Genomic DNA, 56,050 nt, shown 5'->3' on the forward strand with positions numbered 1-56,050 from the left:
CCCGGCCATGGGCGAAGCGCTGGACGGCCGCGTGCATCTGGCCTGTGAGGCCGACGGTGGCGTGCGCGTCACTCCGCTGGGCGCGGCCGGGGCCGACCAGCGCGTGCACGCCGTGGCCGTCGGTGCGCGGCGCTGGCACTGGCAGGCCGGCGGCATCGACGGCTGGGTGGAAGACGCCTCGTACGAAACGGCGGCCCGGGCCGGCGGGCAGGGCGGGGCGGGCGAGCTGCGCGCGCCCTTCAACGGCCGCGTGGTGGCCCTGCCGGCAGTAGCCGGCCAGCAACTGGCCGCGCACGACACGGTGCTGGTCATCGAATCCATGAAGCTGGAGCACAGCCTGACGGTGCCCGCGCCGGCGGTTCTGGCCGAGCTGATGGTGGCCGTGGGCCAGCAGGTCACCCCCGGCCAGGTGTTGGCGCGCCTGGCACCCGCCGCGCAAGCGCAGGAGGCAGACGCATGACCGACAGCACCCTCGACCCGCAGCGCGGCCTGGGCGACGCCCGCGCCGACCGCGAGGCCCTGGCAAACACCGTCACCCGCTTCGCCCGCACCGAGATCGCGCCGCATGTGGACGCCTGGGACGCGGCGGGTGAATTTCCCCGTGCGCTGTACCGCCGCGCGGCTGACCTCGGCCTGCTGGGCCTGGGTTATCCCGAGGAATACGGCGGCACGCCCGCCAGCTACGCGCTGCGCCTGCCGCTGTGGCGGGCACTCAGCCGCCACGGCGCCAGCGGCGGGGTGCTGGCCAGCCTGCTGTCGCACAACATCGGCCTGCCGCCCGTGGTGGCCCATGGCAGCGACGCCGTGCGCGCCGAGGTCATCCCGCCGGTGCTGGCGGGCGAGGCGATCGCGGCGCTGGCCATCACGGAGCCGGGTGGCGGCTCCGACGTGGCGCGGCTGGCCACCACCGCGCGGCGCGACGGGGATGACTACGTCGTCAGCGGCGAGAAGGTGTTCATCACCTCAGGTCTACGCGCGGACTGGATCACCACTGCCGTGCGCACGGGCGAGCCGGGCGCGCGCGGCAGCGGCGGCATCTCCATGCTCCTGATCCCCGGCAGCAGCCCCGGCCTGTCGCGCAGCCGGCTTGCCAAGATGGGCTGGCTGTGCTCCGACACCGCCCACCTGCGTTTCGACGAGGTGCGCGTGCCGGCCCGCTACCTGCTGGGCGAGGAAGGCCAGGGCTTTCGCATCATCATGGGCAACTTCAATGCCGAGCGCTTCGGCCTGGCCGCTTCGGCGCTGGGCTTTGCCGAGGCCTGCTTCGACGAGGCCCTGGCCTGGGCGCGCCAGCGTCGGACCTTTGGCGCGGCGCTGGTGGAGCACCAGGCCATCCGCCACAAGCTGGCGGACATGCAGATGCGCATCCAGTCCACAGCCGCATGGTGCGAGGCCATCGCCGCGCGTGCCGATGCGGGTGACACGGGGCCCGAATGGGTGGCCCAGGTCTGCCTGCTCAAGAACCACGCCACGCAGACCATGCAGTTCTGCGCCGACCAGGCCGTGCAGATCCTGGGCGGCATGGGCTTCATGCGCGGCACCGTCAGCGAGCGCATCTACCGCGAGGTCAAAGTCATGATGATCGGCGGCGGCGCGGAGGAAATCATGAAGGACCTGGCTGCGCGGCAGCTGGGCTGGTGACAGCGAACCCCGGAGGCAACCCCCATGAGCCACAACCCCGCCCACAAGGCCGTCGTCACCTGCGCCATCACCGGCGTGCTGACCGACCCGCAGCAGCACCACGTGCCCGTCACGCCCGCGCAGCTCGCTAGGGAAGCGCGCCGCGCCTTTGAGGCCGGCGCCAGCGTCATCCACGTGCACTTTCGCAGCCAGGAGCCGGGCAAGGGCCACCTGCCCAGCTGGGACCCGCAAGTCGCCACCGACTGCGTGCAGGCCATGCGCGAGGCCTGCCCGGGCATCATCATCAACCAGACCACCGGCGTGGTCGGCCCGCACTACCAGGGCCCGCTGGACTGCCTGCGTGCCACCCGGCCCGAGATGGCGGCGTGCAACGCCGGATCGCTGAACTACCTGAAGGTGCGCGCCAACGGCAGCTGGGCCTGGCCGCCCATGCTGTTCGACAACCAGCCGGCCAAGGTGCAGGATTTTCTCGACGTGATGGCCGAGACCGGCACGCTGCCGGAGTTCGAGTGCTTCGACGTGGGCATCGTGCGCTGCGTGGAGATGTACGTGCAGACCGGCATGTACACCCGCGGCCTGCCCGAATACAACTTCGTCATGGGCGTGGAGTCCGGCATGCCGGCCGACCCCGAGCTGCTGCCCATCCTGCTGCGCCTGAAGATCCGGGACGCGCCCTGGCAGGCCACCGTGATCGGCCGCGCCAACATCTGGCCCGTGCACCAGCGCGTGGCCGAACTGGGCGGCCACCTGCGCACGGGGCTGGAGGACAGCTTCTACCTGCCGGACGGCGCCAAGGCCGAATCCAACGGTCCCATGATCGAGCAGCTCGTGCAGTGCGCCCGCCGCGCCGGGCGTGAGGTGGCCAGCACCGACGAGGCGCGCGCCATCCTGGGCTTGGCAGCGGCCTGAAGCCGGGGCGCTGTCACCACCCATGCCGGCCGGGGTGGCGCTGTCCGTGCTGCGAAAAGCATAGCTGCCAGCGCTTGATTGGCGGGCGCTGAAGGCCAAAAAGTCTCACAATCGACCGCTGGACCATTCCATGCCAATCCCATGAAGCTCGTTACCTGGAACACCCAATGGTGCTGCGGTCTGGACGGCCGCGTGGACGTTGCGCGCATCGTGCACCACGCTCTGTCCATGGACGCGCCCGACGTTCTGTGCCTGCAGGAGATCGCCGTCAACCACCCCGGCCTGCCGGGCGAGCCCGGCGACCAAGTGGCGCAGGTGCGCGCGGCGCTGCCGCCCGGCTGGCAGGTGTTCTTCGGCGCCGCCGTGGACGTGTGGACGGCTGCCGGCCGCCAGCGCTTTGGCAACCTGATCGCCACCCGGCTGCCGGTGCTGCAGCTGCAGCACCACCCGCTGCCCTATCCGTCTGATGCCGGCGTGCGCAGCATGCCGCGCCTGTGCAGCGTGCTGACCGTGGCCAGCCCCCTGCTGGGCCCCGTGCGCGTCATGACCACCCACCTTGAGTACTACTCGCGCGTGCAGCGCATGGCCCAGGCCCGGGCCCTGCGCGCCCTGCACCTGCAGGCCTGCGCCCAGGCGGCGTGCCCGCCCGCGCCGGCAGCCGACGGCTCGCCCTTTCAGGACCAGCCGCACACGCCCCACGCCGTGCTGTGCGGCGACTTCAACCTGCAGGCCACCGAGCCCGAATACGCCCACCTGGCCGCGCCCCTGTCGGCCGAGGAGGCCGCCGGCTGGGCGACGCCCGGCACGCCGGCGCTGCACGACGCCTGGCGGCTGCTGCACCCGCACACGCCCCAGCCGCCCACGTTCTGCCTGTTCGACCGGCGCTTCTCGGCCCAGCCCATCGCCTGCGACTTCGTCTGGGTCAGCGATTCGCTGCGCTCCCGGGTCCAGGATCTACAGATCGACGGCGCCACCCGGGCGTCGGACCATCAGCCGGTGCTGCTGGCGCTGGGCTGATCGCCGTCCGCGCCGTCTCCGTCACCCCGCGCGCCCTGGCCCTCCTCGGGAGGCAGCCACTCGGCCCAGTCCGGGCCGAAGAGCTCCGCCGGGTGCTGGCTGCGCTCCGAGCCGTTGCCGCACAGCATGGCGTCCGCCGCGCAATAGCGGTCGCAGCCCCAACAGGTGCGCTCGGGGTGGGCGGGGTTGACGGGAAACTTCTTGCGGCGCGGGCCGGGCGGCGGGGTGGACATGCCAGGCAGTCTGGGCACGCGCTGGCGGTGCGGTTTTGACATGGGTCAAGCGGGCCGGGCGCAACGCCGCACGCTTACCATGGTGCCGCCCTGCATTTTTCTCCCGCTGCCCGTCTTGCCGTACGCCCTTCGCCTCCTGTTGCCGCTGTGCCTGGCCCTGGCCGCGCCGCTGGCGCACGCCCTTCCCACCTTCGACGAAGTGCGCGCCGCCACGCGGCCGTCCGACCTGGAATTGCTCTCGCGCGAGGGCGAGGTGCTGCAGCGCGTGCGCATCGACGCCACGGTGCGCCGCGGCGAATGGCTGGGCTTGGCCGACGTGTCGCCGGCGCTGCGCACCGCCCTGGTGCTGAGTGAGGATCGGCGCTTTTACGAGCACAGCGGGGTGGACTGGGCCGCTGTCTCCGCCGCCGCCTGGGCCAACCTGTGGAACCAGCGCACGCGCGGGGCCAGCACCATCACCATGCAGCTGGCCGGCCTGCTGGACGAGGACTGGCGCCAGAGTGCGGGCGGGCGCAGCGTGGCGCAAAAGCTCGGCCAAGCCGTGGCCGCGCAGGTGCTGGAGCGCCGCTGGCGCAAGGACCAGATCCTGGAGGCGTACCTGAACCTGGTGCCCTTTCGCGGCGAGATCGTCGGCCTGGACGCCCTGTCGCGCACGCTGTTCGCCAAGGCCGCCCACGGCCTGGACGAGCGCGAGGCCGCCGTCGCCGCGGCCCTGGTGCGGGCCCCTAACGCCCGGCCGGACGTCGTGGCGCGCCGCGCCTGCGGCGTGCTGCGCGACATGGCAGCGCAGCGGGCCGCCGGCCGAAAGGAAAAGGCTGCTCCAGTGGACTGTGGCGCGCTCGAGCTGTTCGTGGCCGGCGCGCTGCAGCGGCGCGCCTGGGCGCCCAGCGAGGGCATTGCGCCGCACTTCGCGCGCCAATGGCTGCGCGCGGTGGGCGGCGGCGCGCGGGCCGCGGCGGCGCCCGAGCGGCTGCCGCTCAGCGCCCCCCTGCAGCGCGTGGCCGTGCAGTCGCTGTCGCGCCACCTGCGCGAGCTGGCCGGGCGCAACGTGCAGGACGGCGCCCTGGTGGTGCTGGACAACGCCAGCGGCGAGGTGCTGGCCTGGGTCGGATCGTCCGGCCCCTTGAGCCGGGCCGGCGAAGTGGACGGCGTGCTGGCGCTGCGCCAGCCGGGCTCCACGCTCAAGCCCTTTCTGTACGCCCAGGCGCTGGCCGAGCGGCGGCTGACGGCCGCTTCGCTGGTCGAGGACTCCAGCGCCCACCTCCCCACGGCCAGCGGGCTGTACATCCCGCAGAACTACGACCGGCAGTTCAAGGGCCTGGTGTCGGTGCGCACGGCGCTGGCCGCGTCGCTGAACGTGCCGGCGGTGCGCACCCTGGTCATGGTCACGCCGGATGCCTTCTTCGCGCAGCTGCAGGCATTGGGCCTGCAACTGGCCGAATCGGGCGGCTACTACGGCTACAGCCTGGCGTTGGGCAGCAGCGAGGTGCAGCTGCTGCACCTGGCCAACGCCTACCGCGCGCTGGCCAACGGCGGGCGCTACGCGCCGGCGCGGCTGCGCCTGGGCGGCTCCGCGCCGGCCGCGCCCGTGCAGGCGCTGGACGCGGGCGCCGCCTTCATCGTGGGCGACATCCTGTCGGACGCCCATGCCCGCGTGCGCACCTTCGGGCCGGACAGCCTGCTGGCCACGCGCTTCTGGACGGCGGTGAAGACCGGCACCAGCAAGGACATGCGCGACAACTGGGCCGTGGGCTGGTCGCAGCGCTACACCGTCGGCGTGTGGGTGGGCAACGCCAGCGGCGCGGCCATGCACGACGTCAGCGGCAGCAGCGGCGCCGCGCCCATCTGGGTCGAGGTCATGCAGTGGCTGCACCAGGCCACGCCCAGCCGCCCGCCCGCGCCGCCGGCCGGTGTGGTGCGCCAGGCCGTCCGGTTCGAGGCCGGCGCGGGGGGCGACTGGATCGAAAGCCCGCGCCAGGAATGGTTCGTGCGTGGCACGCAGCAGGCCGTGTTTGCTACTGATACCATAGCTGCCAGCGCAAGCAGGGCGGTCGCTGGAGGCCAAAAAGACATGAAATCCATCGACGGCTCGGCCGCCGCGCCCGCGCGCATCGTGGCGCCGGCGCCCGGCACCATCGTGGCGCTGGACCCGGACATCCCGCCGGCGCACCAGCGCCTGCGCTTTGCCGCCGGCGACGGCCTGCCCGGGCAGGCGCTGGCCTGGCACATCGACGGCAAGGCGGCGGGCCGCGGGCGCGAATGGGACTGGCTGCCCTGGCCCGGGCGCCACCGCGTGCAGCTGCGCGACGCGCGCGGCCAGGTGCTCGATGAACTCCACATCGAGGTGCGCGGCGCAGGCCTGCGTGCCGCGCGCCGGTGACGGCCGGGCCGTCCCGCGCCGGCGCCGCCCCGGCACCCGCTCATGCCCCTGGCATGGCCGCCCACGTGGGCGCGCCGGTGGCCTTCGTGCTGATCTGGTCGTCGGGCTTCCTGGTCGGGCGCGACGTCAGCAACCACGCCGATCCGTTCTACTTTCTGGCGCTGCGGCTGCTGTGTGTGGCGGCGCTGTTCGCCGCCGCCGCCTGGGCCGCGCGCGCGCCCTGGCCGCGCGGTGCGCGGCGCATCGGACTGCATCTGCTGGCCGGGGCGCTGATGAGCGGGCTGTACCTGGGCGCCGGCTGGTGGGCCATGGGGCACGGGCTGGGCGCGGGCATCACGGCGCTCATCGGCGCGCTGCAGCCGCTCTTTACCGCGCTGATCGCCGTGCTGGTGCTGCGCCAGCGGCTGCCGCTGCGCACCTGGGCCGGGCTGGTGCTGGGCTTTGGCGGCGTGGCGCTGGTGCTGTGGCCGCGGCTGCAGGCCGGCGCCCAGCAGGCGCTGGCATTGCCCGTGGTGCTGGTGGCCGTGGGCTCGGTGCTGTCGCTCACCGTGGGCTCCATGGTGCAAAAGCTGCCCCTGGCCGCCGGCGACCTGCGCAGCGCCAGCTGCGTGCAGAACCTGGGCGCCGTGGCGGTGCTGGCGCTGCTGGCCTGGACGGTGGGCACGCCGCGCTGGGACGGCTCGGCCCTGCTGTGGTCCTACATGGCCTACGCGGTGCTGGTGCTGTCGGTGGGCGGGGCCACGCTGCTGATCTGGCAGATGCGCCATGGCGATGCCACGCGCACGGCGGCGCTGCTGCTCATCGTGCCGCCGCTGTCGGCGCTGCAGGCCTGGGCGCTGCTGGGCGAGACGCTGACGCTGGTGCAAGTGGCCGGCTTCGTGGTGGCCACGGCAGGCGTGGCGCTGGCGCGCAGCCGCTGACGGGCTGCCTGCAAAATTTTCAGGCGGGCCGAAAAAGCGTCAAGCAGCGCGCTCACAGCCGGGACTACCATTGCCGACCGCCTGAAAGCCCGCGAGGAGAAGCCGTGCCCGACCTGTCCAAAATCACCACCATCGAAGACCTGCGCCAGGTCGCCGTGCGCCGCGTGCCGCGCATGTTCTACGACTACGCCGACTCCGGCTCGTGGACCGAGACCACCTACCGGGCCAACGAAACCGACTTCACGCCCATCAAGTTCCGCCAGCGCGTGGCCGTGAACATGGAAGGCCGCACCACGGCCGCCACCATGGTGGGCACGCCGGCGCGCATGCCGGTGGCCATCGCTCCGGTGGGCCTGACGGGCATGCAGCACGCCGACGGCGAGATCCACGCCGCCCGCGCGGCGGAGAAGTTCGGCATCCCGTTCACCCTTTCCACCATGAGCATCTGCTCCATCGAGGACATCGCCGAGCACACCAGCGCGCCGTTCTGGTTCCAGCTGTACATGATGCGCGACCGCGAATCCATGGCCCGCATGATCCAGCGCGCCAAGGACGCCAAATGCAGCGCCCTGGTGCTGACCCTGGACCTGCAGGTCATCGGCCAGCGACACAAGGACATCAAGAACGGCCTGTCCGCCCCGCCGCGCCCGACGCTGGCCAACATCCTGAATCTGATGACCAAGCCGCGCTGGTGCCTCGGCATGGCCGGCACGCAGCGGCGCACCTTCCGCAACCTGGTGGGGCATGTGAAGGGCGTGTCGGACATGAAGTCGCTGGCGTCCTGGACCAACGAGCAGTTCGACCCGCGTCTGTCCTGGGCCGACGTGGCCTGGGTCAAGGAGCAGTGGGGCGGCAAGCTGATCCTCAAGGGGATCATGGAGGTCGAGGACGCGGTGCTGGCCGTGCAGCACGGCGCCGACGCCATCGTGGTCAGCAACCACGGCGGGCGCCAGCTGGACGGCGCGCCGTCCTCCATCCATGCGCTGCCGGCCATCGTGGATGCCGTGGGCAGCCAGACCGAAGTGTGGATGGACGGCGGCATCCGCAGCGGCCAGGACGTGCTGAAGGCCTGGGCCCTGGGCGCGCGCGGCACCATGATCGGCCGCGCCATGGTCTACGGCCTGGGCGCCTACGGCGAGGCCGGCGTGACCCGGGCGCTGGAGCTGATCCACAAGGAGCTGGACGTCTCCATGGCCTTCTGCGGCCACACCAACATCCAGAACGTGGACCGGCGCATCCTGGTGCCGGGCACCTACCCGCTCGCCCCGCAGCAGGCCTGAACGTCCCCAGCCGGCCATCGCCGGCCGCTGCTGCTGCCCTCGCCAGATGCCGGGCCCGGGCGGCCCGGCGCGCCGATATGCTCGGGCGCACATGACTGCCGCTATGGATGTTTCCTCGTTTGCCGCCGGCAGCCTCTGGGTGCCCGTGGTGCTGTTCGCCGCCCTGGCGCAGACCGCCCGCAACACCGCCCAGCGCTCGCTGACGACCGAGCTGGGCACGCTGCCCGCCACCCTGGTGCGCTTTCTGTACGGACTGCCGTTCGCCGCGGCCTGGCTGGCGCTGCTGTACTGGGTGCCGGCGCAGGCGCCCGCCGTGCCGCACTTCAGCGGCGCCTACCTGGGCTGGATCGCGCTGGGCGCGTTCTTCCAGGTCATGGCCACGGCGGCGCTGCTGCTGGCCATGAAGGAGCGCAACTTCGCCGTGGCCGTCACCCTGTCCAAGACCGAGGTGCTGCAGGTGGCCCTGTTCGCCAGCGTCTTCCTGCACGAGCTGCCCACGGCGCTGGCCCTGGCAGCCATGGTCATCGCCACGCTGGGCGTGCTAATGCTGTCGCTGCCACCGCGCGGGCAGCTGCTGAGCGCGGCGGCCTGGCTCAGCCGGCCGGCGCTGTACGGCCTGGCCTGCGGCGCCTGCTTTGCCATCGCCACGGTGGGCTTTCGCGGCGCGGCGCTGGCCCTGGGGGCCGAGACGCCCTGGCTGTCCGGCGCCTGGGGAGTGCTGATCGCCCAGGCGCTGCAGACCGTGGGCCTGGGCACCTGGGTGGCCTTGCGCACGGAGCGCGGCCTGGCGTCCCTGTGGCCCGCATGGCGGCTGTCGCTGGTGGCCGGCAGCATGGGCGCGGCGGCGTCGCTAGCCTGGTTCACGGCCTATGCCATGCAGGGCGCCGGGCCGGTGCGCACGCTGGGCATGGTGGAGGTGGTGTTCAGCTACCTGGTGTCGCGCCGACTGCTCAGCGAATCGTTCTCGCGGCCCGAGAAGATCGGCATGGGCCTGATGCTGGTGGGGCTGGTGCTGATCTGCCTGCAGGGGGTTTGAGCGGCGCGCCACAATGCCCGGCCGTGACCGCCGCCGACCGCTCCCGCCGCATTGCCCACCTGGACATGGATGCGTTCTACGCATCCGTCGAACTGCTGCGCTACCCGCAGCTGGCCGGGCTGCCGGTGGTCATCGGCGGCGGGCGCAGCGCGCACGACGAGGCCCTGGCCCGGCAGTACGCCGGCCGCTTGCACGCCGTGCCGCTGGAGGCCTTCGACCGGCTGGGCGCCTACGTGGGCCGGGGCGTCATCACCACCGCCACCTACCCGGCGCGCGCCTTCGGCTTGGGCTCGGCCATGGGCATGATGAAGAACGCCCACCGCTGTCCCGAGGCCATCCGCCTGCCGGTGGACTTTGCCGAGTACCGGCGCTTCTCGCGCCGCTTCAAGGAGGTCATCCTGGCGCACGCGCCGGTCATGGAGGACCGGGGCGTGGACGAGGTCTATATCGACTTCACCGATGCCCCGGGCGGGCAGGAGGAGGGCGGCTTGCCCCTGGCGCGGACGATTCAGCAGGGCATCCTCGAGGCCACCGGCCTGACCTGCTCCATCGGCGTGGCGCCCAACAAGCTGCTGGCCAAGATGGCCAGCGAGTTCAACAAGCCGCGCGGCATCTCCATCGTGCGCCACGAGGACCTGCAGGCGCTCATCTGGCCGCTGGCCTGCCGCAAGGTCAACGGCGTGGGCCCCAAGGCCGACGCAAAGCTCAAGAGCCACGGCATCCACACCATCGGCGAGCTGGCCGCGCGCGAGCGCGCCTGGCTGCAGGCGCACTTCGGCCGGGCCTATGGCGCCTGGCTGCACGACGCGGCCTGGGGCCGCGACGAGCGGCCAGTGGTCACCGAGAGCGAGCCCGTCTCGATGAGCCGCGAGACCACCTTCGACCGCGACCTGCACGCCGTGCACGACCGCGCCGAGCTGTCGCGCATCTTCACCGAGCTGTGCCAGCAGGTGGCGGCGGATCTGCAGCGCAAAGGCTACGCCGGCAAGACCATCGGCATTAAGCTGCGCTACGACGATTTCCGCATCGCCACGCGCGACCAGACGGTGGGCCAGTACACGCAGGACGCCGCCACCATTCGCCGCGTGGCCGGCCTGTGCCTCAAACGCGTGCCGCTGTCGCAGCGCCTGCGCCTGCTGGGCGTGCGCGTGGGTGCGCTGGTGCGCGAGCGCGAGCTGGAGGCGCAGCCGCGGGGCGTCAACGCCGAGCTGTTCTAGGCTGTTGCCGGCGCAGACAACGGCGGATGCAAGCGCGCCCTGGCGCCTCGGGCGCCTGCGCAAAGCCTCGCGACAGCCGGTGACCCCGCCGCGCTACTGCCGCGCCGTGCGCACGTTGGCCGGCAGCGGCTGCGGGTGGCTGGTGCGAAAGGGGTTGATGTCCAGCCCGCCGCGGCGCGTGTAGCGGGCGTACACGCTCAGCTTGATGGGGCGGCAGCGCGTCCACACGTCCATGAAGATGCGCTCCACGCACTGTTCGTGGAATTCGTTGTGATCGCGAAAGCTCACCAGGTACTGCAGCAGGCCGGCCTGGTCGATCTGCGCGCCGCTGTAGGCGATCTGCACGCTGCCCCAGTCGGGCTGGCCGGTGACTAGGCAGTTGCTCTTGAGCAGGTGGCTGACCAGCGTCTCGGTGACCGGGGCTTCGTCGTGGCGGGCGGCCAGCAGCTCGGGCGCGGGCGTGTAGTGGGTGCAGTCCAGGTCCAGGCGGTCCAGCGGCAGGCCGTCCAGTTCGCGCACCTGCTGGGCGTCGAACTGCTCGGGCAGGAGCAGCTTCACGCCCACGCTGCCGGTCTGGCCCGAGCCGCGCCAGACGGCCTCGCTGACGTCGGCGCGAATGCGCGCGCGCACCTCGTCCGCGCTGTCAAAGCGGGTGCCGTTGAAGCTGCCCAGGTACAGCTTGAAAGACTTGCTCTCGACGATGTGCGGCGTCTCGCACGGCACGGTGACGTGGGCGATGGCCACCTGCGGCTTGCCGCGCTCATTCAGCCAGGACAGCTCGTAGGCCGTCCACAGGTCGGCGCCGAAGAAGGGCGTGGCCTGCTGCAGGCCGAGCTCCTGGCGCTTGGGCGCGCGCGGCAGGGGAAACAGCAGCGAGGCGTCGTACTGCGCCGGGTAGTGCGTGGCCTGGCCCAGCGGGGAGTGTTCGGGCGTGTACATGGTTTGCTATTGAAAGGTGAGCTGCCAGCGCTTGCACAGCAAGGGCTGGAGCCGTTTTTTACTTGAATTCCCGCTCGCGCAGCCACTTGGTGGCGATCCATTTTTCGCCCTCGATCACAGGGGCGCCGCCGTGCAGCGTGCGGGTGCCGGGATGGGGCCGGTCGTAGCTGAAGAACACGGCGTTGCCGCGGCAGGGGGCAACCTCCAGCGACACGTCGGGGAAGGTGGTGCCGCCGCCCTTGATGGGATCGTTCAGGTAGATGACCAGGGTGGCCACGCGCTGGCCGCCGCGGCTGGTGATGGTGGCGGTGCCGGGCTCGGCCGGGTCGAAGTAGTCGTAATGCGGCTTGTACTCGGCGCCCGGGCGGTAGTGCAGCACCTGCAGGCCTTCGCCGTTCTCGACGGGCCAGCGCACCAGGCGGGCGATGCGCTCTTCCAGCCGCTGCACGATCTCGTTCTCGCCGCGCTGGAAGAACATGCCGTCGCTGGTGCGGTCGTCGTTGACCTCGTCGCCGCCGGTGGCCGTGGCCACGGTGAGCGAACGCGCCATGCGCGGGCGGGCGGCGGCGATCAGCGCCTCGCATTCCTCGGGCGACAGCAGTCCGCCCAGCAGCACGATGCGCGGCTGCTCCATGCGCATCAGCACCTGCACCTGGCGGTCGCCGGCATCCAGGAACAGCGGCGAGTCGCCCAGGGCGGGCTCGGGCACGGGCACGCCGGCGGGCTGGGCCTGGCGGGCGGCGTGCTCCTGCAGATGCTCGCGCAGCACCTGCTCGACGGCGGCGATGGCCACGTCCTCGTTCCAGCCGGACTGGCGCATGGCCTGGATCAGCGCCGGCGCCGCGACACCGGCGCCGGCCTGCTCGACGATCCAGCGGCGCAGGTCGGGCGTGATGGGCTGGGAGGCGGTGGCGGCAGCGGTCATCTCGTCGGTGCTTTCCTGGTGGGCGGCAAAAGAGCGGGCGTCGGTTCAGTCCTGGCGGCGGCGGAACACCAGCCGCTCCGGCACGGAGGCGGCGGCGTCAAAAGCATAGCCCTGCTCGGCAAAACCCTCGAGCTGGCGCGGCGTGGACGCGCGCTGCTGGATGGCCCAGCGCGCCATCAAGCCGCGGGCGTGCTTGGCGTAGAAGCTGATGACCTTGTACTGCCCGGCGCGCCAGTCCTCGAACACGCATTCGACCACGCGCGCCTGCAGGGTGCGGCGGTCCACCGATTTGAAGTATTCCTGCGAGGCCAGGTTGACCACCACCGGCGCCTTGGCGGCAGCGGCGCCCTGGGCTGCCAGCAGCTCGTCCAGATGGCGGGCGATGCGCGTGCCCCAGAAGGCGTACAGGTTGGTGCCCGCGTCCGTGGTCAGGCGCGTGCCCATCTCCAGGCGGTAGGGCTGCATCCAGTCCAGCGGCCGCAGCACGCCGTACAGGCCGCTCAGGATGGCCAGGTGGCTCTGTGCCCATTTCAGCTCGGGCAGGGTGAGGGTGTGCGCGTCCAGGCCGCCGTATACGTCGCCGTTGAAGGCCATCACGGCCTGGCGGGCGTTGTCGGCGCTCGCTTTGGGTGACCAGGCGGCGTAGCGCGCCACGTTCAGCGCCGCCAGCTTGTCGCTGATGGACATCAGCTCGGCGATGTCCTGCGGCGCCTTGGTGCGCAGTACGGCTATGAGCTGGCGTGTCTCGTCCGCGAAATGCGGCAGGGTGTGCGGCAGGCCGGCCGGCAGGGGAGTGTCGTAGTCCAGCGACTTGGCGGGGGAGAGCAGGAACAGCATGGGGCCTCCGTGGGGGCTGCCGTGCCGGCGCTCGGGACTTGAAGCCAAATTGGCCTCCAGCCCTTGTGTGGCAAGCGCTGGCAGCTATGGTTTTTGATAGGTCCTGCGCTTGTTACGGCGCATGTGGGAGCGCGGCACAGGCCAACGGCCACCGCGCAAGGGCCGCCCCGCAGCGCCGGTAGCGTCCCCCTTCCCGCAAAGCGCGAGCTTTGCGAGAGAAGGGGGAAGCGGCACAGCCGCTCAGGGGGTTGTTCCCTCAAACGGTAGTTGCAGTTCGCGCAGGTCGCGGCGGGTTTCCACCAACACCAGCGGGCCTTCGTCCAGCACCGGCACCGGGGGCCGTTCGCGCGGCACGTGCACGGGAGCGGGCTCGGCAGCGATGGCGGCCTGGGCAGCGGCGATCTTGTCCGCGTCCGAGTTCACCCACTGCAGGCCGGAGGCCTGGGCCATCTGGGCCAGGTCGTCCACGGGCAGCACGAAGGCCTGGGCCTGTGGCGCGGGGCTGGGGGCTGCCTGGGCGACCACCGGTGCGGCTGCGACAGGGGCCAGTGCAGGAGCAGGAGCAGGAGCTGCGGGCGCGGGAGCAGGGGGTTCGGCCCCCATGACCGGCTGCGCTTGCGCTGCCACTTCTTCGACCGGTGGTGCCGGCACGGGCAGGGCCTCGCGGACGGCGGCGGCCTGCGGAGCGGGTGCGGCTTCTTCGGCGGCGGGGGCGCTGAAGTAGCTGCGGCGCGCCGGCTGCTCGGCGCCCTGGGGGGCGGTGCCGGCGGCGGTCAGATCAATGTCCAGCATCGTCTCGGCGCTCTCGTCCTGCTCGGCGGACAGCGGGGCGTCAGCATCCACGGTGCGCGGTGCGCGCTCGCGGCGGTCACGGCCGTAGCGGTCGCGCGAGCGGCGCTCGCGGCGCGGCTCGGCCGCCTCGGGCGCGCTGGCGTCCTGGGCCGCGCCGGCACTGACGGCCGGGGCCGTCAGGTCCAGGTCGGGCAGGGCGGACAGGGGCGCGGTGTCGACGAAGTCCTGGCCGGCGGCCGGGGCAGGTGCGTTGGCGTCGATGGTGCGCGGGCCGCGCTCGCCGCGGCGGCTGCGGCGTTCGCCGCTGCGTTCGCCGCTGCGTTCGCCGCGCTCGCCATTGCGCTCACCGCCACGCGGCGCGCGCTCGCCGCGCTGGGCGTTGCCCGCGTCGTCCAGCGGGGTGGCCTGGGCCGCGTCCAGCGAACCATCTTGCAGTGCGGCGCCGGCCTGGGCAGGTGCGCGCTCGCGGCTGCCGCGGCCTTCGCGCGGCTCGCGGCGGCCTTCGCCCTCGACCTGTTCGCCGCGCTCGCGGCCACCACGGCCGCCACGGCCGTTGCGCAGTTCGCCCGGTTCACGGGCCTCGCCGCCATTGCCACGGCCTTCGCCGCGGCGGCCGCGGCCTTCGCCGTTGCCCTGGCCGCTGCCATTGCCGTTGCTGTTGGCGTCGCGGCTGCCTTCGCCGCCACGGCCACCGCGGCCGCCACGGCCGCGTTCGCCGCCGCGGCGGCCTTCGCTGCTGCGTGCGGCACCTTCAGGCTGGGCGGCGGACTGGGGCGCGGGCTGCACGGCCGGGGCCGGTGCGGCGGCCGTGGGGCCCAGGCCGAACAGGCTCTTGAGCCAGGCGAAGAAGCCCTGCTCCGGCGCCGGTGCGGGTGCCGGGCGCGCCGCCGGGGCGGGCGCGGCAGCACGCGGCTGCTGCTGGCCGCCGGTGCGGCCGGCGGCGTTGCCGCGCGGCTGCTGGCTGGCGCCTTGCGGGCGCGGCTCGGCCACCGGGGCGGGCGCGTCGGGCAGCACGCCCTTGATGACGGGCGTCTGCTTGTTGGTCGGCTCCTGCGAGCGGCGGGTGATGTGCGTCTGCTCCTCGGCCTCGTCGGCCAGCTTGTAGCTGGCTTCCAGGCCGTCCAGGCGCGGGTCGTCGTGCTTGAGGCGCTCGAGCTTGTAGTGCGGCGTCTCCAGCGTCTTGTTGGGGATCAGCACCACGGAAACGCGCTGCTTGAGCTCGATCTTGGCGATCTCGGTGCGCTTTTCGTTCAGCAGGAAGCTGGCCACCTCCACCGGCACCTGGCAGTGCACGGCGGCCGTGTTGTCCTTCATGGACTCTTCCTGGATCATGCGCAGCATCTGCAGCGAGAAGCCTTCCGTGTCGCGCACGTGGCCGGTGCCATCGCACAGCGGGCAGCGGATGTGGGCGCCTTCGGACAGGGACGGCTTCAGGCGCTGGCGGCTCATCTCCATCAGGCCGAACTTGCTAATGGTGCCGAACTGCACGCGGGCGCGGTCCTGGCGCAGCGCGTCGCGCAGGCGGTTCTCGACCTCGCGGCGGTTCTTCGATTCCTCCATGTCGATGAAGTCGATGACGATCAGGCCGCCCAGGTCGCGCAGGCGCATCTGGCGCGCCACCTCGTCGGCGGCCTCCAGGTTGGTGCGGGTGGCGGTTTCCTCGATGTCGCCGCCCTTGATGGCGCGGGCCGAGTTCACGTCCACGCTGACCAGCGCCTCGGTGTGGTCGATGACGATGGCGCCGCCCGAGGGCAGGGTCACGGTGCGCGAATAGGCCGATTCGATCTGGTGCTCGATCTGGAAGCGCGAGAACAGCGGCGCGTCGTCGCGGTAGCGCTTCACGCGGGCGGCATGCTCGGGCATGACGTGCGCCATGAACTGCTGCGCCTGCTCGTAGATGTCGTCCGTGTCGATCAGGATGTCGCCGATGTCGCTGTTGAAGTAGTCGCGGATGGCGCGGATCACCAGGCTGGATTCCTGGTAGATCAGGAAGGCGCCGCGGCCGGCCTTGGCCGCGCCGTCAATGGCGTTCCAGAGCTTGAGCAGGTAGTTCAGGTCCCACTGCAGCTCGGGCGCGCTGCGGCCGATGCCGGCGGTACGCGCGATGATGGACATGCCCTTGGGGTACTCGAGCTGGTCCATCGCCTCCTTGAGCTCGGCGCGGTCCTCGCCCTCGATGCGGCGCGACACGCCGCCGCCGCGCGGGTTGTTGGGCATCAGCACCACGTAGCGGCCGGCCAGGCTGATGAAGGTGGTCAGCGCCGCGCCCTTGTTGCCGCGCTCTTCCTTCTCGACCTGGACGATGAGTTCCTGGCCCTCGCGGATCACCTCGTTGATGCGCGCCTGGCTCGGCGAGACGCCCTCGGCGAAATACTGCTTGGAGATTTCCTTGAACGGCAGGAAGCCGTGGCGGTCCTCGCCGTAATCGACGAAGCAGGCTTCCAGCGACGGCTCGACGCGCGTCACCACGGCCTTGTAGATGTTGCCCTTGCGCTGCTCGCGCCCTTCGATTTCGATCTCGTAGTCCAGCAGCTTCTGGCCGTCCACGATGGCCAGGCGCCGCTCCTCGGGCTGCGTGGCGTTGATGAGCATCCGCTTCATGATGCGATTCCTTTGTAATTCAAATCCATGCGTTGCCGGACGGGCCACGCCGCATTTGCCAAAAAGGGCTGCGGGGGGCGCTGGACCGGCATCGACTCACACTCAAGCACACAGGCTCATACCGAGCCAACAATGCCGGGGCGGACGCATCGAAACAAAGGAAGGGCCGGGACGCTGCACGGCTCTGCGCGGCGTGAGGAATTCAGCTGCGCAGGCGTGAACGAGGGGGCGCGTGGATGGGGGCGAGGCGCAAGTCGCGCAGCGATGCTATGAAAAGCGGAGCTGCTGGCGCTTGTCGGACGGGCGTTTGCGGCCTGATGTGTGCCCACGGCAGGGGCTGGCGCCCCGGCCACAGCGACACGATCCATGCCAACAGTACCCACATGATTTCGCTTTGATCCGCCAACCGCCGGGCCCTGCGAGGGGTGGGCGAGATGGCCTGGAATTTCCGTGTTTCAGTGTTTCGATGCGTCAGCCCGCCGGGCGGCGTGCGGGCCGGTGCAGGCATCTCATGGACCTGCGGGTGGCGCGTACAAAGCCCGTTGGCATTGACCAAACTGCGCGGCGAGCCGGGTTTTGTCCCTTAAACTCAAGAAAAATCAACCACTTACATTTTCGTCGCGCAGGTGAAACAGATTATAGGGGGCAAATCGGCCACGCATGGCTCCCCGCCCCAGCCAGCGCCCGCTCCGACGGCACGCATTCTCGAGGTCGATGCCGAGTCCGCCGGCCAGCGTCTGGACAACTTTCTCGTGCGCCACCTGAAGGGCGTGCCCAAGACCCACGTCTACCGCATCATCCGCAGCGGCGAGGTGCGCCTGAACCGCGGCCGCACCAGCGCCGATGCCCGGGTTGCCGAGGGGGACCAGGTGCGGCTGCCCCCCGTGCGCGTGGCCGAGCGCGTCCAGCCCGAGGGCGAGCGCGCCGCGCCGGCGCGCGAATTCCCCATTCTGCTGGAGGACGACCACCTGATCGCCCTGGACAAGCCGGCTGGCGTGGCAGTGCACGGCGGCAGCGGCGTGAGCTTCGGCGTGATCGAGCAGCTGCGCCGGGCGCGGCCGCAGGCGAAATTCCTGGAGTTGGTGCACCGGCTGGACCGAGACACCTCCGGCATCCTGCTGGTGGCCAAGCGGCGCAGCGCGCTGACCCACCTGCAGGAGCAGTTCCGCGGCCGCGAGACCGGCAAGACCTACCTGGCCCTGGTGGCCGGCCAGTGGCCCGCCGCGAAGAAGGTCATCGACACCCCGCTGCACAAATACCTGCAGGAGGATGGCGAGCGCCGCGTGCGCGTGACCACGGCCGACGACCCGGACGCCATGCGCGCGCTCACGCTGGTCAAGGTGCGCAGCCAGCTGCCTGCCCGGCCCTTGCAGGGCCTGCCGGCCATGAGCCTTCTGGAGGTGACCATCAAGACCGGGCGCACGCACCAGATCCGCGTGCACTTGGCCAGCAGCGGCCACGGCATCGTGGGCGACGACAAGTACGGCGACTTCGACCTGAACCGCCGCCTGCCCCGGCAAGGCCTCAGGCGCATGTTCCTGCACGCCTGGCGGCTACAGTTCCAGCACCCGGCCAGCGGCGAGCGTGTCACCCTGCACGCCGAGCTGCCGCCCGAGCTGGTCGGCTTTCTGGCCCCACCGAATGTTTGATTGACTGACATGCCCGTATCCCGTCCCCGCCGCTTCGACCTCATCGCCTTCGACTGGGACGGCACGCTGTTCGATTCCACTGCCATCATCACCCGCTCCATCCAGCAGGCGGTGAGCGACGTGGGCGGGCGCATGCCCACCAGCGAGGCCGCCGCCTGGGTCATCGGCATGGCGCTGCCCCAGGCCCTGGCCCACGCCGCGCCGGACGTGCCGCGCGAGAAATACACAGAGCTGGCCAACCGCTACCGCTACCACTACCTCAAGCACCAGGACGACATCAGCCTGTTCGACGGCGTGCTGCCGCTGCTGGATGCGCTGAAGGGAACCGGCCACCTGCTGGCCGTGGCCACTGGCAAGAGCCGCCGCGGGCTGGACCACGTGCTGCAGGCGGTGCAGCTGCGCGGCATGTTCGACGCCTCGCGCACGGCCGACGAGACCGCCGGCAAGCCGCACCCGCTGATGCTGCACGAGCTGATGGCCGAGCTGGGCGTGGCCCCGGAGCGCACCCTGATGATCGGCGACACCACGCACGACCTGGAGATGGCCCGCGCTGCCGGTTGCGCCAGCGTGGGCGTGGCCTACGGCGCGCACAGCACCGAGGGCTTCGCCGCGCTGCAGCCGCTGTTCGTGGCCGCCTCGGTGGCCGAGCTGCACGGCTGGATGGCGGGCAACGCCTGATGCATCAGCAGCAGGGCGGCACCTCAAGCCAGGCCATTGCCCTGTGCGCCAGCGGCGAGCTGACCGAGGGCGGGCGCGCCGTGGCCTTCGACGTGCTGTATGCCGGCGAGCACGTGCGCGCCTTCGCCATCCGCTACGCTGGCCAGGTGCATGCCTACCTGAACCGCTGCACCCACGTGCCCATGGAGATGGACTGGCAGGAAGGCCAGTTCTTCGACGACAGCGGCCGCTGGCTGCTGTGCGCCACGCACGGCGCGGCCTACCAGCCGGACACCGGCCAGTGCGCCAGCGGCCCCTGTCGGGGCGGCCTGGTGCGGGTCGGGCTGTCGGAAGAGGGCGGCATGGTGCGCTGGCATACTGCGCCCCTGCTGCAACCCCTGGCGTTCTGAACCTCTGTTTTCATCATGACCGACACCCCCAGACAAGACCCCCACGGTTCGCAGCTCAATGAGCCTGCAGCGCCCGACTTGTGGACGCAGGCAGCTATCAAAAAAGAAGCGGCCGCAGCCGCGCCGGGTACGGCCTGGGAACGCCAGGTGCTGGAAAAGCTGGTGCTGGCCACCGTGGCCGAGCAGCGCGCCGCGCGCCGCTGGCGCATCTTCTGGCGCTTCGCCTGGATCGCCCTGCTGGCGGCGGTGGCCTGGGCCCTGGCCTCGCGCGACCTGAGCGGCACGACCAAAAGCGGCCCGCATACGGCGGTGGTGGACATCAAGGGCGAGATCGCCTCGGGCGCCGAGGCCAGCGCCGAGTTCGTCGTCGCGGCCATGCGCAGCGCCTTCGAGGACGCAGGCTCGCAGGCCGTCGTACTGCTGATCAATTCGCCCGGCGGCAGCCCCGTGCAGGCTGGCATCATCAACGACGAGATCGTGCGGCTGAAGGCCAAGCACGGCAAGCCGGTGTACGCGGTGGTGGAGGAGACCTGCGCGTCGGCCGCCTACTACATCGCCGCCGCAGCCGACGGCATCTTCGTGGACAAGGCCAGCATCGTGGGCAGCATCGGCGTGCTGATGGACGGCTTCGGCTTCACCGGCACCATGGACAAGCTGGGCGTGGAGCGGCGCCTGATCACCGCGGGCGAGAACAAGGGCTTCCTCGACCCCTTCAGCCCCATGAGCGCGCAGCAGCGCGAGTACGCCCAGGCCATGCTCGACCAGATCCACCAGCAGTTCATCGCCGTGGTCAAGGCCGGGCGGGGCGACCGGTTGAAGGAGACGCCCGAGACCTTCAGCGGCCTGTTCTGGACCGGCCAGCAGGCCGTGGAGATGGGCCTGGCCGACCAGCTGGGCAACCTGGACTACGTGGCCCGTGAAGTGGTCAAGGCCGAGGAGGTCATCGACTACACCCGCCGCGACAACGTGGCCGAACGCCTGGTGCGCAAGTTCGGCGCGGCCGTGGGTGCCAGCGCCATGAGGGCCATGGCCGCGCTGCAGGTGCCCCGGCTGCGCTGAGCGGGGCGCCGCCCAAGGCGCAAAAAAGGGGACAGGCCTGGCGCCCGTCCCCTTTTTTGTTTGCGCCCCTTTCCTTTCAGTAGCGCGGTTGGTGCTGCTCGATGGCGGCGCGCGCCCGCGCGTCCAGCGCGAAGCCGGCGCCGTGGCGCTGGGCCAGTTCGTCCGCGCGCCGCAGGAAGGCGGGCACGCCCGTGCCGTAGATGAACTGCATGGCGCCGCCCGTCCAGGCCGGGAAGCCGATGCCGAAGATGGAGCCGATGTTGGCGTCATGCACGCTGGTCAGCACACCCTCGGCCAGGCAGCGGGCCGTCTCCACGGCCTGGCGGTACAGCAGTCGGTCCTGCACGTCCTGCAGCTGCCAGGACGCGCCGGACTTCTCGAACAGGCCGCGCAGCTCGGGCCACAGGTGCTTCTTTGCACCGGCGGGATAGTCGTAGAAGCCGCCACCGCCGGCGCGTCCCGGGCGTTTGAGCTCCTTGACCATGCGCTCGACCAGCAGCTCCCCCGGCGTGGCGGCGTAGACCTTGCCCTCGGCGGCGCAGTCGGCGCGCGTCTGGTCCAGCACGTGCACGCTCAAGGTGAGGGCCGTCTCGTCCAGCACCGCCAGCGGCCCCACGGGCATGCCGGCCTGCATGGCGGCGTTCTCGATCACCGCGGCAGGGATGCCCTCGCCCAGCATGGCGGCGCCCTCCATCACGAAGGTGCCGAAGGTGCGGCTGGTGTAGAAGCCCCGCGAGTCGTTGACCACGATGGGGATCTTGCCCAGCGCCTGCACGTAGTCGAAGGCGCGGGCGACGGTCTCGTCGTCGGTCTGCCGGCCGCGGATGATTTCCACCAGCTTCATCTTGTCCACGGGGCTGAAGAAGTGGATGCCGATGAACTTCTCTGGCCGGCTGCTGGCCTCGGCGAGGCCAGTGATGGGCAGGGTGGAGGTGTTGCTGGCAAAAAAGCCGCCCGGCGCCAGCTGCGGCTCGGCCTCGCGCGTGACCTGGGCCTTCAGCTCGCGGTTCTCGTACACGGCCTCGATGATGAGGTCGCAGCCGGCCAGGTCAGCGGCATCCTGCGTGGGCGTGATGCGCGCCAGCAGCGCCTGTGCGGCCTCAGGCTGCATGCCGCCCTTGTCCACGCGCTTCTGCGCCAGCTTGGCGCTGTAGGCCTTGCCGGCTTCGGCCTTCTCCACGCTCACGTCCTTGAGCACGGTGGCGATGCCCCGGCTGGCCTGCGACCAGGCGATGCCCGCGCCCATCATCCCTGCGCCCAAGATACCCACCTTGGCCGGCTTGAAGCGCGCTACACCGGCAGGGCGCGACTTGCCCGCCTTGATGGCGTTCATGTCGAAGAAGAAGGTGCTGATCATGTTGCGCGCCACCTGGCCCGTCATCAGGCGGGCGAGGTAGCGGCTTTCGATGCGCAGCGCCGTGTCGTAGTCCACCAGCGCGCCCTCGACCATGGCCGACAGCGCGGCCTCGGGCGCCGGGTAGCGCCCGCGGGTGGTCTTGGTGAGCATGGCCGGGGCCACCACCAGGGCGTTGGCCACCTTGGGGCTGGCGGGCGTGCCGCCGGGCATCTTGTAATCCTTGGCATCCCACGGCTGCTGCGCCTGGGGGTGGTCGGCGATGTGGGTCAGCGCCGCGGGCAGCAGCTGCGCGGGCGCGTCCACCAGGGCATGCACCAGGCCCAGGCGCTGCGCCTCGGCAGGGCTGAACAGCTTGCCTTCCAGGAGGTAGGGCTGCGCGCCCATCAGGCCCAGCAGCCGCACCATCTTGGTGATGCCGGTGGCGCCGGGCATCAGGCCCAGCGTCACCTCGGGCAGGCCGAACTGGATCTTGGCGTCATTCACGGCGATGCGGTGGTGGGCGATCAGCGCCACCTCCCAGCCTCCCCCCAAGGCCGTGCCGTTCAGGCATGCGACGACGGGGATGCCCAGCGTTTCCAGCGTGCGGAAGTGCTTCTTCATGCGTTCGATCTCGGCGAACGCGGCGGGCGCGTCGGCTTCGGTCAAGCGCATGGTGGCCTTCAGATCGGCGCCGGCGAAGAAGCTGCTCTTGGCCGAGACCAGCACGATGCCCTTGAGCGCATCGCCCAGCTGGTCGTGGTCGGCCAGCACGCGGGCCGTGGCCTCGGCCAGGTCCTGCTGCCACTGGCGGCACATGGTGTTGACGGGTGAGCCCTGCTCGTCGAAGGTGATGAGCGCCACCTGGCCGTCGCCGTTCTGCGCGGGGATGAGTTCATAGCGGATGGTTTGCATGTGGTGTTCTCCCCAGATCTCAGATGGCTTCGACGACAGTTGCAATGCCCATGCCGCCCCCGACGCACAGCGTGACCAGGCCGTAGCGCAGGCCACGCCGGTGCAGCTCGTCCACCAGTGTGCCCAGCAGCATGGCGCCGGTGGCGCCCAGCGGGTGGCCCAGGGCGATGGCCCCTCCGTTCACGTTCACCTTCTCGTGCGGCACCCCCATCTCGCGCATGAAGCGCATGGGCACGGCGGCAAAAGCCTCGTTCACCTCGAACAGGTCGATCTGGTCCACCGTCATGCCGGCGCGCGCCAGCGCCTTGCGTGTGGCGGGCATGGGGCCGGTCAGCATGATGGTCGGGTCGTCGCCGCTCACGGCGGTGGCGACGATGCGCGCGCGCGGCGTCAGGTTGTGGGCCTTGGCCGCGGTCTCGCTGCCGATCAGCACGGCGGCGGCGCCATCGACGATGCCCGAGGCGTTGCCTGCGTGGTGCACGTGGTGGATGCGCTCGACCTGCGGGTAGCGCTGCAGGGCGACGGCGTCGAAGCCCAGGGCGCCCAGCTGCTCGAACGACGGCTTGAGCCCGGCCAGGCCCTCCAGCGTGGTGCCGGGCTTGATGAACTCGTCTTCTTCCAGGATGGTCTGGCCCAGGGCGTCGCGCACCGGCACCAGCGAGCGCTGGAAGTGCCCGGCGCCGCGCGCGGCCATGGCGCGGCGCTGCGATTCGAGCGCGTAGGCATCCACGTCCTGGCGGGTGTAGCCGTCCAGCGTGGCGATCAGGTCGGCGCCTATGCCCTGGGGCACGAACAGCGTGGCCAGGCTGGTGGCCGGGTCCTGGGCCCAGGCGCCGCCGTCGGCGCCGATGGGTATGCGGCTCATGCTCTCCACGCCGCCGGCCACGACGAGATCCTCCCAGCCGCTGGCAACCTTCTGAGCGGCCAGGTTCACCGCTTCCAGGCCCGAGGCGCAGAAGCGGTTGACCTGCACGCCGGCGCAGCGCCAGTCCCAGCCGGCCTTGAGCGCCGCGACCTTGGGCAGCACCGCGCCTTGTTCGCCCACGGGCGAGACCACGCCCATGACCACGTCGTCCACGCGCGCGGTGTCCAGGTCGTGGCGCTGGCGCAGCTCGGTCAGCAGGCCGGCCAACAGGTCGATGGGCTTGACCTCGTGCAGGCTGCCGTCCTTCTTGCCCTTGCCGCGCGGGGTGCGCAGGGCGTCGAATACAAAGGCTTGGGTCATGGCGGTCTCTCCACAGATTGACTAGAAAATAGGCCTCTAGCGCTTATGCAGCAAGCGCTGGCAGCTATGAAAGTAGTAGTGCAGCGGGCTGAGGACTTCAGCGCGCGGGCAGGCCCATGGCGCGGGTGATCACTTCTTTCATGATCTCATTGGTGCCGCCGTAGATGCGCTGCACGCGCGCGTCGGCCCAGGCGCGGGCGATGGGGTATTCCCACATGTAGCCGTAGCCGCCGAAGAGCTGCACGCATTCGTCCAGCACCTTGCACTGCAGGTCAGTGGTCCAGTACTTGGCCATGCTGGCCGTTTGCGTGTCCAGCTCGTCCTTCAGGATCAGCTCGCAGCACTTGTCCACGAAGACGCGCGCCACCTGCACCTCGGTCTGGGCCTCGGCCAGGGTGAAGCGGGTGTTCTGGAAAGCCGCCACGGGCTGACCGAAGACCTTGCGCTCCTGCACGTACTGCACCGTCCAGTCGATCGCCGCCTGGGCCGAGGCCACGGCGCCGATGGCGATCTGCAACCGCTCCCAGGGCAGCTGTTCCATCAGGCAGACGAAGCCCTTGCCCTGCATGGCGGGGCCGCCCAGCAGGTTCTCGGCCGGCACCTTGACGTTGTCGAAGAACAGCTCGGAGGTGTCCTGCGCCTTCATGCCCACCTTCTTCAGGCGCTGGCCCTTGTCGAAGCCTTCCATGCCGCGCTCCACCAGCAGCAGGCTGGTGCCCTTGGCGCCGGCGGCCGGGTCGGTCTTGGCCACGACGATGACCAGGTCGGCGTGCCAGCCGTTGGTGATGAAGGTTTTGCTGCCGTTCAGCACGTAGTGGCTGCCGTCGGCTGACAGCAGGGCGGTGGTGCGCACGCCCTGCAGGTCGCTGCCGGCGGCCGGCTCGCTCATGGCGATGGCGCCGACCATGCTGCCGTTGGCCAGGCGCGGCAGGTATTTGCGCTTTTGCTCTTCGGTGCCGTAGTGCAGGACGTAGGGCGCCACGATCTCGCTGTGCAGCCCGAAGCCGATGCCGCTGCAGCCGGCGCGGGCGATCTCCTCCATCTGCGCCACGCTGTAGAGCTTGTCGGCCCCGGCGCCGCCGTACTCCTCGGGCATGCTCATGCACAGGAAGCCGTTGGCGCCGGCCTTCTCCCACACCTCGCGGTCCACATAACCCTGCTCTTCCCAGCGGGCGTGGTGCGGCGTGATCTCCTTGTCGATGAAGCGGCGGAAGCTGTCGGCAAAGGCCTGGTGGTCGGGCTGCAGGAGGGTGCGTTCGATCATGGTGTCAGGTATTTTTGAAAAGCATTTGCTTGGTGAAATTCTGCCATCTCTTTGCGAACGATAGTGCTTTTTTCGGAGGCAGAAAAAAGCCGCCCGCAGGCGGCCTGGAGATGGACAGGAAAGGCTCAGTTCTTGGCGTAGTCGGAGACCACGTGCCAGCGCCCGTCCTGCAGCTGCGACAGCCGCGACAGATCATTGCCCAGGCGCTTTTGCGGACCAAAGGTCATCTTGGGGCTGCCGAAGATGTCGGGCTCCAGGACCATGGTGTCCATGGCCTTGATGAAGCTGTCGGTGCTCAGGTTGGGCCCGGCCTTCTGCGCGGCCTTTATGAAAGCGTCGATGGCGGAGTAGCCGTAGACCGAGAACACCGTGGGGTCCTCGTTGAATTTGGTCTTGTACTTGTTGGCCCAGAAGCGAATCGGCTGCGAGCTTTCGTCCAGGTAGGGGTGCTGCACCGTCATCGCGGCGTACAGCCCGTCCATGGCCTTGCCGCCCAGCTTGTGGATCAGGTCGGTGTAGGCGGCGCTGGAGCCCAGGAAGGTCGGGTTGAAGCCCGTCTTGCGCGCCTCGGCGATGGTGCCGATGGTCTCGCGGATGATGGTGCCCAGAATGACGAAGTCGCAGCCGGCGGACTTCATCTTGGCCACCTGCGAGGAGAAATCGGTCGCGCCGCGCTTGAAGGTGGTCTTCTCGGTGTATTCGCGGCCCATGGCCTTCAGGGCCGCCTCCCCGCCGCGCATGACCTCCAGGCCGAACTCGTCGTCCTGGTAGATGGTGCAGACCTTCTGCGCGTTCTTTTCCTTGATGAGCTTGGGCGCCTCCAGGCGGATCTGGTCGTAGTAGGTGGCGGCGAACGAGTACTTGAGCTTGTGGAAGGGCTCGTACATCTCGCGCGCGGCGGTCACGGGGAAGAAGTTGATGACGTTCTTGCTGAACTGCACCGGCATGGCCGCCAGGTTCTGCGCCGTGCCGATGTGACCGACCATCATGAAGATCTTGTCCTGGTTGACCAGCTTTTGCGCGGCCAACACGGCGCGCTTGGGGTCGTAGCCGGAGTCTTCCACCTTCAGCTCGAGCTTGCGGCCGTTCACGCCGCCCTGCTCGTTGGCCTCGTCCACGCGCAGCAGCATGCCCATGCGCACCTGCTTGCCAAAGCCCGCCAGCGGCCCCGACAGGTCCTGGATGGAGCCCAGCGTGATGCTGTCCTTGGTGACGCCCTGCGAGGCCTGGGCCGAAGCGCCGGCGCTGGCCGCCAGTCCCAGGGCTGCGGCAGCAGCGAGATAACGGGTCTTCATGGCTTGTCTCCTGTTGTGGTGTGGTGGATGCGGCATAGCGTAGAAGGGCGCGCCGTGGCGGCCATCCGCACTATCCCTGGCCGTACATGGCGTCGATCTGCTGCGCGTACTTGGTCTGCACCAGCTTGCGCTTGAGCTTCATGGTGGGGGTCAGCTCCTCGTCCTCGGCGGTGAGCTGGGTGTCCAGCAGGAAGAACTTCTTGATCTGCTCGACGCGGGCGAACTTGGCATTCACCCCGTCGATCACCTCCTGGATCAGCGCCTGTACCTCGGGCGCGCGCGTCAGGCTGGCGTAGTTGGAGAACGGCACGTCATGGTCCTGCGCGAATTTCTCCACGTTCTCCTGGTCGATCATGATGATCACCGTGAGGTAGGGCCTGGCGTCGCCGATCACCACCGCGTCGGTGATGTAGGGGCTGAACTTCAGCTCGTTTTCCAGCTCGCTGGGCGTCACGTTCTTGCCGCCGGCGGTGATGATGATGTCCTTCATGCGGTCGGTGATGCGGAAGTACCCCTCGCCATCCACCGTGCCCACGTCGCCCGTGCGCAGCCAGCCGTCGGCGGTGAAGGTCTCGGCGGTCTTGTCCGGCAGGTTCAGGTAGCCCTTGAAGACGTTGGGGCCCTTGACCTGGATCTCGCCCGTATCGGGGTCGATGCGCACCTGGTTGAAGCCGGCGGCCGGCCCGATGGAGCCCGGCCGGATGCGCGTGGCCAGCATGCCGGTGGAGGCGCCGCAGGTCTCGGTCATGCCCCAGACCTCCAGCATGGGCACGCCCAGGGCCAGGTACCACTTGACCAGCTCGGGCGAGATGGGCGCGGCGCCCGTGACCAGGTAGCGCGCGCGGTGGATGCCGATGAGCTTGCGCACGTTGTCCAGCACCAGCCAGCGCGCCAGGCGGAACTGCGCCTTGAGCCCGGCGCCCACGGGCTGGCCGGACAGCACGCGTTCGGCAATGCGCGTGCCCACGCCGATGGCCCAGGCATAGGCCGCCTGCTGCACGCGCGAGGACTCCTTGAGCGCGATCATCACGCCGGAATAGAACTTCTCCCACACCCGCGGCACGCCGGTGAACACCGTCGGAGCGATCTCGCGCACGTTCTCCGGCACGGTGTCGGGGTTCTCCACGAAGTTCAACTTGCAGCCCGTGTAGAGCGAGAAATACTCCCCGCCCATGCGCTCGGCGATGTGGCACAGGGGCAGGAAGCACATGGCCTCGTCCTGCGCGGAGCGTGCGATCAGGGTGTTGTAGCCGCGCGCGGTGTAGGTCAGCGCGGCGTGCGTGTGCATGGCGCCCTTGGGCCGCCCCGTGGTGCCCGAGGTGTAGACCAGGATGGCCACATCCTGCGGCTGCACGCTCTGCGCGCGCTGCTCCAGGGCGCCCGCATGAATGGTGTTCCATTCACGGCCCAGTGCGCGCAATGCGTCCAGGCTGAGGATGTCGGGGTCGTCCAGGTCGCGCAGGCCTTCCATGTCGAAGACCACGATCTTGCGCAGCTGCGGCAGTTGGTCGCGCACCTGCAGGGCCTTGTCCAGCTGCTCGTCGTCCTCGACGAACAGCATGGTGGTGGTCGAGTCCTGGCACAGGTACTGCACCTGCTCGGGGGCGTCCGTGGGGTAGATCCCGTTGGCCACGCCGGCGCAGCTGAGCACGGCCAGGTCGGCCAGCACCCATTCGATGCAGGTGTTGGACAGGATGGAGACGCATTCGCCCCGCGCAAGGCCCAGGGACAGAAGCCCGCCGGCGATCTCGCCCACCGCTTCGCCGGTCTGCTGCCAGGTCCAGCTCTTCCAGATGCCCAGCTCCTTCTGGCGCAGCCAGACGCCGGTGCCGCGCTGGTGCACGGCGTTCCAGAACATGGCGGTGATGGTGTCGCCGTCGAGCACGCTGGCCGCGGCGGGTTGGATGTGGGACAGATCCCAAAGGTTGGACATGGTGCGGCTCACCTCCAGGTCTTCTTCTTCTTCCAGCGCCGCTCGCCGCGCACGCTGTCGGCCTTCATGCCGAGATAGAACTCCTTGATGTCGTCCTTCTCGCGCAGCCGTGCGCAGCTGTCCTCCATGACGATGCGGCCGTTCTCCAGCACGTACCCGTAGTCCGAAGCGTTCAGCGCCATGTTGGCGTTCTGCTCGACCAGGAGGATGGTGGTGCCGCGCTCGCGGTTGATGCGCACCACGATCTCGAATATTTCCTTGGTCAGACGGGGCGACAGGCCCAGGCTGGGCTCGTCCAGCAGGATCAGCTCGGGCCTGGCCATCAGCGCGCGAGAGATGGACAGCATCTGCTGTTGCCCGCCGGACAGCAGGCCTGCGTCCTGATCCCTGCGCTCGGCCAGAATGGGAAAGTAGCCGTACACCGCCTCGATGTCGCGCGCCACCGCATCACGGTCGCTGCGGGTGTAGGCACCCATCAGCAGGTTGTCGCGCACCGACAGCAGCGGGAACACCTCGCGCCCCTCGGGTACGTGCGACAGGCCGCGGCGCACGATGGCCGCCGGGTCGTGGGCGGTGATGTCCTGGCCGTGAAACTGCACGCTGCCCTTGCGCGGGTCGATGATGCCCGAGATGGTCTTCAGGATGGTGGTCTTGCCCGCGCCGTTGCTGCCCAGCACGGTGGCGATCTCGCCGCGGCGCACCTGCAGGCTGACGCCGCGGATGGCCTTGATGGGGCCATAGGCGCTCTCGACGTTCTGCAGGCTCAGGATGGGCTCGTCCCCGGGTCGCGCGGCGAGGGCAGGGGCGGTAGCGTTCATGCGCGTACCTCCCGGCTGCTGGCCTCGGGCCGGCGCAGGCCGCTCACGTCGTCGATGGTGCCCAGGTAGGCCTCGACCACGCCCGGATGGGTCTGCACCTCGTGCGGCGTGCCCGTGGCCAGCACCTGGCCCTGGTTCATGGCCAGCACCCGGTCGGACACGCGCGACACCAGCGACATGTCGTGCTCCACCATCAGCACGGTGATGCCCAGCTCGTCCCGGATGTCCTGGATCCAGAAGGCCATGTCGTCGGTTTCCTCCACGTTCAGGCCGGACGAGGGCTCGTCCAGCAGCAGCAGGCGCGGCTCGGTGCACAGCGCCCGGGCCAGCTCGACCACCTTGCGCACGCCGTAGGGCAGGCCCGCCACCAGCGTGTCGCGGTAGTGCTGGAGTTGAAGGAAGTCGATGACCTCCTCGGCCTTCTCCCGCGCCCGCACCTCGGCGGCGCGCGCCCGCGGCGTGAAGAACATGTCGGCCCACAGGCTGGTCTCGCGCCGGGTGTGGCGGCCGATCAGCAGGTTATGCAGGACGCTGGCGTGTTCGAACAGCTCGATGTTCTGGAAGGTGCGGGCGATGCCCAGGCCGGCCACACGGTGCGCGGGCTGGTCGGTCAGGGTGAGCATGGCGCCGCTCGGCCCGGCGTAGGCGATGCTGCCGCTGGTGGGTGCGTAGATGCGGCTGATCAGGTTGAAGACCGTGGTCTTGCCGGCGCCGTTGGGCCCGATCAGCGTGAAGATCTCGCCGCGACGCACCTCGAAGCCCACCTGGTTCACGGCCAGCAGGCCGCCAAAGCGCACGCTCAGATCGCGAGCCTCAAGCAATACATCACCACTCATGACAGCCTTTCGAGGCGGCGTGCGACCGCTGATACCGGCGCACCCCAAGCCAGCAAACGCCGCGCAAGGGCCGCCCCGCCGCGCGGGCGTTGTCCCCCTTCCCGCATCGCGCGGCGATGCGAGAGAAGGGGGAAGGAGCGTAGCGACATAGGGGGATGTACCGTCACTTCAACCGCTCCGATTTCTGGAAGCTCTTTTGCCGCCTGAACATGCCTTTGCGGTAGAACGGGAACAGCTGCAGCCAGGTGCGGATCTTCAGCCAGCGGCCGTACAGACCCAGGGGCTCGAACAGCACGAAGGCGATCAGCACCAGTCCGTACACCACGGCCTGCAGGCCGGGCGCCTGGCCGATGGCGTCGGGCAGCATGTCCTTGCCCAGGGCGATGAGCTGCGGCATCAGGATCAGAAAGGCCGCGCCCAGGAAGGCGCCGTGCACCGAGCCCAGCCCGCCGATCACGATCATGAGCAGAAGGTCGATGGACTGCAAGATGCTGAACTGGTCGGGCGAGATGAACTGCATCTTGTGCGCATACAGCGCCCCGGCGATGCCGGCCAGTGCCGCCGACAGCGCGAACGACAGCGTCTTGTAGTACGCCAGGTGGATGCCCATGCTCTGCGCCGAGATCTCCGAGTCGCGGATCGCCACGAAAGCACGGCCCGTGGGGGCGCGCAGCAGGTTCACGATGCCCAGCGTGCAGACCACGGCCAGAGCCAGGCACAGGAAATAGAAGGCGCTGGTGGAGTCCAGCGTGTAGCCGGCGATCTGGGGCGACAGCACGGTCTTGCCCGAATTGCCCCCGGTCACGCTCTCCCAGCGGGCGAAGATCTCTTCCACGATGAAGCCGAAGGCCAGCGTGGCGATGCCAAGGTAGATGCCCTTGACGCGTAGCGCGGGCAGGCCGACCACCACACCCGCTGCTGCCGACAGCCCGGCCGAGCAGGCCAGCGCCAGCGCGAAGGGCCAGCCCATGCCGGTCAGCACGGCCTGCGTGTAGGCGCCCACGCCCAGGAAAGCGGCGTGCCCCAGTGAGAACTGCCCGGTGAAGCCGGCCAGCAGCATCAGCCCCAGGCCGGCGATGCCGTAGATCAGCACGAAGGTCAGCTGCGCTACCCAGTACTCGGGCGCCACCCAGGGGGCGGCCAGCAGGGCCAGGCACAGCAGGCCATACCAGAAGACGTGGCCGCCGTGCTTGGCCAGGCGGATGTCCTGCTCGTAGCTTGTCTTGAAGAGGAATCTCATACCTTCTTGAACAGCTTTTCGCCGAACAGGCCGTTGGGTTTGACCATGAGCATTAGCAACACCACGATGTAGGCGGCCGTGTCCTTGAAGCCCTCGGGCAGGTAAAAGCCCGACAGCGACTCGATCACGCCGATGACGAGTCCGCCGACGATGGCTCCCGGCAGGCTGCCAAAGCCTCCCACCACGGCGGCGGGAAAGGCCTTGAGCCCGATGAAACCCATGTTGGCGTGCACGAAGGTGATGGGCGCCAGCAGCAGGCCGGCGATGGCCGCCACTGCCGCGGCCAGGCCCCAGGCCAGGCCGTTGAGCCGCTGCACCGGGATGCCCATGTAGTAGGCTGCCAGCTGGTTCTGCGACGAGGCCTGCATGGCCACGCCCAGTCGGGTGTAGCGGAACATGGCGTACAGCAGGGCGCAAAGCACCGCGGTAGCGGCGATCACCACCAGCTGCTCGGCCGCCAGCACCAGCGGGCCCAGCTGCACCGGCTGGTCCTTGTAGGGCACGGGCAGGGCGTGGGTGTCGGTGCCGAAGCCCGGAATCATGGTCACCAGGCCGCGCAGCACGTAGCCGATGCCGATGGTGAGCATGACGATGGAAAACGCCGGCTGGCCCAGGATGGGACGGATGACCACGCGCTCCAGCAGCACGCCGAACAGCGCCATGGCGGCGATGCTGGCCAGCACCGCGATCCAGAACGGCATGCCCAGCAGCTTCATGAGCACCAGACCGCAGAAGGCACCCAGCATCATCAGTTCGCCCTGGGCAAAGCTGACGGTCTCGGTGGCCTTGTAGATCAGCACGAAACCCAGCGCGATCAGCCCGTAGATGCACCCCTGCGAGATGCCGCTGACCAGCAGTTGGAGGAATTGCACGCGGCGTCTCCATGTATTTTCACAAAGCGGGTGCTTTGCATAAATGATCCTGCCCGCAGCAGGCGGCCAACGCAGTCCGGACTAACCCTGAACGGTGTATGGTGATGCCGACTTTCTTCCCGCCAAAATCAACAAGGAGCAAATTCATGGGTTATCCGGACACCCAGCTTTTCATCAACGGCCAGTGGCAGGACGCCGCCGACGGGCGCACGCTGGCGGTGCACAACCCGGCCACGGGACAGCCCATCGGGCGCGTGGCCCATGCCGGCATCACCGACCTGGACCGGGCCCTGGCCACTGCGCAAAAGGGCTTTGAGGCCTGGCGCGCGCTGGCCGCGGTGGAGCGCGCGCGCATCATGCGCCGCGCCGCCACGCTGATGCGCGAGCGTGCCGACGCCATCGGCACCCTGCTGACACAGGAGCAGGGTAAGCCACTGGTCGAGGCGCGCGGCGAGGCCGCGGCCGCGGCGGACATCCTGGAGTGGTTCGCCGACGAGGGCCAGCGCGTGTATGGCCGCATCGTGCCGGCGCGCAACCCGGCGGCGCACCAGATGGTGCTCAAGGACCCAGTGGGCGTGGTGGCGGCGTTCACGCCCTGGAACTTCCCCATCAACCAGGTGGTGCGCAAGCTGGGGGCGGCGCTGGCCGCGGGCTGCGCCGTCATCGTCAAGGCGCCCGAGGAGACGCCCGCCAGCCCCGCCGAGCTGGTGCGGGCGCTGGCCGACGCCGGGCTGCCGCCGGGCGTGGTCAACCTGGTCTATGGCAATCCGGCGGAGATTTCCGGCTACCTGATCCCGCACCCCATCGTGAAGAAGGTGACCTTCACCGGCTCCACCGCCGTCGGCAAGCAGCTGGCGGCGCTGGCCGGCCAGCACATGAAGCGTGTGACCATGGAGTTGGGCGGCCACGCGCCGGTCATCGTCTGCGAGGACGCCGACGTGGCCCTGGCCGTCAAGGCCACGGGCAGCGCCAAGTTCCGCAACGCCGGGCAGGTGTGCATCTCGCCCACGCGCTTTCTGGTGCACGAGAGCGTGCGTGCCGAGTTCGTCGCCGCACTCACGCGCCATGCCGAAGGGCTGCAGGTGGGCGACGGCTTGCAGGAGGGCACGCGCATGGGGCCGCTGGCCAATGCCCGCCGCGTGGCGGCCATGAAGGACTTCCTGGGCGATGCGCGCCAGCAGGGCGCGCGCGTGACCACGGGCGGCGAGACCATCGATCGGGACGGCAACTTCTTCGCGCCCACCGTGCTGGACGACGTGCCGCTGTCGGCACGCATCTTCAACGAGGAACCTTTCGGCCCCGTGGCTGCGGTGCGCGGCTTCACCGATCTGCAGGACGCCATTGCCGAGGCCAACCGCCTGCCCTACGGGCTGGCGGCGTATGCGTTCACGCGCTCGCTCAAGGATGCCTACCAGCTCGCGCACCAGGTGGAGGTCGGCATGCTGTGGGTCAACCAGCCGGCCACGCCAAGTGCCGAGCTGCCCTTTGGCGGGCTGAAGGATTCGGGCTATGGCTCGGAGGGCGGCCCCGAGGCCGTGGAGGCCTGCCTGAACACCCGCGCGATCTCCATCACGCCGGTCTGACGGCGTCCGCGCCGCCGCGCTCCACGGGGCGGCGCGGGTCGCTGCACCAGTCGCTCCAGCTGCCGGCGTACAGGGCCGTCGGCGGATAGCCCGCGATCTCCATGGCCAGCAGGTTGGGGATGGCGCTCACGCCGCTGCCGCACTGGTGCACCACGCTGGCCGGATCGCGCCCGGCCAGCAGTGCGTCGAATTCCGCGCGCAGCTGGCTGGCCGGCTTGAAGCGGCCGTCCTCGCCCAGGTTCTGGCCGAAGGGTCGGTTGAGCGCGCCGGGGATGTGCCCGGCCACCGGGTCCAGCGGCTCCACCTCACCGCGAAAGCGTGGCGCTGCGCGCGCGTCCAGCACTGTCTGGCCGGCGTCATGCAGGCGTTGCTGCACCTGCCTTGCGTCCACCAGGCGGCGCAGCGGCTCACGGATCTCAAAGTTGGACTGGAAATGCGCCGGCTCGTCGCCCTTGGATACGGCGCCGCCCGCGGCCTTCCAGGCCTGCAGACCGCCGTCGAGCACGGCCACGGCGTCGTGGCCCATCCACTTGAGCATCCACCACAGCCGGCCGCAGTAATTGGCGCCGTTGCGGTCGTACACCACGGCCTGCATGTCGTTGGCAAAGCCGATGGACGACAGCCAGGTGGCGAAGCGCTCGCGGTTGGGCAGCGGGTGGCGCCCGCCGGAGCAGGGCGCATCGGCGGCGCCGGCGACCAGGATGCCGCTGGGGCCGGGCGCACCGTGGCGCGCGCTCAGGTCGGTGTCCAGGTCAGCGTAGACGGCGCCGGGGATGTGCTCCTCCTGGTACATGGCCGGTCCGTGCGAGGGCGTGGCCAGGTCGAAGCTGCAGTCGAACACCATCGCCGGCCGGCGCTCTTGTAGCAGCCGCTGCAGTTCAGGTGCGGAGATCAACAGGGTGTAGGGCATGGTGGATTGCGCACTGGGGTAACCGTGAGGGCCCGATTGTGGCGTTGTACCGCGCCCGCGGCGCGTCGGCGCGCGCCGCGTCGTGGTCAGTCGCCGCCGGCGCCGCGGGCGCGCAGCACCGAGGCGGTGATGCCGCTGGCCGCGATCAGCGCCATGCCGCCCCAGGCCAGCGGCGACAGGGCGTCGTCAAACACCAGCACGCCGTACAGGCTGGCGAAAATGATGCCGGTGTACTGCAGGTTGGCCACGAACAGCGTGGCGCGCGGGGTGAGGGCGCGGGAGTAGGCCAGCGTCATGCACAGCTGGCCGCCGGCGGCCAGCAGGCCCAGGGGCAGCAGCCACAGCGCCGGCCAGCCCGGCCAGGGCGACGCGCCCACGGCCAGGGTGGCGGCGCCGCCCGCCACGGCCGAGCCCAGCGCGAAATAGAACACCGTGCGTGCTTCGGGCTCGCCCAGGCGCGACAGCGCCGACACCTGCATGTAGGCCAGCGCCGCGCAAAAGCCCGACAGCAGCCCCACGGTGCCGGCGAAGCCCTGGCCCTCGCCCACGCTGGGGCGCAGCATCAGCAGCACGCCGGCAAAACCCACCAGCACGGTCAGCACCAGCGGCACCTGCAGCGGCGGGCGCGGCGAGCCTGACGAAGGGCGCCAGGTGAGCAGGGCGCCGCCCATGACGAAGGCGGCGATCCAGACGCTGCTCATGTAGTTCAGCGTGGTGCCTGTGGCCAGCGGCAGGAAGGCAATGGCGTAGAACCACGCACCCAGCGATATCACCCCCACCAGGCTGCGCCAGGCGTGCATGCCGGGGTAGCGCGTGGCCAGGCCCACGCCCTGGGAGCGCGCCAGCAGGGCCAGCAGCGCCATGCCGATCAGGCCGCGATAGAACACCAGTTCGGCGGCGGAAAACCAGGCCGAGGCGATCTTCACGCACAGCCCCATGCTGGCGAAGAGGAATGCCGCCAGAACCATCCAGAGGGCTTGCATGGGGTGTTGAATAAAACGGGTTTATGAATGAAAAAAGCTGCTGGCGCCCGTGGATAGGGCGCCAGCAGCTATCATTTTATGAGTAATCGAGAGAGCGCCGGCGCTCAGCCTGCACTCAGTGCGCTGCCCATCTTGCCGCGGTACCACTCGTGGAAGTGCTGCATGCCGTCCTCCATGGGGCTTTGGTAGGGGCCGGCCTCGTCGTCGCCGCGCGCCAGCAGGGCCTTGCGCCCGGCGTCCATGCGCTCGGCGATCTCGTCGTCCTCGATGGCGGTCTCCATGTAGGCGGCGCGCTGGGCTTCGACGAACTCTCGCTCGAAGGCCACGATCTCCTCGGGGTAATAGAACTCCACCATGTTCAGCGTCTTGTCCACGCCCAAGGGGTGCAGCGTGGAGACGGTGAGCACGTGCGGATACCACTCCACCATGATGTGCGGGTAATAGGTCAGCCAGATGGCGCCGCGTTTGGGTAATTCGCCGTCCTGGTAGCGCAGCAGCACGTCGTGCCACTGCTTGTAGACGTCGGAGCCGGGCTTGCCGAAGGTGGGCGCCACGCCCACGGTCTGCACCGAGTACTCGCGGCCGAACTCCCAGCGCAGGTCGTCGCAGGTCACGAAGTTGCCCAGCCCGGGGTGGAAGGGGCCCACGTGATAGTCCTCCAGATAGACCTCGATGAAGGTCTTCCAGTTGTAGTTGCACTCGTGCAGCTCGACGTGATCCAGTGCATAGCCCTCGAACGACAGGTCGTGCGCCGGGCCCATGCCGGCGAGGTCGGCGGCGATGTCGCGGCCGTTGTCCTCGAACAGCAGACCGTTCCATTCGCGCAGGCCGTAGTTGTTCAGGTGCAGGCAGGGGTCGTGCGCGAAATGCGGCGCGCCCAGCAGCTCGCCCTTGGGGGAGTACGTCCAGCGGTGGATGGGGCAGACGATGTTGCCGCCGGCGTGGCCCTTGCCCTGGCCCTGCAGGCTGCCGCGGCCCTGCAGCATGATGGCCTGGCGGTGGCGGCAGACGTTGGAGATCAGCTCGACGCCGCCCTGCGCGTTGCGCACCAGGGCGCGGCCCTGCTGCTCCTGCGCCAGCGCCAGATAGTCGCCAGGCTCGGGCACCCCCAGCTGGTGGCCGACATAGCGCGGCCCCGGCCGGAACAGGGTGTCCAGCTCACGCTGCAGTAGCGCCGGGTCGAAATAGCTGGAGACGGGAAGTTGGCTTGTGGCCTGCTGCAGTTGAAGACTTAAATCAGACATGGGTGACCTGACCTAAAGACCCCCCACAGGGAGACTGCGCGTACGCGCGCGGCTGAAAAAAACGAAACCGGCGGAGAGCGCTAACCCATCGCCGGTTCATGACAAGGAATGGGATTATAGGTGGTGGGGTTATTTCCTCGGCGGGGGTGCGTGTATTGGCGTGTCAAAGCGCCGCAGGGCGCTCGCCTGGATGGTGCGGCCTAAAATGGCCCGTTGACCACCCGCGCGCCTGGCGCCGCACACCCCGCTTTTTCTTCATGCCCAAGGCCCCTGCCGCTCCCGCACCACAGCCCGAACCGGCGACCTACGAGGCCGCCCTGCAGGAGCTTGAACAACTCGTCGCCCGCATCGAATCAGGCCAGCTGCCGCTGGACCAGATGCTGGCCGGCTACCAGCGTGGCGCGGCCCTGCTGCAGTTGTGCCGGGCGCGGCTGGAGGCCGTGCAGGAGCAGATCCGCGTGCTCGACGAAGGCGCGCTGCAGCCGTGGAACGAGCCATGACGGCCGCCATCGCTGCCACCACGGGCCCCGCCGCCTTTGCGCTGGCGCCCTGGATGGACTCCCAGCTGGCCTGCGTGGAGCAGGCGCTGGGGCGCTTCCTGCCCGTCGACGCGCCGGCCGGCCTGGGCGAGGCCATGCGCTACGCCGTGCTGGACGGGGGCAAGCGCCTGCGCCCGCTGCTGGTGCTGGCCGCGGCCGAGGCCGTGGGCGGTCAGCATCAGGCCGCCCTGCGCGCTGCCTGCGCGGTGGAACTGATCCACGCCTATTCCCTGGTGCACGACGACATGCCCTGCATGGACAACGACGTGCTGCGCCGGGGCAAGCCCACGGTGCACGTGCAGTTCGGCCAGGCCCAGGCGCTGCTGGCCGGCGATGCGCTGCAGGCACTGGCTTTTGAACTGCTCACACCCGAGGACGGCGTGCCCGCCGCCATGCAGGCCCAGCTGTGCCGGCTGCTGGCCCGCGCGGCCGGCGCCGAGGGCATGGCCGGCGGTCAGGCCATCGACCTGGCCCACGTGGGCCAGCGCCTGACGGAGGACGAACTGCGCCACATGCACCGCCTCAAGACCGGCGCCCTGCTGCGCGCCAGCGTGGAGATGGGCGCCGCCTGCGGCGCGCCCTCCGAGGCCGCGCGCGCGGCGCTGGCCCGCTACGGTGCGGCCATCGGCCTGGCCTTCCAGGTGGTGGACGACGTGCTGGACGTGACGCAGGACTCCACCACCCTGGGCAAGACCGCTGGCAAGGACGCCGCCAGCGACAAGCCCACCTATGTGTCGCTGATGGGCCTGGAGGGCGCCCGCGCCTATGCCGCCACGCTGCTGGACGAAGGCCTGGCCCAGCTGGACGCCAGCGGCTTGCCTGACACCCGCGCCCTGGCGGCCCTGGCCGGCATGGTGGTGCACCGCACCTACTGAGTTTGGGGTCTAAAAGCCCCGCAGCGCATGTCTGACAAGCGCTGGCAGCTACGAAAACAATAGCTTATGTCCACCACGAACTACCCGCTGCTCGAGCGCATCAATGACCCGGCCGACCTGCGCCGCCTCTCGCGCGCCGATCTCAAGATCCTGGCCGGCGAGCTGCGCGCCTTCGTGCTGGAAAGCGTCTCGCAGACCGGCGGCCACCTGTCGTCCAACTTGGGCACGGTGGAGCTGACCGTCGCCCTGCATGCCGTGTTCAACACGCCCGCGGACCGGCTGGTGTGGGACGTGGGCCACCAGACCTATCCGCACAAGATCCTGACCGGCCGGCGTGATCGCATGAACACGCTGCGCCAGCTGGGCGGCCTGTCGGGCTTCCCGCAGCGCGCCGAGAGCGAGTACGACACCTTCGGCACGGCCCACTCATCCACCAGCATCTCCGCGGCACTGGGCATGGCGCTGGCCGCGCGCCAGCAGGGCGTGGACCGCCACTGCGTAGCCATCATCGGCGACGGCGCCATGACGGCCGGCATGGCCTTCGAGGCGCTGAACAATGCCGGCGTGGCTGACGCCAACCTGCTGGTGATCCTGAACGACAACGACATGAGCATCAGCCCGCCCGTGGGCGCGCTCAACCGCTACCTGGCGCAGCTCATGAGCGGCAATGTCTACACCCGTGCCCGCGACGTGGGCAAGAACGTGCTGAAGAACGTGCCGCCCCTGCTCGAACTCGCCAAGCGCCTGGAGCAGCAGGCCAAGGGCATGGTGGTGCCGGCCACGCTGTTCGAGAACTTCGGCTTCAACTACATCGGCCCCATCGATGGGCACGACCTGGATTCGCTCATCCCCACGCTGGAGAACATCCGCGGCCTGAAGGGTCCGCAGTTCCTCCACGTGGTGACCAAGAAGGGTCAGGGTTACAAGCTGGCCGAGGCCGACCCCGTGGCCTATCACGGCCCGGGCAAGTTCGATCCCAAAATCGGCCTGGTCAAGCCGGCCACGCCTGCGAAGCAGACCTTCACCCAGGTCTTTGGCCAGTGGCTGTGCGACATGGCGGCCAAGGACGAGCGTCTGGTGGGCATCACACCGGCCATGCGCGAGGGTTCGGGCATGGTGGAATTCGAACGGCGCTTTCCCGGCCGCTACTACGACGTGGGCATCGCCGAGCAGCACGCCGTGACGTTCGCTGCCGGCATGGCCTGCGAGGGCGTGAAGCCTGTGGTAGCCATCTACTCCACCTTCCTGCAGCGCGGCTACGACCAGCTGATCCATGACGTGGCACTGCAGAACCTGCCCGTGGTCTTCGCGCTCGACCGCGCCGGCCTGGTCGGCGCGGACGGCGCTACCCACGCCGGCGCCTACGACATCCCCTTCGTGCGCTGCATTCCCAACATGAGCATGGCCTGCCCGGCCGACGAGCGCGAGTGCCGCCAGCTGCTGACCACCGCCTACGAGCAGAACCACCCCGTAGCCGTGCGCTATCCGCGCGGCGCCGGCGTGGGGGCCCAGCCGCTGGCCAGCCTGGAGGGCCTGCCTTTCGGGCGTGGCGAGGTGCGCCGCGAGGGCCGGCGCATCGCCATCCTGGCCTTTGGCACGTTGCTGTACCCGGCGCTGCAGGCGGGGGAGGGCCTTGGCGCGACAGTGGTCAACATGCGCTGGGCCAAGCCGCTGGACACCGAGCTGCTGCTGCGCATCGCCGGCACGCACGAGGCGCTGGTGACGGTAGAGGAAGGTGCCATCATGGGCGGTGCCGGCAGCGCCGTGTGCGAGGCCTTGAACGCCGCCGGCCTGACGCTGCCGGTGTTGCAGCTGGGCCTGCCCGACGACTTCATCGAGCACGGCGACCCGGCTCGCCTGCTGGCCCTGCAGGGACTGGACGCGGCGGGCATCGCGCGCGCCATTGACGAGCGTTTCGGCAGGCCTGCCGAAGCGCGCGCCCGCAGCGCGGCATAGCGCTTGCCGCCCGGTTGCCAAGCTGTCGGCCCGCGCCCTGCGGGCCGCGCCGTCCCACGTGCCAGGCACCGCAAGTCTTTGCAATGAAAGTGCGCCAAAGGGCGATTTCAAGGGGAAACCCGTAACGGCCGCGCCCGGTGCGGTTTTTACAATTTGTCGTCGTGCAGCGCCGCATGCCGCTACCGCGGAAACCACGCGCTGCCGTCTTGCTTTTGTACTTTCGTACCTACCCCCAACTGGAGAACCAAGTCCATGGATCGTCGTTCCATCATCAAGCAGGCCGGCCTGGCTGGCGTGCTCGCCGCAGGCGTGGCGCCTGCCGTGCATGCACAGGCCACAGTGCGCTGGCGCATGGCTGCCAGCTTCCCCAAGTCCCTGGACACCATCTTCGGCAGCGCCGTGAAGTTCTCCGAGACCGTCAAGGAGCTGTCCGGCGGCAAGTTTGAAGTCTCGGTGCACGCCGCCGGCGAACTGATGCCCGCCTTCGGCGTGGTCGACGCGCTGGAGAAGGACACCATCGAGATGGCCCTGTCCGCCGCCTACTACTTCACCGGCAAGGACCCCATCTTCGCCTTCAGCTGCGCCGTGCCCTTCGGCCTGACGGCCCTGCAGAACATGGCCTGGAAGGACTACGGCAACGGCCGCAAGCTGCTCAACGAGTTCTTCTCCAAGTACAACTTCCACACCCTGAGCGCGCTCAACACCACCACCCAGATGGGCGGCTGGTACCGCAAGGAGATCAAGGGCGTCGACGACCTCAAGGGCCTGAAGATGCGCATGGGCGGCGGTGTGTTCGGCGAAGGCATGGCCAAGCTGGGCGTAGTGGCGCAGAACCTGCCGGCAGGCGACCTGTACCAGGCGCTGGAAAAGGGCACGCTGGACGCGGTCGAGTTCGTCGGCCCTTACGACGACGAGAAGCTGGGCTTCAACAAGGTCGCCAAGTACTACTACTACCCGGGCTGGTGGGAAGGCGGCGCCGACCTGGAGTTCTTCATCAACAACAAGGCGTTCGAGAAGCTTTCGCCCGAGAACAAGGCCATCGTTCGCGCTGCCGCCGCCGTGGCCGCCGCTGACGGCACGGCCAAGTACATGGCCGTGAACCCACAGGCCCTGAAGCGTCTGGTGGCCAGCGGCACGCAGCTCAAGGCCTTCCCCAAGGCCGTGAACGACGCCGGCTTCAAGGCCTGCATGGAAGTCTTCGCCGAGCACGAGGCCAAGTCGCCCGAGTTCAAGAAGATCCACCAGGACATGCGCGCCTTCCAGCGCGACCAGATCCTGTGGAACCGCTTCTCCGAGTTCCCGTTCAACCAGTACATGAACAGCGTGAAGATCTGACGCTCCACGCGCCCACAAAAAAACCGCAGCAGCCGCTGCGGTTTTTTTCTGCCTTTTGCTATCGTTTAAATAGCTGCTGACGCTTGTTTGTCGCGCGCTGGACGGTGTTTTGGCACTGATGGCCGTCCGGCGCCGGTGCCCGCCGCGGCGGGCACCAGACCGCTTTGCTACTGGCTCGCCGCCGGGGCGGGCGCCTGCGGCTGCACGGCGTCCTGGATGGCCTTGAACGGGTCGTCGTCCTCGGCCGGGGCCACCGACTCGGGCTCGGGCATGGACGCCGCGCCGCCGGGCGGCTGCGCCTCGGCGTCGCCGTAGTCGTTGCCGTCCTGGTTCAGGCTCTCCAGCATCTGCGCGCCCACGGCGTCCATGTTCACGTCGACCTTCTTGTCCAGGCTGCCCGTGACCAGGCCCGGGAAGGCGATCAGCACGCTCACCATGATCAGCTGTATGAACAGGAAGGGGATGGCACCCTTGTAGATCTGCATGGTCGTCACCGGCTCCATGATCCGGCCGGTCACCGCGTCCTTGTAGGGCTTTTCGGGCGCAACCGAGCGCAGGAAAAACAGCGCGAAACCGAACGGCGGGTGCAGGAACGAGGTCTGCATGTTCACCGCCAGCAGCACGCCGAACCAGATCAGGTCGATGCCCAGCTTGTCGGCCACGGGCGCCAGCAGCGGCACCACGATGAAGGACAGCTCGAAGTAGTCCAGGAAGAACGCGAGGAAGAAGATCATCACGTTCACGAAGATCAGGAAGCCCACCTGGCCGCCGGGCAGGTCGGCCAACAGGTGCTCGACCCACACCGGACCGTCCGCGGCCTGGAACACCATGCTGAAGATGGTGGCGCCGATCAGGATGAACATCACGAACGAGGACAGCCGCGTGGTCGAGGCCAGCGCCTGCTTGAGCAGCGACCAGGACAGGCGCCCGCGCAGCAGGGCCATGATGAGCGCGCCCACCGCGCCCATGGCGCCGCCCTCGGTGGGCGAGGCCACGCCCAGGAAGATGGTGCCCAGCACCAGGAAGATGAGCAGCAGCGGCGGGATCAGCACGAAGGTCACGCGCTCGGCCAGCTTGGACAGAAGCCCCAGGCCGGTGAGGCGGTTGGCCGAGGCGATCAGCCAGGCAACGAAGGCGCCGCCGCAGGCAGCCACCACCACTTTTTCGTCGGTCGGCACGGACTCCACGAGATGGCCTTCCCACCAGCTGTGGATGTCGGCCATGTGCGACTCCAGCACCCACGCCACCAGGGCGGAGATAACCAGCACGGCGACCAGCGAGGGGTAGCCCGCGCTGCCGTTGGGCTCGCGCAGCGTGCGCGCTTCCGGCGGCAGGGCCGGCACGGCCTGAGGCTTGAAGATGGCCAGCAGCACCACCCACAGCACGTACAGGCCCACCAGCATGAAGGCCGGCATGAATGCGCCCTTGTACATGTCGCCCACGCTGCGGCCCAGCTGGTCGGCCATGATGATCAGCACCAGCGACGGCGGGATGATCTGCGCCAGCGTGCCCGAGGCGGCAATGACGCCGCTGGTCAGCGGCCGGCTGTAGCCGTAGCGCAGCATGATGGGCATGGAGATCAGGCCCATCGAGATGACGGAGGCGGCGACCACGCCGGTGGTGGCGGCCAGCAGCGCGCCCACGAAAATCACGGCCAGCGCCAGGCCGCCGCGCAGCGGGCCGAAGACCTGGCCGACCGAGTCCAGCAGATCCTCGGCCATGCCGCTGCGCTCCAGGATCAGCCCCATCAGCGTGAAGAAGGGCACGGCCAGCAGCGTGTCGTTGGCCATGATGCCGATCAGCCGCTCGGGCAGCCAGGCCAGGATGGTGGCGGGAAACACGCCCAGCTCGATGCCCAGCAGGCCGAAGAACAGGCCGCAGGCGCCCAGGCTGAAGGCGACGGGAAAGCCCAGGATCAGGAACAGGGCCAGCCCCGCGAACATGATCGGGGCGAAGTTGGTGGAGATGAATTCCATGGAAAGGGTGCTCCGGTCGGTCGGGCGTTCAGCGGGAAGCGGCCGCGCCGGCCTGGCGCTCCTGCTCGGTCTGCAGGCGCAGGGCTTCGATCAGCGCTTCTTCATCGCTCTTGTCGGTCAGGCGGCCCATCGGGTCCGGCCCTTGGCCCTTCAGGAAGGCGATGCGCTTGATCAGCTCCGACCAGCCCTGCAGCATCAGCAGCGTGAAGCCCAGGGGCAGCGCGACCCATACCGGCCAGCGGATCAGCCCGCCCGGGTTGCCCGAGACCTCGCCCGATTCGAAGCGGCTGATGAGCATGGGGATGCCCAGGTACAGCACCAGGATGCACACCGGCGTGAGGAAGAACAGGAAGCCGAAGATGTCGATCCACACCTGCGTGCGCTTGGACAGGCGGCTGTTGACCACGTCGATGCGCACATGCTCGCGGTGCAGCAGCGTGTAGCCGGCGGCCACCAGGAACGACCACGCGAACAGGTACCACTGCACTTCCAGGAAGGCGTTGGAGCTGTAGTTGAAGAGCTTGCGCACCACGGCGTTGGCGGCGCTGATGACGGTGGCGGCAAAAATCAGCCAGATGCAATATTTCCCGACGAAGGCGTTTAGCCTGTCTATGGCCCGTGATAGGGCAAGTAGTGCCTGCATGGTGTCTCCAAGATAAAGGCGGTGGGCACGCGCACGGCCCGCGCGGCGGGTAGGTGCGCGGGCCGGACAAAGTTTTACAAGGGCGGCATTTTACGGACGCCGCGGACCGCCCTTGCCCCGGTGTTTCCCTCTCTTGGTGTCGATTCCGCGCGGATACGCTGCTATGGCTTGTATAGCAATGAGGGATATTGCGTACACGTCCCTTCAATCGGTCAGGGCGGCGCCCTTGACCTGGGCGAACAGCTCTTCGCCCTCCTGCAGGGCCAGTTCGCGGCGCGAGCGCTGGCTGATGCGCGCCAGCAGCCGCGTGCCGCCGGCGTCCAGTGCCACCAGGACCTGGCCGGGCGCCTCGGGCGCGATCTGCACGATGCGCGCCGGCAGCACGTTCAGCACGCTGCTGCCTTGCGGCCGTCGGCGTGCCAGGCTCACGTCGCGGGCCGGCACGCGCAGGCGTGCGGCTTGGCCCACGGGGCGGGCGTGGCCCGTGGCCAGGTGCAGCTGGCCGCCGGCAAAGCCCACGGTGAGCAGCTGGTCCTGCGCGTCCCAGGCCAGCACCCGGCCCTGCACCAGGGCGCTGGCGCCGTCGCCGGCGGCCAGGGGCAGGTCCAGCCGCGCCATCAGCTCGGCGGGGGCACCCTGGGCCAGCACGCGGCCGGCCTGCAGCAGCACCAGGTGCGAGGCCAGGCGTGCCACCTCGTCGGCGGAATGCGTGACGTACAGGATGGGGATGGACAGCTCGCGCTGCAGCCGCTCCAGGTAGGGCAGCACCTCGGCCTTGCGCGCCGCGTCCAGGGCGGCCAGCGGCTCGTCCATCAGCAGCACGCGCGGGCTGGCGGCCAGGGCGCGGGCGATGGCCACGCGCTGGCGCTCGCCGCCGGACAGTGTCTGCGGCATGCGCCCCAGCAGGGCAGACAGGCCCAGCAGCTCCACCGCCTGCTCCAGCGACACGCGCCGACGCCCGGGCGGCAGGCGCTTCCAGCCGTATTCGATGTTGCGCCGTGCGTCCAGGTGGGCGAACAGGCTGGCCTCCTGGAAGACGTAGCCCAGGGCGCGGCGGTGCGTGGGCAGCCAGGTGCGGCTGGCGTCGTGCTGCCAGGCCTCGCCATTGACCCGCACCTCGCCGCGCGCACGCTCCAGTCCGGCGATGGCCCGCAGGCAGGTGGTCTTGCCGCAGCCCGAGGGGCCGAAGAGGGCGGTGACGCCCTGGCCGGGCAGCTGCAGCTGCACGTCCAGCGAGAAATCGGCCCGCTCCAGCCGCAGCCGGGCGTGGATGCCGCCGGAGTTGCCGTCGCTCATCTTGCCTTCCTCGGCTGCAGCCACTGCAGCAGCATCAGCACGATGAAGGAAAAGGCCACCATGCCGCCGGCCAGCCAGTGCGCATGGGTGTATTCCATGGCCTCGACGTGGTCGTAGATCTGCACCGAGACCACCCGCGTCACGCCCGGGATGTTGCCGCCCAGCATGAGCACCACGCCGAACTCGCCCACGGTGTGGGCGAAGGTGAGGATGGCGGCGGTGATGAAGCCGGGGCGCGCCAGCGGCAGCGCGACGCTGAAGAAGCGGTCCAGCCGGGCGGCGCCCAGGGTGGCCGCCACCTCCAGCGGGCGCGACCCCAGCGCCTCAAAGGCGCGCTGCAGCGGCTGCACGGCAAAGGGCAGCGAATACACCAGCGAGCCCACCACCAGCCCGGGGAAAGTGAAGGGCAGGCGGTGCAGGCCCAGTGCGTCCGTCAGCTGCCCGAGAAAGCCGTTCGGCCCCATGGCCACCAGCAGATAGAAGCCGATGACCGTCGGCGGCAGCACCAGCGGCAACGCCACCACGGCACCCACCGGGCCGCGCCAGCGCGAGCGCGTGTGCGCCAGCCACCAGGCCAGCGGCGTGCACAGCAGCAGCAACAGTGCGGTGGTGATGGCGGCCAGGCGCAGCGTCAGGGCGATGGCGGCCCAGTCGTCCGGGGTCAGCGAAAAGGTTGGCAAGTGCTATTGAAAAAAGAGCTGCCAGCGCTTGACTGGTAAGGGCTGGAGGCCAAAAAGGCTTGAAACTTGCTGACGGTGCTTCAGAACGAGTAGCCGTAGGATTGGATCACGGCGCGCGCCTTGGGGCCGCGCAGGTACTGCATCAGCGCGCCGGCCGCGGGGTTGCCCTGGCCGGGTTTGAGCACGATGGCGTCCTGGCGGATGGGCTGGTGCATGGCGGCCGGCACCACCCAGGCCGAGCCCTCGCGCAGCTGGCCGCCCTCGGTCACCTGCGACAGCGCGACGAAGCCCAGCTCGGCATTGCCCGAGGCGGCGAACTGGTAGGTCTGGCCGATGTTCTCGCCCTGCACCACGCGGCCCTTGACCTGCTCGGCCAGGCCCAGCTTCTCCAGGGTCTGCATGGCAGCCAGGCCGTAGGGGGCCAGTCTGGGGTTGGCCATGGCGAGGTGGCGCCAGTCGCTCTTGCGCAGCACCTGGCCCTCGGGGTCCACATAGCCGGGCTGCTTGCTCCACAGCACCAGCTGGCCGATGGCGTAGGTAAAGCGCGTGGCCGCGTCGCCAAGGCCCTCCCTGCCGATCTTCTCGGGTGTGCTGTCGTCGGCAGCCAGCAGGATGCCGAAGGGGGCGCCGTTGGCGATCTGCGCATAGAACTTGCCCGTGGCGCCGAACGAGAGGCGGGCCTTGTGGCCGGTGTCCTGCTCGAACAGCCGGGCGATCTCCTGCATGGGTGCGGTGAAGTTGGCAGCCACGGCCACGGCCACCTCGTCGGCCTGGGCGCCCAGGGGGGCAAGCGCGGCCACCAGCGCCAGGGCTGCGGCAGAAAGTATCTTGTGGGGCTGGGACATGCGCGGGTCTGTTCGCTATTCATTTATGGAATAGCGAAAAGTATAGCCGGGTCCTCGTGCCTGCCTGGGTGCATGATCATGGCCATGCAGCAGCCATCTGCTTCCATCCTCGACGCGCTGGGCCACGGCCCGGCCGACCGCCGCCTGGCCGTGCTGCGCGAGATTGGCGCGGGGGGTTCCATCTCGCAGGCCGCTCGCGCCGTGGGCGTGAGCTACAAGGCCGCCTGGCAGGCGCTGGACACGCTGACCAACCTGGCCGGCGTGCCGCTGGTCGAGCGCGTGGTGGGCGGCGCCGGCGGTGGCGGGGCCCGCCTGACCGAGGCGGCGCACGAGCTGCTGGCGGCGGCCGGCGCCATGCACGCGGCGCGTGCCCAGCTGGCCGCCCAGCTGCATCCGGGCGCCGGCGCACAGGCGACCGCCCTGCGCCTGACGGTGCAGACCAGCATGCGCAACCAGTGGCCTTGCAGCGTACAGGCGCTGCACGCCAGCGGCCCGCTGGTGCGCGTGCAGCTGCGCGGCGAGGCAGGGGCGGGCGCGGCGTTCACCGTGTGGTCGCGCATCACGCGCGAGAGCTGCGAGCTGCTGGCGCTGCGGCCCGGCGCCAGCGTGCAGGCCCTGTGCAAGGCCACTGCCGTGCGCGTGCTGCCGGCAGCGGGGACCGACTTGCATCAGCTCGGCCCGTCCAACTGGTGGCCGGGCCGCGCCACGCGCATCGCCCGCGGCTCGCTGGGGGACGAAGTGGCGGCCGACGCGGCCGGTGTGCAGATGGTGGGTTTCGCACCGCCCGGCTCGCGCCTGCGCACCGGATCGCGGGTGCTGCTGGGGGTGGAGGAGTCGGCCGTCGCGCTGGTACTGGCAGGGCACTGAAAGCGCTCAGGAAGCACATCGCCGCCGTCGCCCGGTAGGCGTTTATACATAGGCACTATTCCCAGTGCGAGTACCAGAATGGCGCCCTTACGATGCCCGGCAACATACCAATGGAGACATAGCCGCGCAGCGCTCCCATGCTCTGCGCGCCTGTTTGCGAATGAGCGACGTCATACTGGAAACTTCCCACCTCACCAAGGAATTCAAGGGCTTCACGGCCGTGAGCGACGTGAACCTGTCCGTGCGCCGTGGTTCGATCCATGCGCTGATCGGACCCAACGGCGCAGGCAAGACGACGTGCTTCAACCTGCTGACCAAGTTCCTGGAACCCACCTCGGGCACCATTCGCTTCAACGGCACGGACATCACGCGTGAGCAGCCGGCGCAGATCGCCCGGCGCGGCGTGATCCGCTCGTTCCAGATCTCGGCGGTGTTTCCCTACCTCACGCTGCTGGAGAACGTGCGCCTGGGCCTGCAGCGCAGGCTGGGCACCAGCTACCACTTCTGGCGCAGCGAGCGCAGCCTGCACCAGCTGGACGGCCGCGCCATGGAGCTTTTGGCCGAAGTCGGCCTGGAAGACATGGCGCACGAGGTCACCGTTAACCTGCCCTACGGCCGCAAGCGCGCCCTGGAGATCGCCACCACGCTGGCCATGGAGCCCGAGCTGATGCTGCTGGACGAGCCCACGCAGGGCATGGGCCACGAGGACGTGGACCGCGTCACGCAGCTCATCAAGAAGGTGTCGGCCGGCCGCACCATCCTGATGGTCGAGCACAACATGAAGGTCATCTCGACGATCGCCGACCGCATCACCGTGCTGCAGCGCGGCGCCGTGCTGGCCGAAGGCCCGTACGAAGAGGTATCGAACAACCCGCAAGTCATGGAAGCCTATATGGGTACGACTGACGGCCAGCTGCAGGGAGCCCACTGACATGGCCGCACCCGCACTGGAAATCAAAGGCCTGGAGGCCTGGTATGGCGAATCCCACGTGCTGCACGGCGTGGACATGGTGGTGCAGCCCGGCGAAGTCGTCACGCTGCTGGGGCGCAACGGGGCAGGACGCACGTCCACCCTGCGCGCCATCATGGGCCTGACCGGTTCGCGCCGCGGCTCGGTGCGCATCGATGGCGTGGAGACCATCGCCATGGCCACGCATCGCATCGCCCACCTGGGCGTGGGCTACTGCCCCGAGGAGCGCGGCATCTTCTCCAGCCTGTCGTGCGAGGAGAACCTGCTGCTGCCGCCCACGCTCAAGACCGGTACCCAGGGCATGAGCCTGGACGAGATCTACGACATGTTCCCTAACCTGGCCGAGCGCAAGAACAGCCAGGGCACCCGCCTGTCCGGCGGCGAGCAGCAGATGCTGGCCGTGGCGCGCATCCTGCGCACGGGTGCCAAGCTGCTGCTGCTCGACGAGATCTCCGAGGGCCTGGCGCCGGTCATCGTGCAGGCGCTGGCCCGCATGATCACCATGCTGCGCCAAAAGGGCTACACGGTGGTCATGGTGGAGCAGAACTTCCGCTTCGCTGCACCCCTGGCCGACCGCTTCTACGTGATGGAGCATGGCCGCATGGTCGAGCGTTTCGGCGCCTCCGCGCTGCAGGACAAGATGCCCGTACTGAACCAGCTGCTGGGCGTGTAGGGCGCGATTTCGGCCTTTTTCCAAAAAAACATTTCAACGACCTTCGACCCTCTACAAGGAGACTTCCCCCATGAAACATCAACTTCGCACCCTCGCCGCCCTGCTGGGCGCCGCCGGCCTGTCGCTGGCCGCCGTGCAGGCGCATGCGCAGGACAAGGTCAAGATCGGCTTTATCACCGACATGTCCAGCCTGTACGCCGACGTGGAAGGCAAGAACGGCGCGCTGGCCATCCAAATGGCCATCGACGACTTCGGTGGCAAGGTGCTGGGCATGCCCATCGAGCTGCTCACGGCCGACCACCAGAACAAGGCCGACATCGCCGCCAGCAAGGCGCGCGAGTGGATCGACACGCAGAACCTGACCATGCTGTTTGGCGGCACGAACTCGGGCACGGCACTGGCGTCTGCCAAGGTCGCGGCCGAGAAGAAGCGCGTCTACTTCAACAGCGGCGCCGGCTCCTCGGCCCTGACCAACGAGCAGTGCAGCCCCTACACCGTGCACTACGCCTACGACACCGTGGCCCTGGCCAAGGGCACGGGCGCGGCGGTGGTCAAGAACGGCGGCAAGAGCTGGTTCTTCCTGACCGCCGACTACGCCTTCGGCCACGCGCTGGAGGCCGACACCTCCAAGGTGGTCAAGGAAGCCGGCGGCACCGTGGTCGGCAGCGTGCGCCACCCCCTGAACGCCTCCGACTTCTCGTCCTTCCTGCTGCAGGCGCAAAACTCCAAGGCGCAGATCCTGGGCCTGGCCAACGCCGGCGGCGACACCATCAACGCCATCAAGGCCGCCAAGGAATTCGGCATCAACAAGAGCATGAAGATGGCCGGCCTGCTGGTGTTCTTGACCGACATCCACAGCCTGGGCCTGAAGAACACCGAAGGCCTGCTGCTGACCACCAGCTGGGACTGGAACCTGAACGACCAGACGCGTGCCTTCGGCAAGAAGTTCTTCGAAAAGACCAAGCGCATGCCCACGGACATCCAGGCCGCCGACTACTCGGCCACCATGAACTACCTGAAGGCCGTGCAGGCCGCGGGCACCGTGGATGCCGACAAGGTCATGGAAAAGCTCAAGTCCACCCCCATCGACGACTTCTACGCCAAGGGCGTGATCCGTCCGGACGGCCGCTTCGCCCACGACATGTACCTGATGCAGGTGAAGTCGCAGGCCGAGTCCAAGCAGCCCTGGGACTACTACAAGGTCGTGGCCAAGCTGCCCGCCGACCAGGTCTGGACCACCAAGGCCGAAAGCAAGTGCGCCCTGTGGAAGTGATGCCGCGCTGAGCTGACCCAGCCCGCTCCGCCGCCATGGCGGAGCGGGTTGTGACCGAGGACGACAAGAGCACAACAACCCGACTGGAGACACACCGTGAACACTCGCACCACCGCACTCATCCTGGCACTCGCCGCGGCAGGCCTGGCCCCCGCTGCGCACGCCCAGGACAAGGTCAAGATCGGCTATATCAGCGATATGTCCAGCCTGTACGCTGACCTGGAAGGCAAGGGCGGAGCCACCGCCATCCAGATGGCCATCGACGACTTCGGCGGCAAGGTGCTGGGCAAGCCCATCGAGCTGCTCACCGTGGACCACCAGAACAAGGCCGACATCGCCGCCAGCAAGGCGCGCGAGTGGATCGACACGCAGGGCCTGACGATGATCTTCAGCGGCACCAACTCCGGTACCGCCCTGGCGCTGGCCAAGGTGGCCGACGAGAAGAAGCGCGTGATGATCAACAACGGCGCGGGCAGCTCTGCCCTGACCAACGAGGCCTGCACGCCCTACACCGTGCACTACGCCTACGATACCGTGGCCCTGTCCAAGGGTGCGGCGGGCGCCATCGTGGACGGCGGCGGCAAGAGCTGGTTCTTCCTGACCGCCGACTACGCCTTCGGCCACGCCATGGAGGCCGATGCCTCCAACGTCGTCAAGGCCAAGGGCGGCACCGTGGCCAACGCTGTGCGCCATCCGCTGAACGCGTCGGACTTCTCGTCCTTCCTGCTGCAGGCGCAGAACTCCAAGGCCCAGGTGCTGGCCCTGGCCAACGCTGGTGGCGACACCATCAACACCATCAAGGCGGCCAAGGAGTTCGGCATCGACAAGACCATGAAGATCGCCCCGCTGCTGGTCTTCTACAGCGACATCCACAGCCTGGGCCTGAAGAACACCGCCGGCATGCAGTTCGTCACCAGCTGGTACTGGGACATGGACGATGCCTCGCGCAAGTTCGCCGACGCCTACATGAAGAAGACCAACCGCCGCCCGACCGAAATCCAGGCCGCCGATTACTCGGCCACCATGAACTACCTGAAGGCCGTGCAGGCCGCCGGCACCACCGATGCCGACAAGGTCATGGAAACCTGGCGCGGCATGAAGATGGACGACTTCTTCGCCAAGGGCTACCTGCGCGCCGACGGCAGCTACATCCACGACATGTACCTGGTCCAGGTCAAGGAGCCCAAGGAGTCCAAGGGCACCTGGGACTACTACAAGATCGTCAAGAAGCTGCCCGGCGAAGAAGTTTTCACCACCAAGACCGAAACCAAGTGCGCGCTGTGGAAGTAAACCACGCCGCCGCCTGATCCACTACCCCTACTCACCGCGTCGTCGTTTTCCATGGAATTCTTTGGTGTCTCCATGCCAGCCATGATGAGCCAGCTCCTGCTGGGGCTGGTCAATGGCTCGTTCTATGCCATCCTCAGTCTGGGGTTGGCCGTCATCTTCGGCTTGCTCAACGTGATCAACTTCGCGCACGGCGCACTGTTCATGCTGGGCGCCCTGACCACGTGGATGGCGCTGAACTATCTCGGCATCAACTACTGGGCGATGCTGATCCTGGCGCCGCTGGTGGTAGGGGTGGTGGGGGTGCTTATCGAGCGCCTGCTGCTGCGCTGGATCTACAAGCTCGACCACCTGTATGGCCTGCTGCTCACCCTGGGCCTGACCATGCTGATCGAGGGTGTCTTCCGCTCCATCTACGGCGTCTCGGGCTTAGGGTACGACACGCCCGAGCTGCTGGAGGGCGCAACCAGCCTGGGCTTCATGATCATGCCCAACTACCGCGCCTGGGTGGTGGTGGCCTCGCTGGTGGTGTGCATCGGCACCTGGTACGTGATCGAGAAGACCAAGCTGGGCGCCTACCTGCGCGCCGGCACCGAGAACCCGCGCCTGGTCGAGGCCTTCGGCGTGAACGTGCCCGTCATGATCACGCTGACCTACGCCTTCGGCGCGGCGCTGGCGGCCTTCGCCGGCGTGCTGGCGGCGCCGGTGTACCAGGTCACGCCGCTGATGGGGCAGAACCTCATCATCGTGGTGTTCGCCGTGGTGGTGATCGGCGGCATGGGGTCCATCATGGGTTCCATCCTCACCGGCCTGGGTCTGGGCATCGTCGAGGGTTTCACCAAGGTGTTCTACCCCGAGGCGTCCTCCACCGTGGTGTTCGTCATCATGGCCATCGTTTTGCTCATCCGCCCCGCCGGCCTGTTCGGCAAAGAAAAGTGAAGCCGCCGGGGTGCACCACATGAACGTCAAGAAATTCGCTCCCATCGGCTACGGCATCCTGCTGCTGGCCCTGATCGCCGCGCCCTTCGTCGGCGCCTACCCGGTGTTCGTGATGAAGCTGCTGTGCTTCGCGCTGTTCGCCTCTGCCTTCAACCTGCTGCTGGGCTACACCGGGCTGCTGTCCTTCGGCCACGCGGCCTTCCTGGGCGGGGCGGCCTACGTCACCGGCCACTCGATGAAGGTGTGGGGCTTCACGCCCGAGCTGGGCCTGCTGGCCGGGCTGCTCAGCGGCGCGCTGCTGGGCCTGGTCATGGGCTGGTTCACCATCCGCCGCCAGGGCATCTACGCCACCATGATCACGCTGGCCCTGGCCCAGATGCTGTTCTTCGCGGCGCTGCAGCTGCCCTTCACGGGCGGCGAGGACGGCCTGCAGGGCGTGCCGCGCGGCAAGCTGTTCGGCGTGATCGACCTGTCCAGCGACCTGACCATGTACTACGTGTGCCTGATCGTCGTGGTCGCCGCCTTCCTGCTCATCGTGCGCACCATCCACTCGCCCTTCGGCCAGGTGCTCAAGGGCATTAAGGAAAACGAGCCGCGCGCCACCTCGCTGGGCTACGACACCAACCGCTTCAAGCTGCTGGCCTTCGTCATCTCCGCGGCCATCGCCGGCCTGGCGGGCGCGCTCAAGACCCTGGTGCTGGGCTTTGCCACGCTCTCCGACGTGCACTGGTCGGCCTCCGGGCACGTGGTGCTGATGACGCTGGTGGGCGGCATGGGCACGCTCAGCGGCCCGCTGGTCGGCTCGGCCGTGGTGGTGCTGCTGGAAAACAAGATCGGCGAGCTGGGCAACCTGCTGGCCAGCATCACCTCCATCGAGTGGTTCAACACCCTGGGCGAGTCCGTGACCATCGTCACCGGCCTGATCTTCGTGGTCTGCGTGCTGGCCTTCCGTCGCGGCATCATGGGCGAGCTGATCGCCTGGCTGGAGCGCCGCCGAGGCGGTGGCGGGGCCGCCGGCCCGCACTGACCGGCGCAGCGATGCACCCACACAAGCGGGCCCAGCGCCCGCTTTTGTTTTGATAGCTGCCTGCGCTTGTCCAGCAATGGCTGGAGGCCAAAAAGACTCTTAGTGCCTCAGCCCAGCCGCAGCCGCTGCGCGTAGCCCGTCATCTCCAGATAGCCCCGGCCCACCTCGTGGCCGCCAGCGTCCATCAGGGCGCACAGGCCCTCCCAGTAGATGGCGCCGGTGGAGGCGCGGCTGTCCAGCTCCTGCGCGTCCAGCAGCGCCTGCACCGTGAACCGGCCGGCGGGCGTGTGCACCGCCCACTGCACCGGATAGGTCGCGCCGCTGGCGCTGCTGCTCCAGCGGCGCAGCGGCTCGAAGCGCACCTCGTCGGCGCCGAAGATGCGCGCCTGCTCCTGGCCCGCCGCGCGCACCGAGCCGCCGGCCCACAGCGCGCTGCCGTCGGCCCGGCGCAGGCGAAAGGCCGTCAGCGCCCCGCCGTCGTGCAGGTTCATGCCGATCCAGTCCCAACCCACGGCTTCGGGGTGCAGCAGCGCCTCGCTCCACTCGTGGTCCATCCAGGCGCGGTTGTCGGTGGCGGGCACATCGGCCGCCAGGGCCAGGCGCTGCCCGGCCAGCATCAGACTGCCGGAGACGGCCAGCTGCGGCTGGCTGTAGTAGTAGCTGGCCTGGTCCGGCTGCGGTCCCTTGCGCGATAGGCCGGCGCTGCCCTGCAGCAGTACCGGCTGGGTGCTGGCGCAGTGCAGGTCCAGGCCAAAGCCGTCCGCCGGGGCGCGGATGGCCCAGCGACTGGCGCCGGGCAGTTCCGGCGCCTGGGCGCGCTCCAGTGACCAGTCCTGCAGACGGATGTGCGCGTCGTCCTGGCTGGCCTGGGCGATGCCGAAGCCTGCACGTGCGATCCGCTGGTCGTGCCATTGGCGCGCGCCCTGCACGTCGGTCAGCGCAGCATGGGCGAACAGCAGCTGGCGCGCCGCGAAGGCCGAGCGCATGTCCTGCGTGGCCGCCACGCGCGAGCGAAAGAAGGTGATCTGAAAGCCCCACAGCCGCCCGTCCTGGGTGCGCGCGTGGCCGGTGATGTACCACCACTCGGTGCGCAGATCCGGATGGCTGCCATGGTCGCGCGGGAAGGCCAGGGTGCGCGGCGGCAGCGCCAGGGCCGGCGCGCCCCAGGCCAGCAGGCCGGCAGCCAGCAGCCAGTGCCGGCGCGCCGGGGACCGTGGCGGCTGCGTGGGCGAGGGCATCAGGCCAGCAGTCGGGCGATGCGCTGCTGGGCGGGCGCGCAGTCGCCGGCCGTGCGCAGCACCCAGGCCTCATCGTGGTAGGTGGGCAGGTAGCGCTCGCCCGCGTCGCACAGCAGCGACAGGATGGAGCCCTGCTCGCCGCGCTCGCGCATCTCCTGCGCCAGCCGCAGCATGGCGACGAAGTTGGTGCCGGTGGACGGCCCCACGCGCCGCCCCAGCAGGCCCGACAGCGCGCGCATGGCGGCGATGGACTCGTCGTCCGCCACCTCCTCCATGCGGTCCACCAGCTCGCGGATGAAGCTGGGCTCCACGCGCGGGCGGCCGATGCCCTCGATGCGCGAGCCGGGTGCTGTCAGCTGCGCGTCGCCCGTGCGGTGGTAGGCGGCGAACACCGAGCCGGCCGGGTCGGCCACGCACAGCCGGCTTTCGTGCATCTGAAAGCGCACGTAGCGGCCGATGGTGGCGCTGGTGCCGCCCGTGCCCGCGCCCACCACGATCCAGCGCGGCACCGGGTGGCGCTCGCGCTGCATCTGCGTGAACATGCTCTCGGCGATGTTGTTGTTGCCGCGCCAGTCGGTGGCCCGCTCGGCGTAGGTGAACTGGTCCATGTAGTGCCCGCCCGTGTCCTGCGCCACGGCGCGCGCCGCGTCGTAGACGTCGCCGGCGTGCTGCACAAAA

Annotated in this window: 49 protein-coding genes (2 of these 49 cut by a window edge); 25 read left to right on the top strand and 24 right to left on the bottom strand. The window is 69.3% G+C overall.

Features of this window, described 5'->3' with window-relative positions; all coding sequences use genetic code 11:
- From RT282_RS05430 to RT282_RS05445, 4 genes are all read left to right on the top strand, one after another.
- On the top strand, positions 1–460 hold the 3' portion of the coding sequence (locus tag RT282_RS05430) for a biotin carboxylase N-terminal domain-containing protein (RefSeq protein ID WP_313312291.1). Its footprint begins 1,553 nt before the window's first position; 460 of the gene's 2,013 nt are visible here — the last part of the coding sequence; its start codon lies off the left edge, out of view; it ends in the stop codon at positions 458–460.
- Positions 457–1,641 carry an acyl-CoA dehydrogenase family protein gene (locus RT282_RS05435; protein WP_313312293.1) on the top strand — a complete coding sequence of 395 codons (1,185 nt, stop codon included), beginning with the start codon at positions 457–459 and terminating at the stop codon, positions 1,639–1,641. Before RT282_RS05430 ends, RT282_RS05435 begins: the two co-directional genes overlap by 4 nt.
- A gap of 24 nt (positions 1,642–1,665) precedes the next feature.
- Positions 1,666–2,550: a 3-keto-5-aminohexanoate cleavage protein gene (locus RT282_RS05440; RefSeq protein WP_313312295.1), complete on the top strand. Its 885-nt coding sequence runs from the start codon at positions 1,666–1,668 to the stop codon at positions 2,548–2,550.
- 141 nt (positions 2,551–2,691) lie between these two features.
- On the top strand, positions 2,692–3,567 hold the full coding sequence (locus tag RT282_RS05445; RefSeq protein WP_313312297.1) for an endonuclease/exonuclease/phosphatase family protein: 876 nt from the start codon (positions 2,692–2,694) through the stop codon (positions 3,565–3,567).
- On the opposite strand, the gene RT282_RS05450 is transcribed toward RT282_RS05445, so the two are convergent.
- Entirely contained in the window at positions 3,540–3,800 is a 261-nt protein-coding gene (locus tag RT282_RS05450; RefSeq protein WP_313312299.1) for a DUF3079 domain-containing protein, read from the bottom strand. The two genes, RT282_RS05445 and RT282_RS05450, sit on opposite strands and share 28 nt — an antisense overlap.
- Before the next feature lie 79 nt (positions 3,801–3,879).
- Here RT282_RS05450 and pbpC point away from each other — a divergent pair, with 79 nt between their 5' ends.
- The 5 genes from pbpC (at position 3,880) to RT282_RS05475 (ending at position 10,633) form a co-directional block, all read left to right on the top strand.
- Entirely contained in the window at positions 3,880–6,180 is a 2,301-nt protein-coding gene (gene pbpC, locus RT282_RS05455; protein WP_409519455.1) for a penicillin-binding protein 1C, read from the top strand.
- A 53-nt stretch (positions 6,181–6,233) separates the two neighbouring features.
- A complete protein-coding gene (locus RT282_RS05460; protein ID WP_312305119.1) occupies positions 6,234–7,100 on the top strand; it encodes a DMT family transporter in 867 nt (288 codons plus the stop codon).
- A gap of 104 nt (positions 7,101–7,204) precedes the next feature.
- Positions 7,205–8,380, top strand: a complete 1,176-nt coding sequence (locus tag RT282_RS05465) for an alpha-hydroxy acid oxidase (RefSeq protein WP_312305121.1) — start codon at positions 7,205–7,207, stop codon at positions 8,378–8,380.
- A 103-nt stretch (positions 8,381–8,483) separates the two neighbouring features.
- On the top strand, positions 8,484–9,416 hold the full coding sequence (locus tag RT282_RS05470; RefSeq protein ID WP_313312306.1) for a DMT family transporter: 933 nt from the start codon (positions 8,484–8,486) through the stop codon (positions 9,414–9,416).
- Positions 9,417–9,481: 65 nt separating this feature from the next.
- Positions 9,482–10,633: a DNA polymerase IV gene (locus RT282_RS05475; protein ID WP_313312642.1), complete on the top strand. Its 1,152-nt coding sequence runs from the start codon at positions 9,482–9,484 to the stop codon at positions 10,631–10,633.
- A 93-nt stretch (positions 10,634–10,726) separates the two neighbouring features.
- Here the strand turns inward: RT282_RS05475 and queF are convergent, their stop codons facing one another.
- From queF to RT282_RS05495, 4 genes are all read right to left on the bottom strand, one after another.
- Positions 10,727–11,572, bottom strand: a complete 846-nt coding sequence (gene queF / locus RT282_RS05480; protein ID WP_313312309.1) for an NADPH-dependent 7-cyano-7-deazaguanine reductase QueF — start codon at positions 11,570–11,572, stop codon at positions 10,727–10,729.
- Between the two features lie 58 nt (positions 11,573–11,630).
- Positions 11,631–12,497, bottom strand: coding sequence for a 2OG-Fe(II) oxygenase (locus RT282_RS05485; RefSeq protein ID WP_313312312.1), 867 nt, complete (start codon positions 12,495–12,497; stop codon positions 11,631–11,633).
- Positions 12,498–12,542: 45 nt separating this feature from the next.
- Complete coding sequence (yaaA, locus tag RT282_RS05490) at positions 12,543–13,334, bottom strand: peroxide stress protein YaaA (protein WP_313312315.1); 792 nt, start codon at positions 13,332–13,334, stop codon at positions 12,543–12,545.
- A 240-nt stretch (positions 13,335–13,574) separates the two neighbouring features.
- Complete coding sequence (locus RT282_RS05495) at positions 13,575–16,727, bottom strand: Rne/Rng family ribonuclease (RefSeq protein WP_313312318.1); 3,153 nt, start codon at positions 16,725–16,727, stop codon at positions 13,575–13,577.
- A 626-nt stretch (positions 16,728–17,353) separates the two neighbouring features.
- Between RT282_RS05495 and RT282_RS05500 the strand changes: the two genes are divergently transcribed.
- Genes RT282_RS05500 through RT282_RS05515 form a run of 4 tightly spaced genes read left to right on the top strand, consistent with a single transcriptional unit; the run spans position 17,354 to position 20,502 of the window.
- Entirely contained in the window at positions 17,354–18,376 is a 1,023-nt protein-coding gene (locus tag RT282_RS05500; protein ID WP_313312320.1) for an RluA family pseudouridine synthase, read from the top strand.
- Between the two features lie 9 nt (positions 18,377–18,385).
- Positions 18,386–19,054, top strand: a complete 669-nt coding sequence (locus RT282_RS05505; protein WP_313312323.1) for an HAD-IA family hydrolase — start codon at positions 18,386–18,388, stop codon at positions 19,052–19,054.
- Positions 19,054–19,443, top strand: coding sequence for a Rieske 2Fe-2S domain-containing protein (locus tag RT282_RS05510; protein ID WP_312305136.1), 390 nt, complete (start codon positions 19,054–19,056; stop codon positions 19,441–19,443). The genes RT282_RS05505 and RT282_RS05510 overlap by 1 nt, the downstream gene beginning before the upstream one ends.
- Positions 19,444–19,458: 15 nt before the next feature.
- Positions 19,459–20,502, top strand: a complete 1,044-nt coding sequence (locus RT282_RS05515; RefSeq protein WP_312305137.1) for a S49 family peptidase — start codon at positions 19,459–19,461, stop codon at positions 20,500–20,502.
- A 76-nt stretch (positions 20,503–20,578) separates the two neighbouring features.
- Here the strand turns inward: RT282_RS05515 and RT282_RS05520 are convergent, their stop codons facing one another.
- From RT282_RS05520 to RT282_RS05560, 9 genes are all read right to left on the bottom strand, one after another.
- The gene (locus tag RT282_RS05520; RefSeq protein WP_313312327.1) at positions 20,579–22,750 is read right to left on the bottom strand and encodes a 3-hydroxyacyl-CoA dehydrogenase NAD-binding domain-containing protein; all 2,172 of its coding nucleotides are present in this window, start codon (positions 22,748–22,750) and stop codon (positions 20,579–20,581) included.
- A gap of 19 nt (positions 22,751–22,769) precedes the next feature.
- The gene (locus tag RT282_RS05525; RefSeq protein ID WP_313312329.1) at positions 22,770–23,975 is read right to left on the bottom strand and encodes an acetyl-CoA C-acetyltransferase; all 1,206 of its coding nucleotides are present in this window, start codon (positions 23,973–23,975) and stop codon (positions 22,770–22,772) included.
- A gap of 97 nt (positions 23,976–24,072) precedes the next feature.
- The gene (locus RT282_RS05530; RefSeq protein WP_312305142.1) at positions 24,073–25,239 is read right to left on the bottom strand and encodes an acyl-CoA dehydrogenase family protein; all 1,167 of its coding nucleotides are present in this window, start codon (positions 25,237–25,239) and stop codon (positions 24,073–24,075) included.
- A 125-nt stretch (positions 25,240–25,364) separates the two neighbouring features.
- Complete coding sequence (locus RT282_RS05535; protein ID WP_313312333.1) at positions 25,365–26,534, bottom strand: ABC transporter substrate-binding protein; 1,170 nt, start codon at positions 26,532–26,534, stop codon at positions 25,365–25,367.
- A 70-nt stretch (positions 26,535–26,604) separates the two neighbouring features.
- A complete protein-coding gene (locus RT282_RS05540; protein WP_313312336.1) occupies positions 26,605–28,467 on the bottom strand; it encodes a long-chain fatty acid--CoA ligase in 1,863 nt (620 codons plus the stop codon).
- An 8-nt stretch (positions 28,468–28,475) separates the two neighbouring features.
- Positions 28,476–29,285, bottom strand: coding sequence for an ABC transporter ATP-binding protein (locus RT282_RS05545; RefSeq protein ID WP_313312339.1), 810 nt, complete (start codon positions 29,283–29,285; stop codon positions 28,476–28,478).
- On the bottom strand, positions 29,282–30,121 hold the full coding sequence (locus tag RT282_RS05550) for an ABC transporter ATP-binding protein (protein ID WP_312757782.1): 840 nt from the start codon (positions 30,119–30,121) through the stop codon (positions 29,282–29,284). Before RT282_RS05550 ends, RT282_RS05545 begins: the two co-directional genes overlap by 4 nt.
- Positions 30,122–30,284: 163 nt before the next feature.
- The gene (locus tag RT282_RS05555; RefSeq protein WP_312306039.1) at positions 30,285–31,361 is read right to left on the bottom strand and encodes a branched-chain amino acid ABC transporter permease; all 1,077 of its coding nucleotides are present in this window, start codon (positions 31,359–31,361) and stop codon (positions 30,285–30,287) included.
- A complete protein-coding gene (locus tag RT282_RS05560) occupies positions 31,358–32,233 on the bottom strand; it encodes a branched-chain amino acid ABC transporter permease (RefSeq protein WP_313312340.1) in 876 nt (291 codons plus the stop codon). Before RT282_RS05560 ends, RT282_RS05555 begins: the two co-directional genes overlap by 4 nt.
- Positions 32,234–32,379: 146 nt before the next feature.
- On the opposite strand from RT282_RS05560, the gene RT282_RS05565 reads away from it, so the two are divergent.
- The gene (locus RT282_RS05565; protein WP_313312343.1) at positions 32,380–33,816 is read left to right on the top strand and encodes an NAD-dependent succinate-semialdehyde dehydrogenase; all 1,437 of its coding nucleotides are present in this window, start codon (positions 32,380–32,382) and stop codon (positions 33,814–33,816) included.
- Here the strand turns inward: RT282_RS05565 and RT282_RS05570 are convergent.
- From RT282_RS05570 to RT282_RS05580, 3 genes are all read right to left on the bottom strand, one after another.
- Positions 33,803–34,726: a sulfurtransferase gene (locus tag RT282_RS05570; RefSeq protein ID WP_313312346.1), complete on the bottom strand. Its 924-nt coding sequence runs from the start codon at positions 34,724–34,726 to the stop codon at positions 33,803–33,805. The two genes, RT282_RS05565 and RT282_RS05570, sit on opposite strands and share 14 nt — an antisense overlap.
- An 86-nt stretch (positions 34,727–34,812) precedes the next feature.
- Positions 34,813–35,709 carry a DMT family transporter gene (locus RT282_RS05575; protein ID WP_313312348.1) on the bottom strand — a complete coding sequence of 299 codons (897 nt, stop codon included), beginning with the start codon at positions 35,707–35,709 and terminating at the stop codon, positions 34,813–34,815.
- 104 nt (positions 35,710–35,813) lie between these two features.
- Positions 35,814–36,953 (bottom strand): aromatic ring-hydroxylating dioxygenase subunit alpha, encoded by a 1,140-nt coding sequence (locus tag RT282_RS05580; RefSeq protein WP_313081570.1) that lies wholly within the window; start codon positions 36,951–36,953, stop codon positions 35,814–35,816.
- A gap of 257 nt (positions 36,954–37,210) precedes the next feature.
- On the opposite strand from RT282_RS05580, the gene xseB reads away from it, so the two are divergent.
- From xseB to RT282_RS05600, 4 genes are all read left to right on the top strand, one after another.
- Positions 37,211–37,453, top strand: a complete 243-nt coding sequence (gene xseB, locus RT282_RS05585) for an exodeoxyribonuclease VII small subunit (RefSeq protein ID WP_312306048.1) — start codon at positions 37,211–37,213, stop codon at positions 37,451–37,453.
- Positions 37,450–38,367 carry a farnesyl diphosphate synthase gene (locus RT282_RS05590; RefSeq protein ID WP_313312350.1) on the top strand — a complete coding sequence of 306 codons (918 nt, stop codon included), beginning with the start codon at positions 37,450–37,452 and terminating at the stop codon, positions 38,365–38,367. The genes xseB and RT282_RS05590 overlap by 4 nt, the downstream gene beginning before the upstream one ends.
- Before the next feature lie 66 nt (positions 38,368–38,433).
- Complete coding sequence (dxs, locus tag RT282_RS05595; protein ID WP_312306049.1) at positions 38,434–40,323, top strand: 1-deoxy-D-xylulose-5-phosphate synthase; 1,890 nt, start codon at positions 38,434–38,436, stop codon at positions 40,321–40,323.
- Positions 40,324–40,575: 252 nt separating this feature from the next.
- On the top strand, positions 40,576–41,658 hold the full coding sequence (locus RT282_RS05600) for a TRAP transporter substrate-binding protein DctP (RefSeq protein ID WP_312306051.1): 1,083 nt from the start codon (positions 40,576–40,578) through the stop codon (positions 41,656–41,658).
- Between the two features lie 167 nt (positions 41,659–41,825).
- Here RT282_RS05600 and RT282_RS05605 read toward each other — a convergent pair whose 3' ends face one another.
- The 5 genes from RT282_RS05605 to modA form a co-directional block, all read right to left on the bottom strand.
- Entirely contained in the window at positions 41,826–43,634 is a 1,809-nt protein-coding gene (locus RT282_RS05605; RefSeq protein WP_313312352.1) for a TRAP transporter large permease subunit, read from the bottom strand.
- Between the two features lie 28 nt (positions 43,635–43,662).
- Complete coding sequence (locus tag RT282_RS05610; protein WP_312306055.1) at positions 43,663–44,277, bottom strand: TRAP transporter small permease subunit; 615 nt, start codon at positions 44,275–44,277, stop codon at positions 43,663–43,665.
- Between the two features lie 204 nt (positions 44,278–44,481).
- A complete protein-coding gene (gene modC / locus RT282_RS05615) occupies positions 44,482–45,573 on the bottom strand; it encodes a molybdenum ABC transporter ATP-binding protein (protein ID WP_313312645.1) in 1,092 nt (363 codons plus the stop codon).
- The gene (gene modB, locus RT282_RS05620) at positions 45,570–46,253 is read right to left on the bottom strand and encodes a molybdate ABC transporter permease subunit (protein ID WP_312306059.1); all 684 of its coding nucleotides are present in this window, start codon (positions 46,251–46,253) and stop codon (positions 45,570–45,572) included. The genes modC and modB overlap by 4 nt, the downstream gene beginning before the upstream one ends.
- 80 nt (positions 46,254–46,333) lie before the next feature.
- On the bottom strand, positions 46,334–47,098 hold the full coding sequence (gene modA, locus RT282_RS05625; RefSeq protein WP_313312353.1) for a molybdate ABC transporter substrate-binding protein: 765 nt from the start codon (positions 47,096–47,098) through the stop codon (positions 46,334–46,336).
- An 84-nt stretch (positions 47,099–47,182) separates the two neighbouring features.
- Here modA and RT282_RS05630 point away from each other — a divergent pair, with 84 nt between their 5' ends.
- The 7 genes from RT282_RS05630 to RT282_RS05660 all read left to right on the top strand — a co-directional run bounded on the left by RT282_RS05630 (position 47,183) and on the right by RT282_RS05660 (position 54,134).
- On the top strand, positions 47,183–47,965 hold the full coding sequence (locus RT282_RS05630) for a TOBE domain-containing protein (RefSeq protein ID WP_313312354.1): 783 nt from the start codon (positions 47,183–47,185) through the stop codon (positions 47,963–47,965).
- 160 nt (positions 47,966–48,125) lie between these two features.
- Positions 48,126–48,896 carry an ABC transporter ATP-binding protein gene (locus RT282_RS05635; protein ID WP_312757753.1) on the top strand — a complete coding sequence of 257 codons (771 nt, stop codon included), beginning with the start codon at positions 48,126–48,128 and terminating at the stop codon, positions 48,894–48,896.
- Between the two features lies 1 nt (position 48,897).
- Positions 48,898–49,608, top strand: coding sequence for an ABC transporter ATP-binding protein (locus RT282_RS05640; protein ID WP_313312356.1), 711 nt, complete (start codon positions 48,898–48,900; stop codon positions 49,606–49,608).
- Between the two features lie 70 nt (positions 49,609–49,678).
- Positions 49,679–50,881, top strand: a complete 1,203-nt coding sequence (locus RT282_RS05645; protein ID WP_312307258.1) for an ABC transporter substrate-binding protein — start codon at positions 49,679–49,681, stop codon at positions 50,879–50,881.
- A 96-nt stretch (positions 50,882–50,977) separates the two neighbouring features.
- A complete protein-coding gene (locus tag RT282_RS05650) occupies positions 50,978–52,171 on the top strand; it encodes an ABC transporter substrate-binding protein (protein ID WP_313312357.1) in 1,194 nt (397 codons plus the stop codon).
- Between the two features lie 51 nt (positions 52,172–52,222).
- Positions 52,223–53,107: a branched-chain amino acid ABC transporter permease gene (locus RT282_RS05655; RefSeq protein ID WP_312307260.1), complete on the top strand. Its 885-nt coding sequence runs from the start codon at positions 52,223–52,225 to the stop codon at positions 53,105–53,107.
- A 19-nt stretch (positions 53,108–53,126) separates the two neighbouring features.
- Complete coding sequence (locus tag RT282_RS05660) at positions 53,127–54,134, top strand: branched-chain amino acid ABC transporter permease (protein WP_312307261.1); 1,008 nt, start codon at positions 53,127–53,129, stop codon at positions 54,132–54,134.
- Between the two features lie 107 nt (positions 54,135–54,241).
- Here RT282_RS05660 and RT282_RS05665 read toward each other — a convergent pair whose 3' ends face one another.
- Together RT282_RS05665 and RT282_RS05670 are read right to left on the bottom strand one after the other, a co-directional pair.
- The gene (locus RT282_RS05665; RefSeq protein ID WP_313312359.1) at positions 54,242–55,372 is read right to left on the bottom strand and encodes a carotenoid 1,2-hydratase; all 1,131 of its coding nucleotides are present in this window, start codon (positions 55,370–55,372) and stop codon (positions 54,242–54,244) included.
- Positions 55,372–56,050, bottom strand: partial view of a PLP-dependent cysteine synthase family protein gene (locus RT282_RS05670; protein WP_313312360.1) — the 3' portion only. 404 nt of this gene lie beyond the right edge of the window; 679 of the gene's 1,083 nt are visible here — the last part of the coding sequence; its start codon lies off the right edge, out of view — the gene reads right to left on this strand; it ends in the stop codon at positions 55,372–55,374. The genes RT282_RS05665 and RT282_RS05670 overlap by 1 nt, the downstream gene beginning before the upstream one ends.

The organism is Pulveribacter sp. (genome assembly GCF_032079985.1).
Lineage (GTDB): Bacteria > Pseudomonadota > Gammaproteobacteria > Burkholderiales > Burkholderiaceae_C > Melaminivora.

Bases quoted from the DNA above. Each gene is read 5' to 3' on its own strand.
- RT282_RS05535 (WP_313312333.1), bottom strand. From the start codon at position 26,534: ATGAAGACCCGTTATCTCGCTGCTGCCGCAGCCCTGGGACTGGCGGCC.
- RT282_RS05520 (WP_313312327.1), bottom strand. From the start codon at position 22,750: ATGCAAACCATCCGCTATGAACTCATCCCCGCGCAGAACGGCGACGGC.
- RT282_RS05530 (WP_312305142.1), bottom strand. From the start codon at position 25,239: ATGATCGAACGCACCCTCCTGCAGCCCGACCACCAGGCCTTTGCCGAC.
- RT282_RS05470 (WP_313312306.1), top strand. From the start codon at position 8,484: ATGGATGTTTCCTCGTTTGCCGCCGGCAGCCTCTGGGTGCCCGTGGTG.
- RT282_RS05460 (WP_312305119.1), top strand. From the start codon at position 6,234: ATGGCCGCCCACGTGGGCGCGCCGGTGGCCTTCGTGCTGATCTGGTCG.
- RT282_RS05665 (WP_313312359.1), bottom strand. From the start codon at position 55,372: ATGCCCTCGCCCACGCAGCCGCCACGGTCCCCGGCGCGCCGGCACTGG.
- RT282_RS05545 (WP_313312339.1), bottom strand. From the start codon at position 29,285: ATGAACGCTACCGCCCCTGCCCTCGCCGCGCGACCCGGGGACGAGCCC.
- RT282_RS05435 (WP_313312293.1), top strand. From the start codon at position 457: ATGACCGACAGCACCCTCGACCCGCAGCGCGGCCTGGGCGACGCCCGC.
- RT282_RS05565 (WP_313312343.1), top strand. From the start codon at position 32,380: ATGGGTTATCCGGACACCCAGCTTTTCATCAACGGCCAGTGGCAGGAC.
- RT282_RS05515 (WP_312305137.1), top strand. From the start codon at position 19,459: ATGACCGACACCCCCAGACAAGACCCCCACGGTTCGCAGCTCAATGAG.
- RT282_RS05655 (WP_312307260.1), top strand. From the start codon at position 52,223: ATGGAATTCTTTGGTGTCTCCATGCCAGCCATGATGAGCCAGCTCCTG.
- RT282_RS05475 (WP_313312642.1), top strand. From the start codon at position 9,482: ATGGATGCGTTCTACGCATCCGTCGAACTGCTGCGCTACCCGCAGCTG.
- RT282_RS05510 (WP_312305136.1), top strand. From the start codon at position 19,054: ATGCATCAGCAGCAGGGCGGCACCTCAAGCCAGGCCATTGCCCTGTGC.
- RT282_RS05575 (WP_313312348.1), bottom strand. From the start codon at position 35,709: ATGCAAGCCCTCTGGATGGTTCTGGCGGCATTCCTCTTCGCCAGCATG.
- dxs (WP_312306049.1), top strand. From the start codon at position 38,434: ATGTCCACCACGAACTACCCGCTGCTCGAGCGCATCAATGACCCGGCC.
- RT282_RS05505 (WP_313312323.1), top strand. From the start codon at position 18,386: ATGCCCGTATCCCGTCCCCGCCGCTTCGACCTCATCGCCTTCGACTGG.
- RT282_RS05550 (WP_312757782.1), bottom strand. From the start codon at position 30,121: ATGAGTGGTGATGTATTGCTTGAGGCTCGCGATCTGAGCGTGCGCTTT.
- RT282_RS05445 (WP_313312297.1), top strand. From the start codon at position 2,692: ATGAAGCTCGTTACCTGGAACACCCAATGGTGCTGCGGTCTGGACGGC.
- RT282_RS05640 (WP_313312356.1), top strand. From the start codon at position 48,898: ATGGCCGCACCCGCACTGGAAATCAAAGGCCTGGAGGCCTGGTATGGC.
- RT282_RS05540 (WP_313312336.1), bottom strand. From the start codon at position 28,467: ATGTCCAACCTTTGGGATCTGTCCCACATCCAACCCGCCGCGGCCAGC.
- RT282_RS05580 (WP_313081570.1), bottom strand. From the start codon at position 36,953: ATGTCTGATTTAAGTCTTCAACTGCAGCAGGCCACAAGCCAACTTCCC.
- RT282_RS05495 (WP_313312318.1), bottom strand. From the start codon at position 16,727: ATGAAGCGGATGCTCATCAACGCCACGCAGCCCGAGGAGCGGCGCCTG.
- RT282_RS05630 (WP_313312354.1), top strand. From the start codon at position 47,183: ATGCAGCAGCCATCTGCTTCCATCCTCGACGCGCTGGGCCACGGCCCG.
- RT282_RS05440 (WP_313312295.1), top strand. From the start codon at position 1,666: ATGAGCCACAACCCCGCCCACAAGGCCGTCGTCACCTGCGCCATCACC.
- RT282_RS05660 (WP_312307261.1), top strand. From the start codon at position 53,127: ATGAACGTCAAGAAATTCGCTCCCATCGGCTACGGCATCCTGCTGCTG.
- RT282_RS05450 (WP_313312299.1), bottom strand. From the start codon at position 3,800: ATGTCCACCCCGCCGCCCGGCCCGCGCCGCAAGAAGTTTCCCGTCAAC.
- RT282_RS05590 (WP_313312350.1), top strand. From the start codon at position 37,450: ATGACGGCCGCCATCGCTGCCACCACGGGCCCCGCCGCCTTTGCGCTG.
- modC (WP_313312645.1), bottom strand. From the start codon at position 45,573: ATGAGCGACGGCAACTCCGGCGGCATCCACGCCCGGCTGCGGCTGGAG.
- modA (WP_313312353.1), bottom strand. From the start codon at position 47,098: ATGTCCCAGCCCCACAAGATACTTTCTGCCGCAGCCCTGGCGCTGGTG.
- queF (WP_313312309.1), bottom strand. From the start codon at position 11,572: ATGTACACGCCCGAACACTCCCCGCTGGGCCAGGCCACGCACTACCCG.
- RT282_RS05485 (WP_313312312.1), bottom strand. From the start codon at position 12,497: ATGACCGCTGCCGCCACCGCCTCCCAGCCCATCACGCCCGACCTGCGC.
- yaaA (WP_313312315.1), bottom strand. From the start codon at position 13,334: ATGCTGTTCCTGCTCTCCCCCGCCAAGTCGCTGGACTACGACACTCCC.
- RT282_RS05525 (WP_313312329.1), bottom strand. From the start codon at position 23,975: ATGACCCAAGCCTTTGTATTCGACGCCCTGCGCACCCCGCGCGGCAAG.
- RT282_RS05645 (WP_312307258.1), top strand. From the start codon at position 49,679: ATGAAACATCAACTTCGCACCCTCGCCGCCCTGCTGGGCGCCGCCGGC.
- RT282_RS05570 (WP_313312346.1), bottom strand. From the start codon at position 34,726: ATGCCCTACACCCTGTTGATCTCCGCACCTGAACTGCAGCGGCTGCTA.
- RT282_RS05635 (WP_312757753.1), top strand. From the start codon at position 48,126: ATGAGCGACGTCATACTGGAAACTTCCCACCTCACCAAGGAATTCAAG.
- RT282_RS05605 (WP_313312352.1), bottom strand. From the start codon at position 43,634: ATGGAATTCATCTCCACCAACTTCGCCCCGATCATGTTCGCGGGGCTG.
- RT282_RS05555 (WP_312306039.1), bottom strand. From the start codon at position 31,361: ATGAGATTCCTCTTCAAGACAAGCTACGAGCAGGACATCCGCCTGGCC.
- RT282_RS05600 (WP_312306051.1), top strand. From the start codon at position 40,576: ATGGATCGTCGTTCCATCATCAAGCAGGCCGGCCTGGCTGGCGTGCTC.
- xseB (WP_312306048.1), top strand. From the start codon at position 37,211: ATGCCCAAGGCCCCTGCCGCTCCCGCACCACAGCCCGAACCGGCGACC.
- RT282_RS05610 (WP_312306055.1), bottom strand. From the start codon at position 44,277: ATGCAGGCACTACTTGCCCTATCACGGGCCATAGACAGGCTAAACGCC.
- pbpC (WP_409519455.1), top strand. From the start codon at position 3,880: ATGGTGCCGCCCTGCATTTTTCTCCCGCTGCCCGTCTTGCCGTACGCC.